The sequence below is a fragment of the Rhizobium sp. NPDC090275 genome (assembly GCF_044772225.1).
Classification (GTDB): domain Bacteria; phylum Pseudomonadota; class Alphaproteobacteria; order Rhizobiales; family Rhizobiaceae; genus Rhizobium.
In genome coordinates, this window is the sequence record NZ_JBIVYL010000016.1 from 57,672 (window position 1) to 109,408 (window position 51,737).

Genomic DNA, 51,737 nt, shown 5'->3' on the forward strand with positions numbered 1-51,737 from the left:
CGAGGCCGAGATTGCGGCTCGCCGAAGGAAGACCGAAAAGCTTCGAGCGGCGCGGGAGGCCCTGGCGCGAGCAACGCTAGCGTCCGACGCGCCCGCCCGCGAAGATTGATGGAAGATTGATGGTGGACTGATCCGCAGCGCGAGGGACAGCTCAGAGGTCTCGGCCCTTGCGTTGTCCGGCGACCTCGAAGCGCGGATCTGGCGGTTGTTCTCTTTCAATTGACACATTGGAGGAAGTTGGGTGTTCGAGGGGTTTGCGCTGGACTTTATCGATGTCGGTCCCGGCAAGCTAAGGGTTCGCCATGGCGGCTCGGGGCCAGCTATCCTTTTGCTCCATGGCCATCCTCGCACGCACATGACGTGGGGTCAGGTCGCAGATTTACTTGCGCCAGAATTTACGGTTGTTTGCCCAGACCTTCGAGGCTTCGGACGATCGTTCTTGCCCGAGGATGCGAAGGGCCACGTTAATTCATCAAAGCGGGCCAAGGCGGATGATTGCGTGGCGTTGATGCGTAGCTTGGGGCATGAACGCTTCTCCGCCGTCGGCCATGACCGCGGTAGCTATGTTGCGTTCCGGCTCGCAATGGACCATCGGGATGCCGTTGAAAACGTCGTGGTCATCGATGGCGTGCCGATTATCGAGCACCTGGAGCGGACCGACTGGCAATTCGCTCGGGACTGGTATCACTGGTTCTTCTTCGCTCAACCCGAAAAACCTGAAAGGGCAATCAACGCCGCCCCGCTGGCTTGGTACGACGCGCTGTCGCCGGATTTGATGGGCGAGGAGGCTTACCTGGACGTCGTTGCAGCGGTCTCCGACCCGCATGTCGTCCATGGCATGATCGAGGATTACCGAGCCGGACTTGCCGTTGACAGGCAAGATGAGATGGAGACCTTGGCGTCAGGTCGAAAAATAACCGCCCCCCTGCTTTGTCTTTGGTCGACGCGGGACGATTTGATCGACACGGTCGGCGATCCCTTGGAAATCTGGCGACGGTGGGCGACAGACGTTCACGGTTTTGGGATCGACAGCGGTCATCATGTCGCGGAAGAAAACCCCACCGAGTTGGCGGCGGCGATAGCCAGTTTTCTAGGGTGAGCCGAAAACTGCGTCCGGTCCTTGAAGGGTGACTTTCGTGTTGGCGGCCCTGAGACCACAACAAGGTTGGGCCCACTCACGACTGTCCGTGAATAGCTTGGGCAAAGCGGAACCATCCTTGCCGACGTAAATTTTAGGTCTGTCCCATTGCGAAAGGTGTTCATTCATGGCTTCCGCCAATCAATTCGATATGCAAAATCCCCTCATTCAGTATCCACGACCCGATTTCCCGAAGCAGCCGCAGCCCGTTCCTGGCCTTGCCAACAAGATGCAGCCCGTCCCCGACCACGGTGAGGGGAGCTACAAAGGCCTCGGTCGCTTGACGGGCCGTAAGGCACTTATAACGGGCGGCGATTCCGGCATCGGTCGCGCCGCGGCCATCGCCTACGCGCGCGAAGGGGCCGACGTTGTGATCAACTACCTTCCCGAGGAGCAATCGGACGCCGACGATGTCGTCAAGCTGATCGAAGCCGAAGGTAGAAAGGCCGTGGCCATTCCTGGTGATCTGAAAAGCGAGGCATTTTGCAGTGAGCTGGTCGCAAGGGCACATCGTGAACTCGGTGGCCTGGATCTGTTAGCAAACGTCGCTGGACGTCAAAAAGCGCTCGACAGCATCGAGGATTTGACCACCGAGCAATTCGACGAGACGTTCAAGACCAACGTCTACGCGCTGTTTTGGATTTGCAAGGCCGCCTTGCCGTTGATGCCGACTGGCGCGACGATCGTCAACACGGCGTCGATCCAGGCCTATCAGCCGTCGGAAACTCTCCTTGACTACGCGCCGACAAAGTCCGCCATCGTGGCGTTTTCCAAGGCGCTCTCCAAGCAGGTCTTGCCCAAGGGCATTCGGGTCAACGTGGTCGCCCCGGGGCCTTTCTGGACGCCACTTCAAACGTCGGGTGGCCAGACCCAGGACGTGATTGAAAAGTTCGGGAGCGAAGTCCCGATGAAGAGGCCCGGCCAGCCGGCCGAGTGCGCGCCGATTTATGTTTTCCTCGCCTCGCAGGAATCGAGCTACATCACCGGCGAGGTGTTCGGCGTAACGGGCGGCAACACGCTGCCCTGATGCTGACGACCCTGACACCTCGACGATCGGACGGCTTTCTCCCGCTGGAACACTACGGTGCGATTGGAGACGGCCGCTCGGTGGCGCTCGTTGGAGCGGACGGATCCATCGATTGGTGGTGCGCGCCCGACATGGACTCGCCGCCGCTCTTCAACAGACTGCATGACGCGTCGGGGGGCAGGTTTTCGATCACGCCAAGGGAGCCTTTCTGCATCGAACGGCGCTACCGTAAACACAGCAATGTGTTGGAGACCGTCTTCATAACGAGGACCGGCTCGGCGCGTGTTACGGAATCGCTGAACAGCGGCGTAGCAGGGCGTCTGCCCTGGTGCGAGTTGGCGCGTCGCATTGAAGGCCTGTCCGGATATGTCGACTTCGATATCCATCTTGAACCGATATGTGCCGCCGGGCCAGCGCGCCGCGTCACCCATCCGAATGCCGACATTCGCTATATTGGCGATCTCGTAACAACGTTCCGCCACGACCCGGAACTCGAAATCGATTTGGACGAGGATGAACGCACCGTCGCCCGATGGACGGCACACGCGGGAAAAGCGACGTGCGTTGCCCTTCTCGTGTCCGATCGAGCACCGCTGGCTATCCCCGCTTTGTCGGAGATTGATGCCCGTATCGATCTAAGTGACCGGGAGTGGCGTCGGTGGGCGGACCAGCTTACCTACGACGGACCTTTTGCCGATGACCTCAGGCGATGCGCCCTGTCTTTGAAGTTCCTCGTGTTCTCGGAGACGGGGGCGATTGCTGCGGCAGCTACCTCGGGGCTGCCCGAACGCATTGGCGGCGAAAAAAATTATGATTATCGTTACGCCTGGGTCAGGGACGCAGCCTATACCATCAAGGCATTGTTGCGCGCCGGCTCGCTCGAGGAACCAATAGCCGCGTTCGGTTGGCTGGTGCGGACGCTTGCCAATGATGGCCCGCACCCGCAGGTCGTCTACACCTTGACTGGAGCGGAAGTCCCTGACGAGGAAATTATTGATGTCCCTGGCTACAGGGGCTCTCGCCCTGTCAGGACGGGCAACCGGGCCAAGGAGCAGATACAACTTAGCTGCTATGGCGACATCCTCGAGACCGCATCGCTATTTGCCAGGATGGGGCACGTCATCGATCCCGACGCCGCCAGGCTGCTGACGAGGCTGGCGGATCAATGCATGGAGCGATGGACATTGAGGGATTCCGGCATCTGGGAGCTGGAGGACGAGCAGCACTACACGTTTTCCAAGATCGGGTGCTGGTTGGCGCTTTCAAAAGCGGCCCAACTCGCTCGAGACGGTCACATCGCCGGAGACGCGGATAAGTGGGAGCGCGAAAGTGAGCGCGTGAGGGCCTGGATAGACGAGAATTGCTGGTCAGAAAAACTGCAGGCGTACACATGCCACGCAGGATCCGAAAAACTTGACGCCTCGCTTCTGCTCACCACTCGTTTCGACTTCGAGCATGACGGACGGCTTGCCAAGACGCTTGTCGCGATCGAGCGCGACCTTTCCGTTGGCCCCCTTGTGTACCGCTTTTCCGACGCCGACAGGCAAGAGGGCGCGTTCGTGGCGTGTTCATGCTGGCTGGTGGAGGCCTACGCGTTCTTGGGCAAAGTGGACCATGCCGAGGGATTGCTGAAAACCCTCCTGGAAAAGCTTGGCAATAATTTCGGGATCCTTACGGAGCAGATCGATCCCACAACCGGTGAGGGGTTGGGCAACCTTCCCCAGGGCTTGAGCCATCTTGCCCTGCTTCACGCGATCTTCTCGATCCAGGAAAACCGATCGCCAGCCGGAATATCAAGGCCTGTGTAAGACGCAATCCTTCGACACAAGGCACCTGCTCCGCTGTATCGAATAGAGATGGTCTGCAAGGAGACATGATCGAGCCAATGTCCTATTAGGCCGTCAAAAGGCATCCGACGTCAAATGCCGGCGAAATAAATGGGCGACTTCACGGTGGACTAACCGCCAGGTCTTGGGCTTGTTGAAAAGCGATGCCACATTCTAATTCGGATGGCCCGGATTTGCTGGAGCACGCCCTTGTCGCGCAGCGCGGACCCTGAAGTCGCGGACGCGGCCAGCGTCCGTGCCCGGATGTGTTCGACGTCGTTTTCTCTTTTTTGCACATGCCGAGTAGATGGTGTGTTCCGTTTCTCGTAGCTAGGTCATCGCCTTGGCGGCGGCGTACCCGCAGGCGCTTGCAACGCTAGTTAGGACCGTTCCCCAGATCATATCGACGATGCTCAGGCTGACGGGCCATCCCTTCAGCGTCGAGAGGTTTGTCATATCGTAGGTGCCGTATGCGGCAAGTCCGAGGACAGCCCCGTATCCGACCGCGACCCATACCGAACTCGCACCAAGCCCCGGCCGCACAGCAAGTACCACGATGGCAATCGCGAAGACGACGTAGAAGGCGGCGGCAACACCAAGGCTGGGGGAGGGAAGCATGAGATCGCCAACCTGCTGACGATAGAAGCTTTTGGCAACCAGGCCCAGCCACACCGCATCCATGAGGAGAAAAGACAAAAGAGTGGCGATGTAGGCGATGCCGAAAGTCTTCATTTGCAGTCTCCTGGGGTTGAGCGAAGGAGGAACCACGGTGAGACCGAGTTGTTCCTGTGACAATTCACGTTGACCTGAGTGGATTGAGGCCTCGACAAAAATTGGGGCGCGGCGGACGATGGCAATAGCCGTGTCTGTCGCAGGCCGTCTCCCGGTTTATCATGCGCAAGCTCCTGGCTCGCCAAGGCCATCTATCGGCGGCTTGCTTAAAGGCGGATGTCAGATCAATGATCTCCACGCTGTAGCTCAGGCGATATGTGATCCCGGATGACGCGAGCTAGTTCGTCTTCGTCACGAATACGAAATTCAAAGCGAATCCACGAAGCTCTTGGCAGTCGATTGAGCTCGCATGCCACCCATGCCGCAGCCGTCTCGTTCGCGCTATGCTCGCAGGACTCGATCCCGCGTCCACAGCGCTAGCGGCCCTTCGGGCCAGTTGGTTAACGTCATTCAGGTCCTCGATCTTCCCCCGACCTGCAGGTGAAGTTAGCGCCCTCTAATGTTGTTGACCCGTATGCACTGGGTCGAATTGCCACCCGCTTGTTATCCACAAGAATGCGTGTCCAACAGCGGAACCAACTCGTAGTCGAGCGAGTTTGCTGGGACCAAGAGGCGAGATTGGAATGGAACAAACGAGAGAGACCTCCTTCAAAGTGCTTTTCGGCAATGCCGAAATGCGTAGACGACTTCAAACTCTCTACGAGATTAAAGACGTCCAGCCTGCGTCATTCGACTGTCTTCTAAACCGCATAAACGACGCCGAGGCGGCCAAAAGTGCTGAATTTTCGCAGGCCGACGTGCCTGCCAGGTGCTAAGGGCAGCGTCGGGTCTCGCTTGTGCAGTCCATGAGCACCGCGGAGCCGGACGAGGCGGTGGTCGAATCTGACGCTGTAATATTCTAGCAGGGCAGGGACCCATCAATCATTGCGTCCTCTCCGGATCCCGGATGCATCTGATATCGCTTCTCCAACGGTTTCAAAGTGCGGCCTCCCTAACTCTCGGAACTTTTCCGCTACCTCTCTGTTCGGGCCTTCGTTCCGGGCAGTGATAGGGAAAATGATGTCGTTCGACGACGACGATGGCGGCCTCGTCGCGGGCAGTTCCGCCATGTTGAATGCCGTGGTGAAGAGCTTCCGCGTCTACCAAGTCCCGTTTGACCATGCGGTAGCCGACGTGCTGTGCGCGGTTGCGATAGTGCTAAACTCAAACGGATTTGGGGAGCGGCAGATAGCTGATTTTCTGATCCAGAATTTCAATGGGCCACTTGCGACCAAAGCCGCCGCGCCATCCTCATCGGTGTACCACTGACGGATCGGCGCCCAAAGTACGATAATGTACAAAGCGGTTGCTCTCCGGAACGACATCGAGCACTGGTCATTTACCATCTCGAGATCGCGGCCGTGTCAAACGGACACGACGGAGATGGCGAACATGGGGATTTTTCCGTTTTCTTCCTGTGGCCAACGAAACGGCAGTCGAGCGCCCTACCCGTCCGGCGCGATCTCATCCACGCGCTTGTCAGACCCGGTGGAATTTGCACGGAAGCGTCGTTGAAATGGAAGGACTCTTAGCGAGATCACGACAGGAACGGATCGCGATGCAGACGCTTGAGGTGAGCTCCGCGTCCCAAATGCCGCAAGGCACGGCACGACGCGAGGGTTGAAAGCAGAGCTTTGCCAAAGTCTGATCGGCCACCCGCATGTGAGCTACAATGAACCTTCCTGAAACCACTCGATACCAAGCGTGACGGGCATAGACGTTAGTGCCACCGGCGCGCCAGACGGGATTTCGTTATACCGAGCGTTTGACGTTCGTGCCCTGAGACGCGGACAGCAAATCGATCGACGACTGGCGAGGAACTGGGTGACCTTTCGCTGGGCTTGAGCCATCTGGCCCTGCCTCAGGCGATATATTCGATCTAAGAAAACCGGGATAACTGGGGACCTCTGCGGCTCATGGGAGCCGCAGTCATCCAAGACGAGGTCTCAAACCAGTTACGGTCCCTCGGTCTTCCGGATTGTTGTCTTGGCAGGCTCCCGCCCGGTGCTGATATTCACAACAGGTGACGAGGATGGAGTGGTGGTCCCGATGATTTGAGCATCGCGCCGCTTGGCCTCATCCTCGCGGTCATCCTCGTCGATGAGTTCCTGAAGGGTTTCGTGTGTGTCGTCGCCGGCAAGCTCGTCGGCGGCTTGAAGCCAGTGCCGCAAGTCCGCGCCCTCTGGCTGCCCTTCGTCAATCCAAATCTGGTAGGCGCGCGTCCTGATTTGCTCTTGCAAGTCCTGTCCCATGAACACTCCTTTCCGGCTTGGCGAAATTCGCGCGGGAACTGGCTAAACATCGCCACGAGGCAATTTGCCGGACGCATCCTTCATTCCTTCTTTCGTGTCCTTATCGACCTCGGCGTCATCCGCCGGTTTGCGCTCTTCGGATCGACGATCATGCCCGCCAGCCTGTGGCACGGGTTCTTGCTCGCGCGATGGGGTCCGGTCCGAGAAATTCTTGTCGCGTTCCATTGTCTTCTCCATGCTTGTGCCACGATCGCGGCTACCCGGCCTTCCGGCCCTTGATTTCAGCGTTAACGCTCTTTCGAAGCGCGTCCATGATATTGACGACATTGGACGCAGGCGCAGAGCTTGCCTTGCCTTTGGTTGCCTTTCGGGGCTTCAGGAGCTTCTTCTTTTCGGCGATCAGCTTCAGCAAGGCTTCTTGGATGGGGTCGCTTACCATATCCGGCGACCATTTGGCCGATTTCTTCCTGATCAGCTGCTGGACCAGCGGCACGAGGTCGGGGTCGGCTTCCTCGTCGATGTCTGCGAAATAGTTTTCCTCTGGCCGAACCTCGTCACCGAAGCGCAGCGTCCATAGAACAATACCCTGGTCGCGAGGCTCAAGCACCACGGCGCGCTCGCGTCGACCGATCACCAGTTTGGAAACACCGAGCACCTTATCCGCCTTCATGGCGTCACGAATGACGGCGAAGGCCTCGTTCCCGACGGCGTCGTTGGGCATCAGGTAGTGAGGCTTCTCCAGATAGATCCATTCGATACTGTCGGTCGGCACAAACTTTTCGATATCGATGGTTTTGACCGTATCAAGGGCAACGGCATCTAGGTCATCGTCCGTCAAGATGACGTAGTCGTTTTCGCCACGGGCGTAGCCCTTGGCCTCGTTTTCGTCCTTGACCGGTTTACCAGTTACCGCATCGACATACTGCGAAACAACCCGGTTGCCCGTCTCCCTGTTTAAGGTATGGAACCGAACTTTTTCGCTCTCGCTCGTCGCTGGCGTCATGGCGACCGGGCAGGTGACGAGTGAAAGCTTCAGATAGCCTTTCCAATAGTATTTCTGAGCCATGATTGAGGTCCTCAACTAGCCCTTCGCTGGGAAGCGGATTTCACAGCAGCCGCATTGGAAGCCGATCCGCGGGCAGCACGCTGACGACCCGTGCCAGCATTGGCGTTGGCGGCCGTGCGTTTGGGCTTGTCTGCCGTCGCCTTCGTCAGGCCAGCGCTCTGGCGAAGTGCGGCCAACAGATCGTTTGGTTTTGAAATTTCGACCTTTTTGGTCTTGGGAAGCGATCTGCCCTCGAGCTTGGCTTTGACAAGCTCAGCAAGAGCCGTTTCATAGCGATCCTCGAATGTCGCCGGATCGAACGTGCCCTTCTTGGTGGCGATGATGTGCCTTGCCAAGTCGAGCATTTCGCCTTCGACCTTTATTTTTGGCATATCCTCGAAAGCCCTCTTGGACGACCTGACCTCGTAATCGTAACTCATCGTCGTCGCGATCAGCCCGCGTCCGTGGGGGCGAATGAGGACGGTTCGCATCCGTCGAAACAGGATGGTCCTGGCGATTCCTGCAACCTTTGACTTCTTCATCCCATCGCGCAGCGCCGCAAAGCCTTCTGCGCCCATCTTGTCCGGTGTCAGGTAGTAGGGCTTGTCGAAATAGATGTCGTCGACGTCGGAGCAGGCAATGAAGGCCTCGATTTCCAGCGTCTTGTTGCTTTCGGGAATGGTCGCCGCCACTTCTTCCGGGTCAATGACTATGTATTGGCCATTTTCGATCTCGAAACCCTTCGTCTGGTGTTCCTTGGGAACAGTCTCCTCAGTTTCGCTGTCGATGAAGACGCGATTAACCCGGTTTCCCGAGGCCTTGTTGATCGTATTGAAGGTGATGCGGTCGGACGTGGAGGCCGCCGTGTAGAGACCCACTCCGAATGACACCTCTCCAAACTTGATGAAACCCTTCCACTGGGCACGGTGGCCAGTTGCCATGACGCATACTCCGAATCACCTGATTGCCGACTCAAGCACTGAGCGCGTGATTCGTTCCGTCACGAAGCGAATCATTTTCAACGGGTTACCCCGGCTTTTGAAGAAGATGATTCAGCTTGAAACGTACGAGGGCTGCGCGCCTGGGGGGCGGGCAGGCAGCGATGCATCCATTTGCTCCTTCCAACGTTAGAGCATGAATAGTGGTTAATAGGAGGATTTTCATGAACGAACTGGCTGGAAAATTGCGGCTCAAGCTGGAGCAGTTGGTCGACGAGTTCGTCGTGACCGGCGTAAAGGCGCCGGAGGTGCTATCGATGATCGAAGCTGAGATCGAAAATATGAAATCACTATACGATCGCGACCCTGATCCCGCCGAAGATCCCGACGTACTGGAAGAACCAGCAAACGACTGGCCGGCTGCGTCTTGACGGGCGTCATGCAGCCACGATGGACGCGGTCTCGGGCTTACCCCGAGGATCACTGATCAAAATGTCGCGCGGCCATTTACCTCACGGAACCACCTGCGCTGGTCGGGTGAACAGCCATGAGGAAGCAGGTCGGCTTGAACTCATCCCGATCAACTAGGCTGGCTCTCAGTTGAGGCGGTCGAAGCGGCTGAAGCTGCGCGTGCCGAGAATTACCAAGCTCTCCGTTCGCAGCCGCGTTGCGATTGCCCTTTTATGTAACGGCAGGCGGTCCCCTCGGCCGATATGGGACCTTGGTCCGATAGACGCGTGTCGGCGCCGCACCAAATTACCGCAGCGCCGAACGAAAGGAGATAAAATGCTGTGGTGGCTAATGATGGGTTATCTCGCTGTGACCTTGACGACAATGGTCCTTCTACTTCTCATGGTCGCGCGCCACGTCTTGACCCTGAGGAAAACGGATCCTCAGAACGCCACGATCGCCGAGCAAGAGCATCGTGATGCCAGATCGATGACGCCAAACGGGTAAAACTGGGCGAACTGTCAACGCTATGGACCCCGCGAATTCGATCGTCGCGGGGTTGCAATACCAGTGGGACGGTAATCTTCACCGTTATTGACGGGTGTGTTCATGCTCGACCAGTCAGTTCAGGCGGTCGTGTGAGCAACCTCGGCGTTATCGTGAAATGAGCGCGGATCGAAATAGCCGCTTCACCGGATGTCTCCGCGAGCAATGGCTCAAAAGCCGGAGAACAAGGGTCGATGTCGCGGCCAATTTGCATGAGGCAAACAGTAACTTTGTCGGGAGCGTAAATCGTAGTCTCGATGCCGTCTCGACGGTTTTGCTCGCAATGTGTTTTCTCCGATGACCCACGCGCGTCATCGAAACTCAGACAACCATTTGTGCTTCCGCGCCGCCTTTTCCAGCTCTGGGATCGTGATGTTGCCAGCCTGAAATAGACTGACAAGGACCGCGCCAGCAAGGACGCCGTCGGCCGAGGTCGGGTCGACCTGATGCTCGCCGCACCAGCGACCAAGCACAGCCTCGATTACCTTCAGCTCTTCGGAGCCAAATGTCCTATTCAATTGAAATGTCATGATGTTGTTCCTTAGCACTGCGCGGATGCGACGCCATAGATGGACGGGTCTTAAGGATTTTCAAGCTCACTCCAGCATTATCTTTGCGGTCACCGCTCGGCTCCAATCGGCCAAGTTGGTGCTCTCACGAAACTGATGTCTTCCGACACGTGGATCGACATCGCACCTCGATGGCAGATAAGGTCGTCTAACGTGGTGAAAGCCAGATTGACCCTCTGCACTCCCTGAACTTGAAGGAACTCAGTGAAGCGTCGCTCGCCGTGCGGCTCTGCGCACCGCCGCCTCAACCGTATCGATCAGCCCTCCTGAGCACGATGCCGCCACGCTCGTCTACGGCAGTGTCGCCCGCCATCCCCTCGATCAGGTTAGCCACATCGGTCAACCTATCTGCAAACTTTTCAAGATTGAGATCACTCGCTTGCCTTGCCAGCCGGTGCAGGCACTCGGCGTAGCGCGAGGCGACTATCATCTGCCCGCCAGCCCGGCATGCATCGACGTCATTGACAAGGGCAAGCGCCTTGCTCCTCGTGGTCATGATCTTCTCCTCGGCTGTGATCGGCTACCGAGGGTTTCACCTCCCGCACGGTTTTCACCTTCGTCGAGACTGCGCAGCGCGTTGAGGATGTCCTGGCAGCGAATGGGACGAATGAAGCCCGGAGGTTTCCTCAAGTGTGGATGCGAGTCCACAGCGAATAGGTCAGACGCCCACGAGGCCAGGATCGCCCGCTTTTCCTCATGGTGAAGCGCCGTTGCGAGCACGTCGCGCGGGTGGTCATAGCGCTGCCGCCTTTGAAGAATTCGTCCCGCGGAGATGGCGTCACGGCCGGATGAATTCCCCGATACGTTCCTTTCGATCGTCATTGTCTTGTCTCCCGAAAACCTTCAGCAATGGTGTGAAAATCTTGAGGTGATGAATGAGATTGTTCGTCCAATTCCGGTGTTCAAGATGGACGTGGCGAGCTTAAGAAAAAAATTTGACCGTCGGTCTTGAATCCAGAAAAACGCAAAACCAGATCATTTCGCATCGGTCGCCAAAGAGGGGCCGATAAGTAAACGTAGACGCTGGTTTCCGCGTCTCGTCCAACTCGCTTTACGGAGGATTTGGTCATGAGAAATGAATACGACTTCGCACCCCTGTTCCGGTCCAGCATAGGCTTTGACCGCGTCTTCAACCTGCTCGCCAACTCCCAGCGGCTACAGGCTGTCGAGAGCTGGCCGCCCTACGACATCGTCAAGACTTCGGAAGATAGCTATCGCATTCAGATGGCGGTCGCGGGCTTTGGTGAAGAAGATCTCGACATCACGCAGGAGCGCAACGTGCTCGTCGTGAAGGCGCAGAAGGCCGAAGAACCGAATACGGGCGAATACCTGCATCGCGGCATTGCAGCCCGCGCGTTCGAGCGCCGCTTCGAACTTGCCGATCATGTTCGTGTCGAGAACGCAAGCCTCAAGCATGGACTTCTCAGCATCGAGTTGAAGCGTGAAATCCCCGAGGCCATGAAGCCGCGTAAAATCGCCATCGGCGGCGAGGCCTCTGTCGCCCCGATCCAGATCGAAGGCGAAAAGCACGCTGCGTAGGGTAATAGGGTAGCAGAGGCACCGCGTCGGCGCCTCTGCTTCAAGCTCGCCCGCACCAGGCCACCCGGTTCCGTCGCGTTCAGTCGCCCAGGTTTTGACCAGACGGATGGGCGATTTTTCGAAACCCGCGTGTGCGGTCCGCGAACGCATGGTTCAACGTGGCGCCTTTCGACGTACCCGTTCAGCTCTTCGATGTCTCCCAGTTCGGCTGCTTTGACGCGGTGTGCTAGTTCCGTTCATCTGATCGCGCCGACACAGTTTAGACCTTCCATTGCCTCTGAAATTTTTGTACGCCCGGACGCTTGTGAAGCGCGGAATGGGAAATGTAGAGGATCGTATCCTGATTTCGCAGGCGCCCACTTCTACATCGAACCGGGTCGCGGCTTCTGATAACCTGAAGGCCGCGGGTTCAAATTCTGCCCCGCAATCATCTTTACTTGCCAGCCCCGCTGGCATTGCGGGTGCGAACGGGTTTGACCCTATCGTATTGGCATTCGCGCCGTGGGTCGCTATTTTGCTCGTGAAGGAGACAAGCCATGGCCGCCACTGTCGAACGCAAGGAGTACCGATCTCGATGCGCCTGCCTGAAGCAGACGTCGCGATGATCGATCGTGCGGCACATCTACGCGGACGCTCACGAACGGATTTCGTGAGGGAGGCGGCGGTGCGCGCCGCGGAAGAAGTCGTTATGGATCAGGGGCTCATCCGTATGAGCCCGGAAGGCTTCGCAAATTTCATGGGTATCTTGTCCCTAACGGCGGCTCCTGTTCCTGAGATGGTTGAACTAGCCAGGCGGCCCGCTCCGTGGGAAGCCGGTTACAAGCCGAAGCAATAAGCCGTGGCATTGTCGGCTCCAAAGCCGCTTACGGCGGCGCATGATATTTCCGAATTTTCCAGCGGCAAGCCGATACTCGATCATTGGCTAAAAACGCGCGCGCTTTCCAATCAAGAGAAGGTTTCACGGCGGTTCTCTCCAGGAGGCCGGCCGCGTCGTCGGGTATCACGGCTTGGCGCCGACCACCGTCGTTTCCGCAATCCTGCCGCGCTCGATCCGCACCGGGCAACCACCCGATCCGGTCCCCTGTCTTCTCCTCGGCCAGCTTGCGACGGACACGGAATGGGCGGGAAGAGGTATCGGCACAGGTCTGGTAAAACATGCCCTTGAGCGGTGCGTCCAGGCCGCTTATCTGATCGGCGGTCGAGCGTTGATGGTCAATGCAGTCGATCACGAAGCGGCTCAGTTCTGGCAACGGCGAGGTTTCACGCCCTCGAATGGCGAACCACTCGTCCTCTTTCGCTCCATCGCTGCAATCGCCGCATCGCTGGCGGAAGCGAGGCAGGAAGAGCACGGCGCCTAACCTCAATCCTCAGGGCGCCAAGTCGCTTCTCAACGGCAGTTACGCGTCGATCCATGTTCTCCAAACTGGGGACCCGTGCGGCGGCCGAGGCTAAGGGCGCCTGCCGCCAGTAGCGGGGCGGAGCCGATCAGCGGCTCGAGCGTTGTCGTGCTCGCCGCCAACGCGGCGCCCACGTTGAGGTATCCGTTCTCAAGCACTTACTGGATTCTCACGAACGCCTCGATTGGAGAGAGCTCGCTAAAATTGTAATTCTGTCACATACGCTTATTTAGTCCGCTCGGCCTAAGCTGACCGCTGTTTGCGGAGGCCGGTATGCTGTCAGAGATGGAAATCAAAAGCCTTCAGAGCCGGATTGACGATGTGCTTCAGCAGCGGCGTACAACGCAATGGCAGCGAAACTTCTTACTCGACATGCGTTCAAAGATGGAGCGTTATGGAACGCGAACGCGCTTCAGCGAAAAGCAGTTCGCTACGCTCAAGAGACTCACGTGGGTTAGAGGAAACGCTGACTTGCGATTGGTCTATAGCAGCCAAATACCAGCAAAACGACATCGGCCCCGTCACTGGGGGCTCAGCTACCGCGAACAGAAGTTTCTGATCCTTGCGACGATCATGGTTGTGATCGCTATCTCTTCTTTGAGTCGGCAGGTTTGGGATACTTACGGTCTCACATCTTGGTCAATAGGGGAGCAGGCGACGTCGTCCTCGCGCAACTTCTCTGTGACCGACGGCGACACGATCAAAATGGACGATGGCACCCGCATCAGGTTGGTCGGCTTCAATACACCCGAAAAGTTCGAACCCCGTTGTGAAGCGGAACGTCAGCTTGGCATCCGAGCAACAAAGCGGCTGGTCGAGATCGTTTCCTCCGGGCGTTCCGCAGTCACCAAAGTTGCCTGCTCGTGCAAGCCGGGGACCGAAGGCACAGACAGGTGTAACTACGGCCGAAGCTGTGGAATTTTACGGGTGGATGGTCAAGACGTGGGCCAGACGCTGATCGCTGAAGGGCTTGCGGTTCCCTTCGTTTGCGGCCCGTCTGGCTGCCCTCCCACTCCGCGACCATGGTGTAGCTGAACGCGGAGCCGCCTACTGTTAACGGTTCAAAACCCGACGACGCTGACGATTCCGCGAGAACGCCGTATGGAGATCGGGGAAATCCTCATGCGTCATAGGCTCCCACTCATCGAAGACGATGCATACGGCTTTAAACCAGCTTGCCCCAGCGCCATTCGCGACACTCGCGCCAGACCTTACCTGGCACATCGGATGGCTCGCGAAATGTCTGGGAGCGGCCTTCGCCTTGCCTACACCGTCGCCCCAAATGCCAGGGCCGCATACTCTCTTGCTCAGGCGTTTCAAGCCAGCGCCGTCATGCCTTCCCCGATCTGCATGGCGCTTGCCACGCGATGGATCGAAGACGGAACGGCCGATGCGATCCGCCATTTTGTAAGAACGGAAGTGCCGTGCGTCAAAAGATGGTGGCGGATACTCTTCGGGGGTTTGAAGTCAAGGGTGAGCCGGAAGCCTTCAACATATGGCTCAAACTTCCCAAGGGGGCAAGCAGGGCCGAACTCATGGGCCGAATGGCCGACCGGCATGTCGGTCTTATGCCGTCCGACGCGTTCACGGTGATGGGGACACCCGACGAGCACGTCAGAGTGTGCCTTGGTGGGGTCATTCAACGTGAAGAGTTGCGGGCAGGGCTGCTGTTCATGGCCAACTCGCTCTCCGACACCGGATGGATGGGCTAGGGTCGAGCACCGCGTTTCGCGCACAGGGCGAGTGATCGAACGAGGTGCGCCCGAAATGGTGACATCGGGTGCCATTGTTGGAACTGCTTTACTTCAGACGGCCATCAAGCTTTCCGATTGCCGTCTTGGCGCATGCTTCATCGAGATTTCCGCCGGGCGCACCAGCGACGCCGATGGTGTCGATCGTGACCTTTTCGATCTTGAGAGGTACGCCCCGCGCAGAAGGCCGAAGAACCGAACACAGGCGAATACCTGCATCGCGGCATTGCAGCGCGCGCATTCGAGCGCCGCTTCGAACTTGCCGACCATGTTCGTGTCGAGAACGCAAGCCTCTCGCATGGACTGCTCAGCATCGAGTTGAAGCGTGAAATCCCCGAGGCAATGAAGCCGCGCAAAATCGTCATCGGCGGCGAGGCGTCCGTCGCCCCCATCCAGATCGAAGGCGAAACGCAGGCCGCGTAGGTCATAGAGTAGTAGCAATAGGGCAGCAGAGGCGCCCCCGTGGGCGCCTCTGCGTCAAGCTCGCTCGCACCACGTCACCCGGTTCCGTCGAGTAGGGTCGCCGATGTCTCGAAACGAAGCCACCGGCGGAATTTAGCTTCTGCACGCCCTCCAAGTGCCAACCGCGAAAGACAAAGCATGCACGCAAGTGCTGAAAGACCATTTCGAGATCCCCTCGTGCTGGAGTTGACGGACCTGAACGGGACGCTCTCGAATAGAGTTTCAACGATCCTCGCCGAAGCACACCACGGCTCTCTGATGCCGGATGAGGGTTGAATGCTGACGCGCACGAGTTCTTCCCAGACGGGTCAGAGTATCATTGTATTGGGTGGCATCCCGAGCAGGACGCGACCATGCAGCTCCGCAACGGCGTCGCTGTCGAAGCCGACATGGCTGCACATGACTTGGATATCACGGAAGAGCCGCTGAAATGGATGATCGCTGCGAAAGACGCTTGATCCCGCACCATCTGCGATCATCCGCGCCGCCTCAAGGCACAACTCTGCTGCATAGGCGAATTCCATGCGCAGCCGTGCACGCACGGGAATTTGTTCGTGGTTTGAAAGCGACGTGGCAGCGAGGGCGCGGCGGGCTGCCCCGCGGATCAGATAGTCCGCGGTGTCGATCATCACATCGGCGCGCGCAAGTCGGACATGCGCGGTGGCGCTTTCCCCAAGCGATGACTGACGCCCCCTTGATTGTTCGGTGCGGTAGCGCCTCTCGGTAGAGATCGAGCAGGCCCGTCGCCGCACCAAGAATAGGAACGACGGCGATGAATGAGCTGAAAGGGATCGCAGGGAATCCCAAGATAGGCTCCTCGTACGACCGTGAATGCTCGTTATGGCCGGTAAACAGCGTTAGGTCGGTCAGGACGCGGTGAGCTGGAACAAAGACGTTGTCAACGATCACATCGTTGCTGCCCGACGAGGAGAGACCGGAGATATGCCAGCCGTCGCGCGCGGTCACTTCGATGGCTGGGATCATAGCTAGACCCATCCTCGGTGGTGCGTCGGGCACCGGCGGACCGAGCATCACTACGGCTATCACGTAGTCGGCGTCCATTATCCCGCTGCCCCAGCCCCACGATCCGCTGATCCTATATCCGCCGTCAACCTTTGTGGCCATGCCCGGCGGCATGCTGACCTGCGGCGCGATCACATAGCCGGACCCGCCCCAGGCTTCCCGCTGCGCGGCCTCTGGAAAATGGGCGATGGTGTGGTTATGGCCGGCAGCGAAACATGCCGACCACGCGGTGCCCGGGTCGGCCTTGGCAAGCGGCAGAGCGGCATCAATGAAGGTGTCAGGATTTGCACCCAATCCGCCGAACGCGCTAGGAACGAAGAGATAAAAGAAGCCCGAACGACGGATAGCAGCCCAGACCTCCGAATCCGGCTGGCGCAGCCGCTCGGCATTTGCCGCACGGTCACGCAGCAGGGGCGCAATCGCTTCTGTGCGCTTGCGTAGCGTTGATGCATCGAGCGAGCTGACTTCGACCGTGTCTAAAGCGTGTCGCATCTATTCAGCCTCATATCCTGCTGCCTTGAAGAAGTTTCGGCATTCGGTGACGGAGAAGAGTGTGATGATGTCGCCGAGCGCTTTGGTTATTGTATCGAAGCTTCGAGCGGCCCGCTTTCGCAGGAGTGACTTGAGTTTCGAGAATGCCATTTCGATAGGGTTCAGGTCCGGCGAATAGGGCGGCAGGAAGAAAAGCCTTGCGCCTTTTGTCTTGAGCAACTGTTCTGCCCTTTCGCTTTTGTGGAAGCCGACATTGTCGAGGATGACGACGTCGCCGGGCGATAGTGTCGGCATAAGTTGTGTCTCGATCCAGGTTTCGAAGATGCGACTGTTCATTGGAGCATCGACGATCCATGGTGCGGTCAGGCCATGGCAGCGCAGACCGGCAATGAAGGTCTGCGTCTTCCATTTCCCGAAGGGAGCATAGGCGGCAAAGCGACTGCCTTTGGCAGACCACCCGGTGCGTTTTGTCAGGCGCGTGTTAGTCGACGTCTCATCGATAAAGATGAGCCGCGACAAGGCCTTGTTGAAGAACCGCTTTCGGCGGTTGATCCAAAGGTCACGAGCCTTGGCGATCTCCGGCCTGCGCTGCTCGCTTGCCTTGAGGCTTTTTTTATTGCTTAGCCCAAGCCGATGCAAAAACCGCCCGACCGTAGCGCGATGAATTTCAATGCCGCGCTCCGCGAGTGCAACGCACAGCTCATCCAAAGTTGTTTCGCCATGCGCGGACATCCGCTCGCGAACCCAATCAGCATGAGCCATAAGCTTCGCGCCACCAGGCGGGTGGCCCTGCTTGGCGGCGGCGAGAGATCCGGATGACCGATGCAGGATCATCATGTTGTTGACGAACCGAGGCGAAACCCGGAAATGCCGAGCGGCTTCACGGTTGCTATGCCCTTCATTTACAAACGCAACGACACGCTCACGCAACTCCATCGGATGCGGCTTGCCCATGGTGTGGCTCCTTCCATGGGCTAAAAGAATCACGGATCAACTGATTTGGAAATCCCGAATCTGGTTTGGCGCGACACGCTTTAGAAAATCGTCTCCTGAAGGGATGCGAATGTTTATGTTTTGATGCGTCACGAGCTTCTCCTCGTCTTTATCCCCTAGCCAGTGAGGCATATAAGTGGGAGGTGCTGACGCCTACAACGGCACAAAAGGCGGGTGTTACAGTCGTAACCCTTTAGCGAATGCACCTTTACCTGCCGAACATACTGTCCAGTGGCTTGAGCTAACGATTTTTGCATCCAGGCGATGCGGAACAAAACGCGGTCTTGTTAGATATCCGTGCGCATTCGCTCGACCCAAAGATACTCCCCTCAAGCCTTGTATGGTAGGGCCCGGTCGCTTTCGTGGGGAAGGCTGCAATAGGCAGCGACCAAGCGTGCGACCAACCCCACCGAACGCGCAACGAAAAGCCCTTTTAAAAAAACTTACCAAACGCGTTCTGACTGACCTCAATGCTCAACAAAAAAGTGGAGGAAGGGGTCCACAATCACGTACAGCAGCATCACGCGTCGGGCCGTTGGTTGAGCACTTGGGTGACGAATTCAATGAAGGCGCGGACTTTCGGCGCTAGATTTTTGCTCGATGGAAACAGAATGGAAATCGGAGGGCCATCGCCGGCAAATGGCGCAAGCACTTCTACGAGTTTACCCGATGCGATGTGGCGCTCAGCCATGTACGTGTGGAGCTGAACGAGGCCGCTGCCCGAAAGACCGAAGTCCACCATGGCGTCTGGGCTGTCGCAGCTCAGCGTACCTTGGACACTGCGCTCAAGAGGCTCTCCCGTTCCAGTATCTTTGAATCTCCAGGGTGCGAAGCCAGGAGGGTCGTGAGACACGCGTCTTACGCAGTCGTGCTGAACGAGATCTTCCAAAGTCCGGGGCTCGCCATGAACCGCGAGGTAAGTCGGAGAGGCGCAGGTGATGTATTTCACCATTCCGACACGCTTTACCATAAGGCGCGGATCGCGGGGATAGCCAATCCGCACGACTGCATCGATCCCGGCCGAGATCGGATCCGTCAACGTGTCGGCGAATGTTGCCGCAATGCGCAATTCCGGGAACCGGGAGGTCAGATTTTCGAGCATAGGAATGATCCGCAGACGGCCAAGTGCCGTCGGCATCTCGATTCGAAGCAGGCCGCTTGGACGATCGGCGCGCTGGAGCATGTCCGCCTCGGCTTGATCGAGTTCCTTGAGGATTGCGCTGCAGCGCTCGAAGAAAAGCTTCCCGTCCTCTGTCATGGCCAGCGACCGTGTCGTTCGCTGGAACAGTCGCAGTTGCAGTCTTTCTTCCAATCTGGAGACACTCTTGCTGACCGCCGAAGCAGAAATGCCAAGGGATCGACCAGCCGCGGCGAACCCTCCAAGTTCGGCTACGCGGATGAATGCCGTAATGCTACCAAGTCGGTCCGTTGCCAAACGCGCATTCCTTCAGATCTGCGACCGCACGGCGTCCGCAATGGGGTGAAGCTTGTCGGGAGTAAGCGAGCCCACGAGGCTATAACCCATTCCGTTCTTCGCCCAACTCCAGCCATGCACATCCCGCTGGGTGCTCGCGACCATCGGTTTGTCTTGGTCAACCTGCATACGACGGGTGAACATGACAAGACGGCTTCCCTTGTCGTCGTCATACATCAGCATGAAGCCCGGACCGTGCGAAGTAGGGATGACGCGGCCGCCCATGAGGCGATAGCCAGCCTTGCTGAGGTCGGGGATCGTCACCGCGCTCCCAATAGCGCCTGAGGCCACCTGTTTCAGGTCCACGTTGGGATCTGCACGTAGTTCAACCGGTCTTACCGTGTCGGGCGAAAATACGTTATAGCTTGCGGAGGCCTCCTGTACCAAGGCCGCGACCCCCTCATTGGGAGGCATGCTGAACCCTTTCAGCAACCAGCCGCCAGTGCCGCCGATTGCCAAAATAAGGACGGCGGCGGCAGCCATCGACGCAAACCGCCTTGCAGGTGCGGGGCGCTTGGCCTCGATCATATGGGCAAGGTTCAGCCTGCTGGGAATTGCTTCGGCGGCGACCGGCGCGAGCGCCGACCTCAACGCTTCGGCGTCTCGCTGATATGAATTGATGCGCCGCGCAGCCTGATCATTCTTTTCAAGAAAAGCGGCCACTTCCAGATGACGTTCTGCATCCAGCGCGTTGTCGACATAGGCTTGGAGGTCGTCTTCGGTGATGGGTTTTATGCTCATTTCACCCTCCGGATATAGGGGCCGCTGGTGGAGGATCCAACCGGCATGCTGTCCAAGATCGTTCTTAACTGTTCGCGCGCCCGCGCCAGTCTTGACATGACGGTTCCGACCGGTATGGCCAGGATTGCCGCGGCTTCCGCGTAGCTCAAGTCCTCCACCGTGACCAAGAGCAGAACACTTCGATAGTCGGGCGGCAACCGTTCAATTGCAGCCAGAACGTCCTGCCCGAATAGCGTATCCTCCTGGCCTGCAGCAATCGATGCCGTTCCTTCCGGGATATCGTCCAAGGGCACCATGCCGCCGCGTCGAGCATCTTGACGTATCCGGTTGATTGCGAGGTTGTGCAAGATGGTAAAGACCCATGAGCGTGCGTTTTCATCGCGACGGCGGTTCCAGTTCGACACCACTTTTTCGAGGCAGTCTTGGACAATGTCGTCTGCCGTTTCTGGGTTACGTAAAAGACCGTGCGCATAGCGCCTAAGGGCCGGTATTATTGGCTCGACCTGGGAAAGCAAATCGCTCATGCCATATAGTCTCCGTTGAACGCGATCCACGCAAGTGCGCGGATCGCGTTGGCTGTGGTCAGTCGGCTGCCTGCACCTGCATCACCTGGCCTGGTTTGCCATCGACCGAAGAGGCGACGACGATATACCTGCGTTCGTCCTTGTGCTTGGACTGGACAATCTGGCGGATCGGACCAACAGCATTGACGATCGCAGAGCCTGCCGGATTGGTCATGAAGCTCGACAGGCCCTGGAGCGGTCCACTGCCGTCTGCTTTATCGGAGAGCGCCAGGATGTACATCTTCTTCGCCTCCAACCCGGTCACGGATGCTTGGAGCACCTGCGTCAGGCCTTGGTCGAACAGCGTAACGCTCGTCGGCACCGTCTTTTGCTTGTCGCCCTTTACTTCAAGCTTGATGTGGGCGGCAACACCCGCTGCGCCAAGCGGCTGCAGGTTCTGCATGCCATCGCCTTCCGGCACGGCATTCGGCACATAATTCACGGCCTGCGCCGCTTGGCCGATCGGGATCGTCGCGATGACCTTGTTGGTCAGCGTGTCGATCGCGGCCATCGCATCGGCGTTCTCCAGGCCGACATAGACGCGCGTACCGTCGCCGGATGGCCAAATCCCGTGTGGCAGGTTACCGACAGGGATTGTCGCGACTTGCTCAAAGTTATCCGTACGATAGACCTTCACCTCGTTGAGACCGCCGACCGTGATATAGGCGAAGCTGCCGTTCTTGTTGGTGACAAGGTTGACGTGGTTGGTGATCGGGCCGGTATCGATCGTCTTGATCAGATCGAACGGCGGCTGAGCGTTGAAGACCTGTGTCTTGCCGATGTCCTTCAGCGTGAACCAGACCTGCTTTCCATCAGGCGAGGCCGCGATGTTAGGGCAAAAGGGGCTTGCCTGCTTCACGTGCCCGACGATCTGGTGATCGGCGACGGTGACGACGACCGTCTCCGGATTGAAGGACGAGCAGATGTAGCCGTACTTGCCGTCAGGCGAGAAGATCTGCATGCCAGGACCTGCCGGCACCTTGATCTGCGTCTTCTCCTGGAATGTCGCGGCGTCGATGACGGAAATATAATCCTCGCCGCGGACCGTCACCCAGACCTCTTTGCCATCGGGCGTATAGAATGCCTCATGCGGCGAGCGGCCGACATAGGTTGTGTGCTTCACTGCGTTCGCCGCGGTATCGATGAAGGTCACGGAGTTCGAGCCGATCGAGACGACAGCAATCGTCTTTTTGTCCGGCGAAAAGCCCATGCCATGCACGAGAACTTGGCCCTTGTAGAGCGGCGACAGGTTGCCGGGCTGGGGGTCGCCGAGCTTGATGACGCCGAGCAGCTTGTTTGTCGACGGATCGGTGACCGAGATCGTGTTCGAGAACTGCTCTGCCGCATAGACGCGGTCCTTGCTGCTGACAGGGATTTCAGGGTCGGACGCGGCGAAGGGCGCCTGGCCCGCGAAGGCTGAAAAAGGCAATAGCATGCTGCCCGCCAGCAAGCTGGCGGCAAAAGAGGTCCGAATTGTCATTGCTGATGTCCTTCTAGGATTACATTTTCATTTTGGGGTCTGTGCCATACATGGTGTGGCCGGGCATGGTGTGTCCGGGCATGGGTGGGGCGGGGGCAGTCTCCGGTGCGACCTGTGTCGGTGCAGCCTCGGATGGGGGGAGCGGATCGCCGAGCGCGAGCTTCATGGCTGCGATCTCCTGTTGCTGATCCACGATGATCTCCTGCGCGATGCGCTTGAGCTGTTCGTTCTTGCCGTATTTGAGAACCGCGAGCGCCATCTCGATGGCGCCCTGGTGATGGGGCGTCATCATGGCGACGAAGTCACGATCGACATCGCCGGTGGCCTTGACAGCCATGTCGGCCATCATCTTGTCCATGGCGGCATCATTCTCAGCCAGATAGGCAGCTTCCGTATCCGTCGTCGCAACAGATAGGACCGTTGGCGCAACATCAGCTGCAAGGGCAGCGGATGCACCGCCTGCGGCAATGACCAGAGCAGCAAAAGCATCTAAAATCCTGTAGGATCGTCCGAACATTGGTGTCTTCCTGTGTCGGTTCAGTTGTGTAGACATCCGGCATGCGGATCTATTCCACCGGCGCTAAAATTTTTTCAGACGGGGTCGTCGAGGCCAAGTGAGGCCACCAAGGCAAAGGCTAAAATGCCGAGCACGATTTCAGCCGACGCCACAGAGCCCAAAATTCTCTGCGAGGGACGAGGGTGCGACCGGCAGTGCGGCACCACGAGGTATCGATTGATGATTGCCAGACATGTCATTGTCAGAGCGACAGCGATTTTAATGAGGAGCTTGACCTGATAAGGCGAGGTCAGATCCGTTGGAGGATGTCCGAGGATCAAAAGCGAATTCGCCAGCCCTGACAACAGCACCAGACCGACCGCGACATGGCCGGCCACGGAGAAATTGCGCAGCGCTTGCATCGCGTCAACACGCAGCTCCGGGCGCTTGATCGTCTGCAATAGCAACAGGAATGGAATGAGAGCGCCGACCCACGCCGTTGCTGATAGGACGTGCATGACATCAACAAGGGCGGTTATGATTGTTTCGCCCGCATGTCCGGACGCAGCACTGCTGGAGAGTGCCAGAGCCGCCGCAAGGACCGCTGCGCGCGACTTGCAACAAAAAGTGGCAGTAAACAGCGCGACACAGATGATTGAATGGACGAGCATAACCCGTCCACTACTTGTATTGAGCGCGACACTCATCACCGTGTCCGGCATCAGCGCGGATGTCCAGGCAGAGGCAATTGTAGCCATTTGCAGCGGGATCGCCGCCACGCTCGTCGCGGCGGCGATCGCGCTGCTAAGGAGAAGCGACCGCCGCAGCCCCCCTTGCAGCCGGACACGGGCGCTGCCCTGCGCAATCGCTGCGACGAAACCGCCGGCGCCCCAGCAGTAGGCCAAAGTTGTATCGTTGACACAGCGCTCAAGGCCAAGCGCAGCCAGCGGGCTCATGGCGTCACGGTGAAGCGATAAGAACCTGACGTGGAGTGGCCGTCCTTGGACAGCACATGCCAATTGACGTTATAGACCCCTGGCGAAAGCGGCCTGGTCGGAACAGCGGAGAGCGTCGTTGCATCTTCGGGGCCGATGATCGCGCTTTCGGTCGGCACCGGCTGGCCGGTTTCATCGGTGACTGCGATGGTCGAATATGCCGGCTCCAGGCCTTCGGTAAAGGTCAGGGTGACCGGAGAGGTGGGGGTCGAGGAGTTAACGGTAGCTCCCTCGGGCGGTGAAGCAAATTTCAAATGTGCATGGGCCCGTACCGGTCCGGCGAAAATCAGCCCCGAAAACAGAACGGCAAGGGGCGCGGCGAGTTTTGAAATCATGTCTTTGGTCCTTCGTGACAGGTGCGTCTGGGATCGTAGACATCCGTTTCATCGATTTATTCCATCCCATCGCTAAAGCCGAGGCCAGGGCATCCGACTGCTTCTTCGCAGTCCCTCACGAGGATGAACCAGGAGTGGAAAGCGCTCATCTGGCTAATGGGGGCGAGGTTCCATGGATTTACATCGATTGTCATCGATGACAAAGCGGAGACAGAGGTGTCCGATGATGAAATAGCGGTTACAGTCGTGGATCTGTTGCTGACGGGCCTTCTCGGAACGCCGATAAAGGCACGTGGCGGCAATCGCTGACCACAACTGTGGCGTCGAGCTAAGATCGACAATATCAGCCGGGACATTCGAGCTTTCCCCGGAACGACATGAGGTGCGCGCTCCGGCGTCCGGGGGGGTCACAGTCCGTGTCGAAGCCGCATCAATCAACCCTGCCGACCTTCTGATCTTGTTCGGCCCCGTGGACGCCAGTTCGCTGAAGGCGACGGGCTTTGCTGAGCGTCCCATCGTGCGGGGTGTGGCCTCACCTCAGAGGCTTGCAAGCGTCAGTGGTCGGTTTGGACAATCCTTGGCGATTGGCAATGAAGGGCCTGGCACCGTCATCGCCGCGGGCAGTGGCGCAACCCACCTCCTTGGAAGGGTCGTTGCCCTGCGTGATGGTATGGTTTCGCAGTTTCGGACTGTCAGCGCCTCGATTGCCTCGTTCTCCCGGAAGGAGCGGATGCACGTGATGGCGCGTCGGCGATGATCAACCCGTTGACCGCCTTGGCTTTGGTGGAATCAGTGCGTCGAGGAGGGCCATATGGCGCTCCTAAAAACCGCGGCCGCTTCAACCTTGAGCCAGATGCCCAACCCTCTGTGTCAGGCGGACAATGTAGCGCCGGTTAATATCTTCCGGTCCGAGCAACAGGCCATCCTGTAGCAGTCCGCCGGCGCTCAGCATGTGGTGGGCTCTTCCAAATACGATCTTCCAGACGCGATTATTGGACGCGATCGATCAAGCCGGGACCACTCTGGCCAATGACGCTATAGGCGTTGGCACGATGGCGTCCGACATCCTGCCATAAACCAAACTCAGACCCGCAAATCCGCGGTTTTCTCGCGCTACGGATCGCCGGTTCATCGGCAAGTCTACATATATGGCCTCCTTAGCACTGAAGATCGCGTATTGCGGCAAAATATCGTCACCGCGTGGAGTGTAGGGCCGGCTGATGAGTTTGCAGATGAAGACGTTCGGCACGGAAATGGAGGCGTTGTTTCAGCGGCGGATAGTCAGCGAATTGAAGACAAGCTCCGCACGGAATATGGCGAGAAAACAGGCTTGTCCGACCTTTTGCGACCTAAAATTATTGAGCTTTATGAAACGCCAGCGTCCGGGCGAAAATTCCTGGGGGTACCCAAGGCGGATTGACTTGACCAATATCTGTCGGCTGGCCATTGGCTCGTCGTTAAACCGGGTCCACAAGATCCGGCCTGAAAAAGCATCGGTCGGAAGTCGATCTCGCGATTCTCCACCGGTGTCGGCGCTCGGACAACTTTGAAAATGATACTTCCGCCTCTTGATAGGTGACTTCTGGGAACGAGTGCAGGGACAATGCGACGTCTTATGCTGTCCGGGGAATTGCCTATTTTCAGCGTGTCCACTTTGGAACAGAGGAGTTTTTCCCATGAAAATCGATTTGACCGGAAAGCGCGCAGTTGTAAGCGGTTCTACCGCCGGAATTGGTCTTGCGATTGCCAAAGGCCTCGCTCAAGCCGGCGCTGAGGTGGTTGTCAAAGGTCGCACCGAAGAGCGCGTGCGAGACGCAATCGCACATATCCGCAAGACTGCTCCAGACGCAATCTTGTCCGGCGTTGCGTCCGACGTCGGTACTGTCGAAGGCGTCGCAAAGCTCACTGCCGAATCAGCAGAAGCCGATATCTTGGTCAATAGCGTCGGTGCCGCCATGTTCAAATCCTTCGATGATCTCAGCGACGAGGATTGGCTGTGCATGTACCAACTCAACGTGATGAGCGGTGTCCGCCTGACAAAACATTATCTGCCGGGCATGATGCAACGGGGCTGGGGGCGCATCGTCTTTATCAGCAGTGAATCGGCCCTCAACCCGCCCAAGGAGATGATCGACTACGGTATGACCAAGGCAGCCCAGCTTGCCGTTTCCCGCGGCGTCGCCGAACTGGCGGCGAAATCCGGGGTGACGGTAAATTCCGTGCTTCCCGGGCCGACGCGTTCCGAGGGCTTTGGCAATGTGCTGGAAGGAATAGCCCAACAGACAGGCCAGTCGATCGACGCTGTCGAGAAAGGATTCCTTGAGCAGAATCGCCCGACATCGCTTCTCGGCCGCTTCTCGACTACCGAGGAGATCGCCAACATGGTGGTCTATGTCTGCTCGCAACAGGCGTCTGCGACCAACGGCACTGCGCTTAGGGTTGATGGTGGCGTGGTCCGCTCGATCATGTGAGGGCGTTAGTTGCCGAACGCCAGTCCGCCGCAACCCTTGCTGCGGACTGAGCGCCGACGCGGTTCAGACCATTTATCGCCTCTCAATTTTCCGTACGCTCAGACGCTTGTGAAGTGCGGAATGGGAAATGCCGAGGATCGCGCCCGGCTTTTGATGCAGGCGCCTACCTCTATATCGGACGCGGTCGCGGTTTCTCATAACTTGAAGGCCGCAGGTCGAGACTCGCTCCAACCCCCTTTACTTGCGACCGCGCTGCCAATGCGGCTGTGGACGGGTTTGGTTCGGTCGTATTGGCCTTCGCGCTACAAGCCGCTATTTTCCCCGCGAAGGCGATAAGCCATGGCCGTCACCGCCGAACGCAAGGAATATCCGAACTCGAAGCGCCTGCCTGAAGCAGACGTCGCGGTGATCGATCGTGCGGCAAGCCCGCGCGGACGCTCGCGAATGGATTTCGTGCGGGACGCCGCTGTGCGCGCCGCGAAGAAGTCCTTACGGATCAGAGGCTCATCCTATCTTGTGCCTAGGGCGGCTCCTGTTCCCGAGATGGTTGAGCTGGCCAAGCGCCCGGGTCCGTGGAAAGCCGGTTACGAGCCGAAGCAATAAGCCGTGGCATTATCGGCTCCAGAGCCGCTATGGCGGCGCATGATATCTCCGGATTTTCCCGCGGCAGGCCGCCACTCGATCATGGCTGAGGACGCGCGCGCTTTTCAATCAAGAGAAAGGTTTCACGGCGGTTCTCGTCGTCCAGGAGGCCCGGGGCGTAGTCGGGTATCACGGCTCCCAACGCTATCGTCCCCGCGATCCTGCCGCGCTCGATCAGCACCGCGCAGCCCCCCAGTCCGGTTCCCTCTCTTCTCCTCGGCCAGCTTGCGACGGACACGGAACGGGCGGGAAGAGGCATCGGCACCGGTCTGGTGAAACATGCCCTCAAGCGTGGATGCGTGATCAATAACACCAAAGGGGTCAATTTTGGTAGGATGTGCACGCCTCGCTCGTAGTTGGATCTTCGCGGGGTCGGGCGCTGCCGAGTTAAGCCGGTGGGCCGCACCTGATGGCGAAAGCAAGATTGGCCCGATCCTAGGCAACGAAAAAAAGATTCCACGGCGCATCGCAGAGGTGAATTGAATGGAAGTGAGGCCGCGCGGGAGAACGCGCGCGGCCGCCCTCGAACATCGAGCGTTGCACGCTACTTAGCGCTCGATTTATCCTTCCGCGTCTCGCGTTCCCAAGAAGTTCCTCGCTGCATACGGATTGCGAATTAAAGCCGCTCTATTGCGACTTCGATCGCGGAAATAACGGTTAGTCGTAGAGCTTCCGAAAATTTTTGCTCAACGCCTCAAATGATCGCCAGTAAGTAAAGCAACGCGTAAATTGCGATGCCCACTGCTAAAAGGAGTTTGGGTCTGAGCATTCAGAGGACCCGCCACATAATGGTTTCCGCATCATTGTTCGATGTCATGGCTTGGTATTTCTTGTAGAGGTTAAGCACGAACTTTTGTCCTCTGCTCGTCGCGAGAGGCTGGTGCACTTGGATGGCGGCCTCTATTTGAGACATGCTCACCGCGCCGGAAAGATTTCCCTCGTCAATGAGGCTCGAAAGCTTTGCCACGGCCTGTCCTCCCTTGCCCATGAAATCACCTTTGTTGGAAAGACCCTTCGCTTGCATGATATTCCCGCACATTTCAATCTGCGGCAAGTCTCCGGTCTGTCTCCGCAGGAAACATTTCTAACGTTTCGCTTAGTCAGTCGTCGAGGTAGGGGCCGGCCATCGAAAAGGCTCTCGCCTTACCGACGGGTTGCGGGGACCGGTCGATCCGCCGAGCTGCCGACATTCCACTTGCGGTCGAGTAGCCGAAGATGAGAACGCCTCGCAACCGGGCCAGAATCGGACCGGCCCCTTGTCTTTCTCAAGGCGACAGAGTTTCCGAGCCAACTGGGATCGATCCTCTGAGGGCTCTCATCGTGACATCGCTTCAATATCTCTCAGAGCAGCGACGATCGAATAAACATCATCTTGATAAAGGCGTTCACTCTCTGGACTTGCGTGAGCAAGGCCGCGGGCATGAACGATATCGTCGGCGGTAAAGTCATCGGTGGCCGGACATTCCCTGTGGTGCTTCTGCATCACCGACTTTGCCATCCGTAGCAGGCGGTTTCGTGTCGCGATGGCGCGGGCGGGGTAGACTTTCATAGGACAAACTCCTCAGGGTATGGATACTGGCTGCGAGGCCCGAGGGCCTTCCAAGTGGATAGAATGCGAGGGTTGCATTCCAACGAGTTGGCATGTTCGCGGCCTAGTTGCACCCGTCACGATTGGTGGCAACGAGTGTATAGGGGGCGTGATTATCGTCGGATGAGGTCAGCCGTATCAACACCCAGCGCTATCGCGAGCCGCTCAACGACCTCGATTGTCGGACTGTATATCCCGCGCTCAAGTGAGCTGACATAGGTCCGATCGATCTCAGCTCTATGCGCAAGATCCTCCTGTGACAGGCCTTGAGCCTGACGTGCCCGCCTCAAATTTCGCGCGAATATCTCCCTGATTTCCATTTTGACAGGAAAATTCTTGTGGAGTATTTCTCCACGGAGTATACTCTACAAACGCTCTTTCAATTTGTTTCTTTTTGGGGGTAGAGGTGGAACTCCGCCAACTTTCGCTTTTCCGAGCAGTCGCCGAGGAACTCCACTTCGGTCGAGCCGCGATCAAGATGAACATCGCCCAGCCAGCGCTGAGCAACCACGTCATGGCGCTGGAGAGGGAGCTTGGATGTCCGCTGTTCATTCGATCGACACGGCGGGTCGAGCTGACGAGGGCAGGGGAGACCTTCTATGATCGTGCTGTTCGCATCCTCAGCGAGATGGAGCTGACCACAGAGCTGACACGGGCCGCAGGCGGCAGTCGCATCCGTCAGATCAAGATCGGTACTGTCTATCCAGCCACCATGGGCATGCTACCCTTGTTCCTCGGCAAGATCGCCCGCAAGTTTCCCGATGTCCGCATCCACATTGCCTCAGGCAACACCGGAGACATCATCCGAGGACTGGAGACAGGGCAGTTGAACCTCGGCTTCATCAGGCCTGTGGAGAACATCGGATCGCTGCGTTTCTTCTCGGTTGCCCATGAACGCTATCTGCTGGCGGTAGCCGAGAGCAATCCTCTGGCTTCGCTCAACGAGATCTCGATCGTAGATCTACGCGATCAGAAGATCATTGCGTTCAACCGGCAGAACCTCTCCTTTACCGAGCGGTACTTCAATGAGAAGTTCGAGGAGTACGATCTGACGAAGAACGTCGCCTATAGCTGCGACGACACCTATTCGCTGGTCTCTCTCGTCTCTGCGGGCCTCGGCATCGGCTTTGCACCCGAGTGGACCACCGATATCCCGAACCGCAGCTTCGTGCTTAAGAAGGTGAGGGGGATCGACTTCAAGATCGGGCTTGGCATTGCCTGGTCGAAGGAGGATCCGACGGCGTCGCGTGATGATATCGTCGAGATCGCCAAATCGATGGTGCGGCGGGGATAATCAGCTGTGAGCAGCGTAGCTTCTGTCCCTCACCGCCATTTGAGGCCAGCGTCACCGCGTCCTGCCCCGGCTTTTGTCCTGCCAGGCTCGCGCCGGCCCAACGGCCTTGCCGTCCATTCGCTTTATTTGCGTTCTGGTGAACACATCCCTCTACGACCCAGAAATGGAAATCAGTGTGGACAGTGATACATGAACCACCACCCGGCGGACGGTACACGAAAGTCGACGGACGTGCCTTGCGCGTCTAGTGTCGGACAGGCACCCTGGCTATCTCAGCCCTGTCGAACGTCGACGCTCATATCGAACGACGCGATCAGTAATGGCGTCGGTGGCGAGTCACTGAGGCCGCTCCGGTACCCAGTCGTAAGGATTGGCCTTGAATACGTCCGGCTGCACCACGGGGAACAGGTGATTGGACCTGATCGCCATGGGGACGCAAACGCACAAGACTGTGACCATCAGGAGACGAACTCTAACACGCGATGGGAGCGCCGCGAACGTCGCGATTCCAAGGGGAAGCAAGACCATCTGATACCGCGGCTGAACGTACAAGGAAACAGAAAGCATCAGCCATGCGCTGAGCCAACACATCGCCATTATCTGCGGCCCGCGATCCGGGAATGAACGCCTTGCAAGGGCTGTAACGGTGCAAGCGCCGAAGGCGAGAACATTCAGGATCCCAAACAGCCAATACCCGACACCGACCCAGTAGGGAGCGCCCGTTGACTGCCAGACGACGGGGTACACCGCGAGACTTGCAGTGTTAAGGAGGCAGCGTTTTAACCACGCGAGCAAGGATTGGCTTATACTCAGAAACGACAAGTCGGGTGCAGCGAGCACCTGACCACTGATTCTTTGCGCGGTCTCGATGTTGATGTGGAAAAGTGGCAGCCACTCGGCCCCAAGCCAGATGAGCGGAACGACTACAGCGCACGCGCCGCCAACTACGACAACGACTTCCGCCTCGGATCGCTTCAAGGTTTCAGCTAGGGCGGCGGTCACGACGATCGCTGCGAGGATCGCGCCATACCCAAGCCGGAAAGCAGCAGCGCCAGCGGCGATGGCGATACCCATGACTATCCACTGTCGCGGGCGAGTGACCAAGGTCCAACAGATTGCAAGTGACAGCACCAGCAGCGGAAGCTCCTTGTTGGGCCCGGGCATCAACAGCAGCAAGAAAACATTGGCGCAGATGCCGACAAGTGCAAAGCCGTTTGATTTCGCGGCGCTGCCATTCAGCACTAAATGCTCGTATAGCCAGGCAGCGATCAACAACAGCGCGAGATTGACCACGGCGAACATCCAAGAGCCGACCAAGTAGCCCGGGGCATACAGGACGAATAGGCCGAGTAGGTCGACCCGATCGTCGTAAAACAGTATCTTGAGCGTCCCGATCTCGTGCAGCGAGTGAGCAAGCGCAGCAACGTCAGTCACCGACAACCCTGCCGCCAATGCAGGCCAGAAGTTCGCCTGTATCAATAGCGCACCGATGAATCCAGCTGCGGCAAAGCAAAACGTGATCCGCCAATAAACTGCGCGGATGGAAGCTCTGTCTGGGTTCCTCGCTGTCTTTACCCGCGATTTTGCGGCCCAGAGAATGCCGCCCGCCAACTGCAATGTCGCGCAAAGCAACCACACCCATCCTCCAGCTTCCACACCAATGCGGGGCGCGAAGTACAGCATGAAGGCCGATCCAACGATGAGGTTTACTACGTTGATCGTCCCGATCACTTTAGCCGAGCCGAACACCACCATCTGTTGATAGAAGATCTGGTACAACGAGTTGACGCCAACGGCCAAGAATATCAGCTGCAGGGGCAACGCGCCAACGGATTGCAATTGGGCGTCACGAATCCACCAGCGAAGAATGGTTGGCGCCAGCGCCGCCATCAAAAGGCTTGGTAGCAAGTTTAATACGACGACTGCCAGCGCAAGTTGCCGGAGCGAGCGACGTTCGCCGCGCGGAAGCTCTGTTGACAGGCGCGGAAGAAATGCATTGAGCACAGGGCCCTGAACCTGGAAGAACGCGAGGCCAAGACTGGCGACCGCGATATAACGACCGTAGTCCGCGAGGGACACCAGACTCGAGAGCGTGAATCTATCAATCTGCGAAACGGCCATGCCAGCGAAGATTGCGACCGAAAAACCTGCGGTTTCTTTCAAAAGTGCGAGCACGTCTGTGAGTTTCACCAGTGCGCGCTCGTTGGCCAGCTGCTTTCGAATTGACCACCGATTCACGGACCACTCCACACCGGTCAACGTGGTAAAGCCAACAAGGTAGGCTGCCGCTGTCGGCGACCACAACAGCACCAAGAATGCTGCCGCCCCATGCTTTGCAGTTGCAAACAGGGTCTGCCGGACGTTCACCGTCTTCTGTTCTTGGGTGCCGTTCCAAAAGCCTAAATGAACGGCATTCCAGAATTGGAAGAAGAACATGACGAATGCTAGCCGTACCTCGATGTGACCAGACGACGCTGCAGCTGTGCCTTGGAGCCAATGGGTTTGTATCCATCCTGCGAACAGGAATCCCGGGGCTGCCACCAGCGCGCCCACCCCCATATATGCGGCAGAGAAGATCCCGAACGTCCGAGGTAGGTTCGATCCTCCCGAGGCTTTGGCGCGCGAAATCTCGCGGGGGATAAGTTGACCTAAGCCAACTTCGCACAGCGCAAGAATTCCCTGTAGCGCTATGCAAAAGGCTACAAGGCCCCACTCTTGCGGCGAAAGCCTGTGCACGTAAAACGGGATTAGCAGGATGCTTAAACCGGCACGCCAAATCACGCCGACGAAGTTGAAGGCAGTATTCCTGAGAGCTTGCGACTGGCGGAGCGCAATGACGGGCTCGACTATTCTTTTTAGCTGGCTCAACCGACTGGCCCTCCAATCGGGGCGAATGAGGTTGAAAGACAGTTCTTAGCCTCATCTGCGACTCGATAGAATGGCGTAGCAACGACAAGCGCACACAGGGCGGAGCGGTGTAGAGGCGATTTCAAATATCTTTCCCTTGATCAGCGGGGGTAACGCGAGGATCGCGGCGCATTGCCTGCAGCTAGCGTTCGACCATTGAAGTTGGGTGTGGTTGTAAGCAATTTGATAGGGCTGCGTAAATAGCTGCTGTTCTCTGCCGGCGCGGTAGAGTTGAATCGTACGCGAGTGCCGCCGTCCTTCGCTCTTTGGTCTCAACCCCAAGACGGCATCCAGCTTCTCCGCCTCAGGACGCACGACTCGCGCAACCACTTGGCGAGCCTGTTCGCTGCTAAAGTGTTGGATTTCCTCCGAACTTGCTAAAAACATCGGGCGGGGCAAGCTGTTCGCCTAAAGCAAATACCTGACGGGTGTCGTGTAGATCAGCGTACCTCTAGACTATACGGTCGTGCGGTGCATGGGAAGCTAGCGCACGTCCACACTTGAGGTGCGTTGGGCAGAGCAAGCGTTATCTTGGTTCAAAATTTCCCCAAGTGCTCTCTGCGTCATCACGGGACACGTTCGTCAAGGAGGAACTGTCGCCAGCTGGCGTGGCAAGCGATCGGTGATGGCGAGTGGGCACAGCATGTTCTCGCGCTAGTCCGCCAAAACACCGTCTACCTTCAGCTCCAGGATACCAGGCTTTTGATGGAAGGGGTCGTGAGGACGCCGGATCAGCGGGTCGCGCCGGGCATGGCGCGGACGTTTCAGGCGACGGATTTCTGGAAGCTGAGTTTTCGGATTGAATGCCCGGCGAGGTTGGCTAAGGTCGAGTTGGCCTCAGATGCGTTCTGCTGGCTCGCATGCGGCGCATGAGCTTAGGGGGTAGCAGTGATCGAGGGGCGGTGCCCCAAGATTGCGACGAACGGGTCTAAAATCGCGTAGTTGGGGGCAAGCAGTCGATGCTCCAGGACATGTGAGGGTGCGATTTCGAGATAGGCAGTTGGCTCAATACGGTGCGATCGAATGTCGATCCGATGATGATTGAGGTCATGCGTATCCTCAATCATTCTGGATCAAAGATCCAAGTTGGCCTAGCGTGACCGCAAGGAAGCACCGCAGAGGCCGAAGCCGACTATCGCAGCCCTAACGCAGAGGTCCGATCGAAATTGTGCGCCATTGCGGGATGCCTCCTGCGCAGAGGTCGTATGTTTCCTATGGCGCGCTATTCTTCACTTATGTATATGCGGGGTAGCATCGCCCACGTTAGGGGCACCACTCGCACCTCAATGGACTCTCGATGAACATACTTTTAACAGGTGGAACAGGTTACATCGGCAGCCATGTAGCCGTAGTCTTATCCGAAATGAGCCATCACGTTGTCTTATATGACAACTTGTCCAACAGCTTGGAGACTGTGGCAGACCGTATTGGTGAGATCGTAGGGAAGTCGTGCGAATTTCTGCGTGGAGACATTAGAGACACGGATCTCCTGAAAACGGCGCTTCGGGAATATCAGATCGATGCTGTTGTTCACCTCGCGGGGTTGAAGGCGGTCGGAGAATCCGTCGAAAAGCCTGTTGAGTATTACTCTAATAATGTGCAGGGCACGATAAGCCTACTAGAGGCAATGAAAGCCGAAGATGTTAAGAGGCTAGTATTCAGCAGCAGCGCCACGGTATACGGCCAGCCGCAATATCTGCCGATCGACGAGAGCCACCCAACAAGCGCCACCAATCCCTATGGTCGCAGCAAGCTTCACATCGAAGAGATGCTGAGCGACCTCGCAATCTCCGATCCCGGTTGGCATGTTGCGTGCCTGCGGTATTTCAATCCGGTCGGCGCCCATGAGACCGCGCTACTTGGGGAGAACCCCTCCGGAAAGCCCAACAACCTCGTTCCGTTCATCGCGCAAGTTGCATCCGGGGCAAGGGCTGTTCTTAGTGTCTTTGGGGATGACTATGACACGTCAGACGGCACCGGGCTACGGGACTACATTCATGTGATGGACCTCGCGGAAGGTCACGCGTTGGCGCTGCAATTTCTGATTGTTAACGCCGGCTGGCATGCAATCAATTTGGGTACTGGCCAAGCGTACAGCGTTCTGGAAATGATCAAATCCTTCGAAAACGTCAGTGGTCGAAAAATAGCGTTCGAGGTGATGCCGCGCCGCTCCGGAGACGTTGCGGCGTGTTACGCGGATGCTGAAAAGGCCCGCAACCTGCTTGGTTGGACAGCAAGCAGGACTTTGGAAAACATGTGTTCAAGCACATGGCACTTCCAGCAAACCGTTGATAAGGGCATCGCCCAGTGTCCTAAGCAACCAGAATGCGATAAAGCGCGGCTTTGATGCATCATGACGCCCGAGCGGCGGTGAGGTGCGCTCAAGTGCCGATAGCAACTTAAACTTGTCCGTAGCCGGAGTAAGCAATGACTGAAGCGCCCAAGATCTACGTCGCCGGCCACCGTGGTATGGTGGGGTCGGCGATCGTGCGCGTACTGCAACAGATGGGGCAGGCAAACATCGTTACGCGAACCCACCATGACCTCGATCTTACGATACAAGCCGACGTGCGGCGTTTTTTTGATACGGAGAAGCCCGATCAGGTTTATCTCGCTGCGGCAAAGGTGGGCGGTATTTACGCAAACAACACCTATCCTGCGGAGTTCATTTACGAAAACCTTATGATGGAGGCCAACGTGATTGATGCGGCTTTCCGGTCAGGTGTGAAGCGACTTCTGTTTCTAGGGTCGAGCTGCATTTATCCGAAGCTCGCTCCGCAGCCAATGAGCGAGAGTGCGCTTCTGACGGGTGAACTGGAGCCTACAAACGAGCCTTACGCGATCGCGAAGATTGCAGGGATCAAGCTCTGTGAGAGCTATAATCGTCAGTATGAAAGCGAGTATGGCGTTGACTTCCGCAGCGTCATGCCCACGAACCTCTACGGGCCTGGTGACAATTATCATCCAGAGAATTCGCACGTCATTCCCGCACTGATACGTCGTTTCCATGAAGCCAAGATAAACCGAACGCCGTCAGTTCTCATTTGGGGTACGGGCACGCCGCGCCGGGAGTTTCTTTATGTCGATGACATGGCAGAGGCGAGCGTTCACGTGATGAATCTGGATAAGAAAACCTATTCCCAGAACACCCAGCCTATGCTCAGCCACATTAATGTCGGATATGGACAAGATCTAACCATCCGCGAATTGGCTGAAGCGATAGCCAAGGTAACTGGATACAACGGCGAGATCGCGTTCGACACTTCCAAGCTAGATGGAACTCCCCGCAAATTAATGGACAGCGTACGGCTAAACAACATGGGCTGGGAAGCCAAGGTGTCTTTGCTAGAGGGATTGGCAATAGCCTACAATGATTTTTTGGATCGGAGCGCAAGCGATGAAAAATAAAGTAGCGCTCATTACGGGCATCACGGGACAAGATGGGTCGTACCTCGCAGAATTCCTTTTGGGAAAAGGGTATGAGGTGCATGGTATCAAGCGACGTTCGAGCAGCTTTAACACCGATCGAGTGGATCATATCTACCAGGATCCCCACACCGACAATCAAAGGTTCACGCTTCACTACGGCGATCTTTCGGACACCAGCAACTTGGTTCGCATCGTTCAGCAGGTCCAGCCTGATGAGATCTATAATTTGGGCGCGCAAAGCCATGTCGCGGTAAGCTTCGAGACTCCGGAATACACCGCTGACATCGATGCGCTCGGTACCTTGCGCCTCCTCGAGGCGATCAGGATCCTAGGTCTCGACAAGAAAACCCGTTTCTATCAGGCAAGCACAAGCGAGCTCTATGGACTAGTTCAGGAAACACCGCAGAAGGAAACGACACCGTTCTATCCACGGTCGCCTTATGCAGTCGCCAAGCTGTATGCCTACTGGATTGTCGTGAATTATCGCGAAGCGTACGGGATTTACGCCTGCAATGGCATCCTGTTCAATCACGAAAGCCCTAGAAGAGGTGAGACTTTTGTAACCCGCAAGATTACCCGCGGTATTGCCAATATCGCGCTGGGCTTGGATCGCTGTCTTTATATGGGCAACATGGATGCGTTGCGCGATTGGGGCCACGCGCGTGACTATGTGCGCATGCAGTGGATGATGTTACAGCAGGAGCAGCCCGATGACTTCGTTATCGGTACCGGTGTGCAGTACAGCGTGAGGCAGTTCATTGAGTGGTCGGCCGCTGAACTCGGTATTACACTTGCGTTCAAGGGCAAGGGTGTAGATGAGCATGCGGTTGTCGAGCATATCGACGGTGACAAGGCTCCCGCGTTGAAGGTCGGTGATGTTGTGGTCCGAGTTGACCCCCGCTACTTCCGCCCCACCGAAGTCGAGACGTTGCTCGGAGATCCAACGAAGGCGCGCGAGAAACTTGGCTGGGTTCCAGAAATTACAGTTCAGGAGATGTGCCGGGAAATGGTCGCTCATGACCTGGAGCAGGCCCGGCAAGGAGCGCTGCTTAGGAGCCACGGATATGCCTTCACCGTCAATCGCGAGTAGATATTGATTACTATGAAAGAAACCGTTCTGTCGGCAAACTCCAACGGTGCGAAAGCCCTTTGGCAGAGCATTTGGAAGGCAAGAGAGCTGCTGGTCTTTCTCGCTTGGCGCGATATCGTCGTCAAGTACAAGCAGGCCGTGCTGGGGATCACGTGGGCGATTCTGCGTCCCATTCTGACAACGATGGTTTTTACGCTTGTATTTGGGAAGATCGCACGCCTGCCCTCTGGGGAGATCCCGTACCCACTGCTCGTATTGTCTGGCATAACGCCTTGGCTATATTTCGCCAACACAGTCAATGATTGTGGGAACAGCCTTGTTGCCAACTCGACGCTGATCAGCAAGGTTTACTTTCCTCGCCTGGTCGTTCCGGCTAGCTGCGTTATCGCCAACTTGGTCGATTTGACGATTACCGTGCTGCTTTTGTGTGGCATGCTTGTCTGGTTTGGGATCGGCATCAGGTCGACAATCGTGCTTGTCCCATTAGTGGTCTTGGCCTTGGCACTGCTGACTGTAGGGCTTGGAATTTGGGCTGCCGCATTGAACGCAAGATATCGAGACGTGTCGTTCATCATGCCGTTTCTGGTCACTTTCGGGCTGTACCTTTCGCCAATTGGGTTCTCCTCGGGAGCAATACCGGAAAGGTGGCGGATCGTTTATGGTTTGAATCCAGTGGTCGGGCTTGTAGATGGTTTCCGCTTTGCTCTTTTTGGAGATCAGTATCCGTTCCAGATGTGGACGCTGGGATACTCTTCTGTACTCGCGCTCCTGCTTATTGTGACCGGCGTAATGTATTTCCGTCACGTCGAGCGTGACATCGTTGACATAATCTGAGGTCGAACATGAGTTACTCGGTACGTGTTGAAGGCCTCGGCAAGCGCTACATGATCAAAGGCAATCGTAGACATCGACTTCTGCGGGATGAGATCATGAGCTTTATGAAGGAATTTCCTCGAAAGGCTGAAACTCGGCAAGAGTTCTGGGCGCTACGCGATCTTGGATTTGAGATTGCTGAAGGTGATAAGGTCGGTATCATCGGGAAAAACGGTGCGGGGAAATCCACGCTGCTTAAGCTGTTGAGCCGTGTAGCTGAGCCGACCACGGGCGAAATACGTTTGCGCGGTCGGGTATCCAGCCTCCTTGAGGTGGGAACGGGTTTTCATCCCGAACTCACTGGACGCGAGAATATTTTCCTCAACGGCGTCATCCTTGGTATGAGCCGTATTGAGGTTCGTCGGAAATTTGACGAGATCGTCAGTTTTGCAGGTGTGGAGCGCTTTCTCGAGACGCAAGTCAAACACTACTCTTCTGGCATGTACATGCGGTTGGCTTTTTCGGTCGCGGCTCATCTTGATCCAGAAATTCTGATCGTCGACGAGGTGCTGGCGGTAGGCGATGCGGAATTCCAAAAGAAATGCCTCGGAAAGATGCAGGACATCAGCACAGGGGGGCGTACTGTCATCTTCGTAAGCCACAGCATGCAAACGGTGACCTCCCTTTGCAATCAATGCATCTTGCTGGATGCTGGACAAATTCGCAAGCAGGGCAGACCATCGGAAGTTATCATCGAGTACCTGGGAGGCGATTCCGAGTCTGTCGGTAGGGTCGACTATGAAAGGCAGGGGAGGACTGTCGCCGACGAGCATGTTCAGCTTTTGTATGGCGAGGTGCTTGATGAAGGTGATCAGCCTATTTTGGAAGCCGATATACGCAAGCCCATACGGGTTAAGATGGGCTTCCGAGTGAAGAGCAGATCAGGCATTCGTTTCATGCCTAATTTCCATTTCGTCGTGCCGGGCGGCACATATGCCTTTGTGAGTACGCCCGATGTCTTGACTGAACTCACGCCTGGTGACTACGAGGCTAGCTGCTACATTCCGGGTGATTTCCTTAATGAGGGCAGCTATTTTGTCGGATTGGCCGTTAGCTCCTACGCGCCGGGCCTCACGATCCACTTCTTCGAGCCGAGTGCAATGACCTTTAACGTACGTGACTCGATGGACGGCAGCGTCGGTCGCCATGGATATGCAAATGTAATGCCTGGCGTCGTGCGACCACGACTGAAATGGAAGGTCAAGGAGGCATCGAATTGAAAGCAGTGATCTTAGCGGGTGGGTTCGGAACAAGACTTTCCGAAGAGACGCACCTGAAACCGAAGCCGATGGTCGAAATCGGTGGTCGGCCCATCCTTTGGCACATCCTTAAAATTTACGCTGCTCATGGTGTGAACGATTTCGTGATATGCTGCGGCTATAAAGGCTATGTTATCAAGGAATACTTCGCGAACTACTTCTTGCATATGTCGGACGTAACGTTCGATATGGCTGATAACCGGATGATTGTTCACCAGCAAAAGGCGGAGCCTTGGCGTGTGACCTTAGTCGACACGGGCGAGGATACGCTGACCGGTGGGCGTATGAAGCGCGTTAGCGACTATGTCAAAGACGAAGAGGCTTTTTGCTTTACTTACGGCGACGGCGTTTCCGACATCGACATCACAGCCGCAATTGCGTTTCATCGCGCGCACGGAAAGCTCGCGACCGTCACTGCAGTCTCTCCGCCTGGGCGTTATGGTGCGCTCAAGCGCGAGGGCGACGAAGTCAGAGGCTTTGTTGAAAAGCCTCGAGGCGATGGTGCCATGATCAATGGCGGCTATTTCATCCTGTCGCCTAAAGTGCTCGACTACATTCAGGGTGATCGCACAAGCTGGGAGCTTGGTCCTCTTACGCAGATTGCAGCAGAAGGTCAGCTGATGGCATATGATCACACCGGCTTCTGGGCGGCAATGGACACTCTGCGCGACAAAAACGCTTTGGAGGAGCTTTGGGCTGGTGGATCTGCACCATGGAAGGTGTGGAAATGAGTGCCGCGCCGTCGCCCGAGTTCTGGGTCGGCAAACGTGTTCTGATCACCGGCCATACGGGCTTCAAGGGCAGCTGGCTTGCACTGATGCTGCACCGGCTGGGTGCCGACATCACAGGTATCAGTCTAGAGCCGGAGACGTTGCCAAGCCTGCATCGATTGGACGACGTCGGCTCCTGCTGCACGACGCACATATGTGATATCCGAGATGGGCCTCGTTTTGAGCGTTTGGTGCAAGAAGCCCAGCCAGAAATCGTCCTTCATCTCGCAGCCCAACCTTTGGTGCGGGCAAGCTATCAGCGCCCAGTCGATACGTTTGCCACTAATGTAATGGGCACGGCGCATTTGTTGGACGCCTTGCGGTCAACGTCCGATTGTCGCGTGGCGGTGATGGTAACTACAGACAAGGTCTACGAGAATAGCGAATGGAACTGGCCATATCGTGAGACGGACGCCCTTGGCGGACATGATCCGTATAGTGCGAGCAAAGCGGCCAGCGAGATTGTCATTGCCAGCTATCGCAAGTCCTTTTTGCAGCAGAATGGCGTGGCAATCGCCACAGCGCGGGCCGGCAACGTAATCGGTGGTGGGGACTGGTCGCAAGATAGATTGGTTCCGGACGCAATCCGCGCTTGGCAAAATGGCGCTTCGTTGTCAATCCGCAATCCATCAGCTGTCCGACCTTGGCAACATGTTTTAGAGCCTCTGACAGGGTATCTGGTTCTCGCCGAAGCCCTGTGGTCGAAGCCAGAGTTCGCGGATGCATGGAACTTTGGACCGGATCCCGCAGAGGCCGCTAGCGTGCGCACGGTCATAGATATTGCGCGAACGGCATGGCCTGGCGCCGAAGTCAAGTACGGTGATCTCAGCGGGCCACATGAAGCTGGGCGATTATCGCTGGAGACAGCGAAGGCGCGGGAACTGCTCAAAGTGCGCCCTCGCTGGAATCTTCATCAGGCGATCACGCGGACCGTTGACTGGTATCGCCGCCAGGCCGCCGGCGAATCGGCGCGCCAACTCTGCGAGTTGGACATGGATACTTGGGAGGGAAGCCAGTGACCCGCTTTTCGCTGACCAATAGCCCAATCGAGGGCTTGGTGCTGATCGAGCGCACTCGGATTGGCGATAGCCGGGGCTTTTTGAGCCGCGTGTTTTGCAGCGATGAATTGCGTGCTGCGGGCTGGGAGAAGCCTATCGCGCAGATCAACCATACACGCACCGAACGTCGCGGAACCGTGCGGGGCATGCATTTTCAGGCCGTGCCGCATGCGGAGATGAAGCTGGTTAGCTGCATTCACGGCGAAGTCTGGGACGTCGCAGTCGACCTGAGGACCGGTTCCTCCACGTTTTTACAGTGGCACGCAGAGCACCTCTCTGCCGAGAACTGCAAGGCTCTGCTCATTCCAGAAGGATTTGCACACGGCTTCCAGGTGTTGTCGGACAGCGCGGAGCTTCTATACTGTCATTCTAAGCCTTACACGCCGCACGCAGAGGCGGGCGTGCACCCACAAGATCCGAAACTGGGAATTTCCTGGCCGCGGCCCATTGCCGAAATCTCCGAGCGTGATAACCAGCGTCCTGCACTTTCGCCATCGTTTACAGGTGTTAGCCTATGAAATGCCGTCATTGCTCTACACCGCTCGAGCACAGTTTTGTTGACCTCGGCCATGCGCCTCCCTCGAACAGCTATCTCACGCTTGAGGGGTTGAGCAGGCCTGAGAAGACATATCCGCTCAAGGTGATGGTGTGCAGCGAGTGCTGGCTGGTGCAGACATTGGACTACACGGATGCCGGCGAACTGTTTGATGCTGATTACGCGTATTTCTCCAGCACTTCCAGCGGATGGCTAGCCCACGCGCGGCGTTATTGCGAGGAAATGCGTTCGAAATTGAACCTCGATGAACGTAGCCTGGTAATCGAAGTTGCGTCCAATGACGGCTATCTCCTCAAGAATTTCCTTGAATGGAAAATTCCGTGCCTGGGAGTCGAGCCGACGGCCAGCACTGCGGCTGCCGCCGAGGCGTTAGGTGTTCCGATTATACGCGAGTTCTTCGGCGATGCGCTTGCTGGAAGGCTGCGCGCGGAAGGCAAGCAGGCGGATCTGATTGCGGGGAACAATGTTTATGCGCACGTTCCCGATATCAATGATTTTACGCGAGGCTTGAAAACCGCGTTGAAAGCCGGTGGAACCATTACGCTTGAGTTCCCGCATCTGCTTCGCCTCATTCAGCAGGTTCAGTTCGACACGATTTATCACGAGCACTTCTCCTATCTGTCGCTGACCGCCGTGAATCGCATTTTCAAGGCCGCTGGTTTGAAGGTGTGGGATGTACAGGAGTTGCCGACGCATGGTGGGAGCCTGCGAGTTTTCGGTAGCCATGAGGAAGACAGTCGCCCAGTGACGCCGGCTGTTTCCGACCTTCTTGAAACGGAAATCGACGCCGGCCTTCTGTCATTGAGAGTGTATAAGGATTTCCAAGGCAAAGCCGAACAGGTGAAACTCGGCTTCCTGGACTTTCTTATCGAACAGAAGAAGGCCGGCAAGCGGGTCGGTGCTTACGGAGCTGCTGCCAAAGGTAACACCCTGATGAATTTTGCAGGGGTCAAGCCAGACCTGCTACCGTTCGTCGCCGATGCCGCGCCATCCAAACAAGGCAAGTTCATGCCCGGTAGCCATCTGCCTATTGTTACGCCTGATGCACTAAGAAAAAATCGTCCTGACTTCGTAGTTGTATTTCCTTGGAATATCGCGAACGAAGTCCGCGCGCAAAATGCCGATCTTGTTGATTTGGGCACTAAGATGGTGACCTTGGTTCCAAAATTGGAGGTTTTATGAAGACGCGAATCCATTACACACGTCCTTCTATAACCGACCTAGAAGTCAAGTACGCGACTGATGCGGCCGCGAACGGTTGGGGTGATCAGTGCTATGACTACATAAACCGTTTCGAGAAGGCTTTTGCAGCTCATCTTGGGGTCGAATTCGCGATAGCTACCTCTAGCTGTACCGGTGCTATGCAGATAGGTATGGCTGCCGTGGGGATCAGTTCCGGAGATGAAGTAATTTTGGCCGATACCAATTGGATCGCGTCGGCGGCGCCCATTGTACACTTGGGCGCTAAGCCAGTTTTCGTGGACATCTTGCCCGATACTTGGTGCTTGGATCCGGCTGCCGTAGAGCGCGCTATTACTCCACGCACAAAGGGAATTCTCGCCGTGCATCTCTACGGAAATCTCTGTGCGATGGACGAACTGCTAGCCATTGGAAGCAAGTATCAGATACCGGTAATCGAAGACGCGGCAGAGGCAATTGGCTCGGTATATCGGGGAAGTCGCGCAGGTTCGCTCGGTTCGTTCGGCGCATTTTCGTTTCATGGGACAAAGACCATTACTACCGGCGAAGGGGGGATATTTGTTACGAATAACGCCAGCCTCTTCGAACGTGCCTTGACACTCAGTAATCACGGTCGGGCGCGTAACCAGGCACGGCAATTCTGGCCTGATGAGCTGGGTTACAAATTTAAGATGTCGAATATCCAAGCGGCGCTTGGCGTGGGGCAGATGGAGCGAATTGAGCCTCTCATAGCACGCAAGCGCACAATTTTTCAGTTCTACCATGACAATCTTGCTTCGTTGCCTGGTATCGCCATTAACGCCGAGCACGATGGAACAACAATCGGCGCCTGGATGCCGACTCTTGTATTCTCGCCGTCGACTGGCGTCACGCGCGAACGCCTGGTGCAGGCTTTCAAGGAAGAGAATGTAGATGCTCGTGTCTTCTTTTGGCCGTTGAGTTCGCTGTCATTCTTCGAGCCCGTCCCAAGTAACCTTAATTCGTGGGATATTCCGCAACGCGCAATTAATCTCCCTTCGTATCACGATATTGCCGAGGAGGATCTGATGCGCGTCGTAAACGTCGTATACGGCTTACTCGACGAGGCTTGATGATCATGCAAGTGGCTTTGTTTGCACACGGGAACGTAGGCTTGGCGATTGCTGAGTTTCTGATCAATCGCTACCGTGACGATGTCGTGGCTGTTGTGGTTATGTCGGATGACGCGATATCTCGCCTTGCGGTTGTGGCTGGATTGCGTATCATCCATTTCACGAGCGAAAAACAGATCCTATCTGACTTACCGGCCGAATTTGATCTCGGCGTGCTGGCTTGGTGGCCGAAAATCATCAGAAAACCGCTACTTGATATCGCCAAATCCGGCTTTATAAACACCCATCCTAGCTTGCTCCCGTTCAACCGTGGAAAGAACTACAATTTTTGGGCATTAGTGGAGAACACTCCATTTGGAGTGACGCTGCATAAAGTAGATGGTGGGATAGATACTGGGGATATTATAGCTCAACAACCCATTGCATACGATTGGACCGATACTGGAAAAACGCTGTATCAAAAGGCTCAGTCAGCGATGGTAGAATTGTTTGAGCGCACGTGGCCGACAATTCATAGCGGGAGCTTCTTGGAAGTTCCTCAGCGAGATGAGTTAGCCACCTTCCATCGCGCAGCGGAACTCGAAGTTGCGAGCAAAATAGTGCTGGATCAGCAATATCGGGCTGATGAGTTGCTAAACTTGCTGCGTGCCCGGACGTTTCACCCACATCCCGGTTGTTGGTTCGAGGTGGATGGGCAGCGTTACGAAATTTCTATCGAGATCAGGAAAGCAAAGCTATGAACCCGCATGATGAATTCAAGCAACAATGCAGTGACGAAATCGAGGCCATGGGCCAAGACGAACACGCTCAGTCACAGTCGCGTGCCTTCCTAGAGACCGCTAATGGCTTACGGTATTCGTACCACTTCGAGTGGATGGGGCGCCCAATCATTCAGTATCCGCAGGACATAGTTGCGATGCAAGAATTGATTTGGGACATTAAGCCTGACCTTATTGTCGAGACCGGCATCGCGCACGGTGGATCGCTAATTCTAAGCGCTTCGATGCTCGCGTTGCTCGATCTGGCGGATGCAATTGAGAGCGGCGGCTCGTTGGACCCCCGAAATTCATCACGGCGAGTTATCGGTGTCGACATCGATATAAGGGAACACAACCGTGCAGCTATTGAAGCACATCCGATGGCTTCGCGAATTACAATGATCCAGGGGTCTAGCGTCGCTGACGATGTGGTCAGACAGGTTTATGACGTAGCGAAAGATTATAATCGCGTGCTTGTCTGCTTGGACAGCAACCACACCCATGACCATGTCTTAGCAGAGCTGAACGCATATGCGTCGCTGACGAGTGTGGGTAGCTATTGTGTTGTGTTTGACACAGTCGTTGAAGATCTCCCCAAATCGATGTTCCCTGATCGGCCTTGGGGACCCGGCAACAACCCTAAGACCGCCGTTCACGAATTCCTAAAAGCACATTCTGAATTCGAAATCGACAAATCAATCCAGAACAAGCTAATGCTGACTGTAGCGCCGGACGGCTATTTGTACCGCCGGAAATAAGACCGCCAAGCCTATGCGTGAGGAGTCTGAGCTAACCTTATCGATATCGGTATAATGCCTGAACAGATCGAGAAGGACCGCCGAAATTTGCTAGGAATCAGTTTGGCGTCTTGTATCTCAAAAAAATTGTAGGCGAAGAGATGAATGTGAAGACAAACGATAAGGATTTGCGGGGCAACTTGCTCGCGTCTCCGACTTTATGGTCGCTTTTCTCACGCGACAAAAATGGAGTACTTAGGCGTGTCGAGCGCGTTGTAATTACAAACCAGTTTGATCGCACAATCTGATGGTGAACTCACACGAGCCACGAGTTAGCGTCATTTTGCCGGCCTACAACGCTGCGGTATTGCTCAATGACGCAATCCAGTCTGTACTGCGACAGTCAATCGATGATTTTGAGTTGATCGTATTAGATGATGGATCGACCGACGACACATGGGAGTTACTCAATGCGTTCTCTGACAAACGCATAAGGGCCTATCACCATAGTAACATGGGCCTGCCGGCGACGTTGAACCGAGGTCTCTCTCTGGCAAGGGGACGTTACATTGCTAGGCTTGATCACGACGATCTCATGATGCCAACTCGGCTCGAGACGCAAGCGCGGTTTCTGGATGCGCATCCCGAGGTCGCACTCCTGGGTACAGCAGCCCAGATCTACGTAGGCGATCAGCCTTCAGAGCGCCATCATCGCCATCCTACGTCAAACAAAGCTTTGAGGTTGAGGCTTCTCTTTGACAATCCTTTCGTGCATGCGTCCATTATGTTCAGACGTGATGAGATCATGGCCATAGGCGGGTATTGCACCGATCAATCTCGTCTCCCGCCGGAAGACTATGAACTCTGGTCTCGTGTTGCTCGTGTCCATGAGGTAGCCAACCTCGAAGATGTCTTGACAATTTACCGAGAGGTGCCTGGTAGTCTTTCGCGAATAGTCGAAAACCCGTTTTTGGAGAAGGTGTTGATGTTCTCAACAGAAAATATCTCCGCCATTGTTTCACCGACCTACTCTGTGCAAGATTGTCGAAGGTTGGCTGAGATTTACCATGGAGTTGAGGCGTCAACCTCTCGGATGAGTTATCGTCGTGCTATTAGGATTCTGAAGCTGGCGGCAGCGCGCGTTTCTGATGGTCGGCAAGACACCGAGTTTGTCGCGACACTGCAGTCAATCAGACGTCTGTTTGAGTTCCGATTTTCAAGGCGCTGGATACCGCGTCGACTATTTCCTTTGGCCCGAGCAATCCGTAGGCGTCTTTTCAAATGAAGATACTCTTTTGCGTGGAATTCTATTATCCAAGCATTGGTGGCGCGCAGGAAGTGGTGCGTCAAGTTGCTGAACGAATGGCTGAAAGCGGCCACGACGTTACCGTTGCCACTTCTTGGTTGCCGGAAAGGTCGGGTGATATAATCAACGGCGTTAAGGTCGTCGGGTTTAAGGTCAGCGGCAATCAGGTACGTGGCCTGAGTGGTGAGGTGGACGTCTATCGCGCGTTTATTCGTAAAAGCGATGTAGACGTAGTTTTTTTCTACGCTGCCCAGCAGTGGACGTTCGATGCAGCATGGGAGGCACTTACGGAGACGCGAGCGAAGAAAGTTTTTGTCCCTTGCGGTTACTCAGGCCTTTATAACAGCGCGTATGCCGACTACTTTCAGCGACTTCCCACCATTCTAAAGCAGCTAGATACTGTCGTCTATCATGCGGAGTCGTACCGGGACATCGACTTCGCTCGCGACCACGGGCTGACCAATTCGATTGTCATTCCGAACGGTGCTGCTGCCGAAGAGTTTGCGGTTAATCCCGATCCAGAGTTTCGCTCCTCAATCGGGGCTGACCAAGACACGCAGATTTTGCTGACCGTAGGTAGCGCTACCGGTCTAAAAGGCCATCTGGAACTCACACGGGCATTTGCGCTAGCGGATTTCAGGGGACGAGAGGCGCTGTTGATTATAAACGGCAATCAGCCACATAGCGGTGGCCATCGGCCGTCCTACTACCGACGTTTCGCGGAGTTGCTCCATACCTATGGCCTGGCGTATGCGTTCCGGCACTCCGTGAAGATGCTTTTGATCGCGTTTGGATGGAGAGGCGGCAACCAGAACTCGATCGAGATGTGGGTGGCAAGTGTCAATGATGGGCGCTACGGGAGAAAACGGGTGCTGCGTGTGGACCTTCCTCGACCTGAGTTGGTACAAGCTTATCTGCAGTCCAACCTGTTCGTGTTTGCGTCAAACATCGAATATTCGCCACTGGTGCTGTACGAAGCTTGTGCTGCTGGACTGCCTTATCTGACGGTTCCGGTGGGCAACACAGCGGAAATCGTTGCTTGGACGGGTGGCGGAGTGATGTGCGATGCGCCGCGAGATTCGGAAGGCTACACGCGCGCCGAGCCAAAAGTTTTGGCACGTGCGATTGAAAAGCTGCTCGAGGATCCTGCACTTCTTTCGCGCCTTGGCGCGAATGGAAAAGCGGCAAGTATGGCGAGGTTCAACTGGGCTAATCTCACGAGGGAATACGAGATTTTGTTTCTTAGCTTAATTCGGGGCCGGACCCAGAAGTAGTTCTTGTTTTACGGAGTTTTTGATGAGTTCGGTCGTGGTTCCACTTATCGGCGGTTTGGGTAACCAAATGTTTCAGTATGCTGCAGCCAGAGCTGTCGCACTGAGAACAGGTTCTGATGTGAAGCTGGAGCTGTCTTGGTTTGGAACCGATCCGGATCGTCATTATGCACTGGAGCCATTTGCTATTAGCGCAACGACCATGCGGAGTGGAAAGCAGGAAGCTCCGAAATATGATCTGATGAGTAGAATCGTGAGGCGGCTTCCGATAGCGCGTAGGCAGAACGGCTTACCTGTTTTTAAAGAGGCTTCATTCCGTTATGATGCAGATATCGAGCAGGCGCGTGCGCCCGTCTTTCTCGACGGCTATTTTCAAAGCGAGAAGTATTTCTCCGACTACCGCGAGCAGATCGCCGCGGATTTCAAACTTCGCAATTCGCCCCTGCCGCAGACGACTGAGGTATTGAACCAGATCTCTCACACTGACGCTATCTGCTTGCATATCCGGCGCGGCGACTATGTGACCAACAAAGCTGCCAATGCGCATCACGGTACCTGCTCGCTGGACTATTACGAGTCGGGCTTGGGGCGCGTCGCTGAGGGCTTGACGCGGCCGCATTGTTTCGTCTTTTCAGATGATCCCGTCTGGGCACGCGAAAATTTCGCACCCAAGATTCCGGTGACGTTCGTAGACATCCACGCAACGCACCAAGCTCACGAAGACCTCCGCCTCATGGCAGCGTGTCAACGCTACGTTATCGCAAACAGCTCGCTGAGCTGGTGGGGGGCATGGCTCGGATCACATGGAAACAAGAAGGTGGTGGCGCCTGCACAGTGGTTCCAGAAGAGGGATATCGATACCTCGGATCTGGTGCCGTCATCGTGGATCAGAATGTAAATGGCAGACTTCCGAGTACAGCTTCAGCGTTTCATCGACCACGATCGCTGTCGAAAACTCGCGCTCGATCCGCTCCCTTCCACGCGTCCCCATCTTGGCACGCAGTCCTTCATCTAGGATCAGTCGTTCAAGAGCATTCGCAAGATGGAATGGTGAACGAACGGGAACCAGCACGCCGTTGTCTCCGTCTCGGACGGCTTCCCTGCAACCGGGCGTGTCCGTCGTCACGCAGGGTAGGCCCGCTGCCATCGCCTCCAGAAGTGATTTTGGCAGGCCTTCTCGATGGGATGGCAGACAGGCAATATGGCTTTGAGAAAGAAGAGTAGGGATATCGCTGCGATAGCCAAGAAACTCAGCTAAGCCCTCGCCTTTCCATTCCTCAAGCGTCTTGGCGTCAATGCATGCGGGATTACCTGGGTCGGCATCCCCCACGAAAACGAAGCGTCCGGCCACACCGCGTTGCTTCAATAACCGGATAGCGTCAATCAGTTCACCGACACCCTTGTCCCACAGGAGCCGCGCCACGAAGATTGTTACTGGGGGCAAACGCCGGTCGTCGGCCAGCCAGTATTGGTTGGGCTCGACACCCGCGCCACGAATAAGAATGGCATCTTTCTTTCGCACGGCCCGCGCCGCGACGAAATCCGTGAGATCGTCGTTATTCTCAAAAACGACCCTGCTGTCAGCCGGATTGAGAAAGAAGCGGAAACCGAGCCGTACGAGCGGCCTGACTAGGCGCGAAACGAGACTGTTGCCGGTGAAAATATAACCCATTCCGACAATGGCATTCACAATCGAGCCAGGTCGGGCGAATACCGATGCCAATCCGCCAATAAGAATTGGCTTTATCGCTACGTGGTGGGCGATATCCGGGCGCTCACGTCGATAAATTTTCGCGACCGCCACCACTGCTCTCAATGCCGCGAACGGATTGAGGCTGCGCCTTTCAATCTGAATTGGAATAGTCCGGATGCCGGCCGCTTCAACGATGTCCCTGTGGCGCTCGAACTTGCTGATGAGTGTAACATCATACCCCGCTTCTTTTGCGGCAACGGCACGCTGCAGAAAATGCGAGCAAAAGAACCAGTCCACACTAACGAAAAATAGTAGTTTAGGCGCACAGCCAGTCATTTTTTACATCACTTCCGGTTTCTGTATCGGCGCGCTCCTGGAAGCCAGGAGGCAAATATTGCCTTGAAAAGCGAAATAGCTAAGCCCTGGGCTGTGAAGGCGCTTGGAGACAAGAAGAATTCGCGAAGCCAAAGCCCAGAGACTTCCGGATATCCTGCTCTCGATCCGATGGACTGTGTGCTATGTACCCGATACCGAAGCAGGGGTTCGGAAAGGTTCTGCATTTTGGCTCCGGCTCTCTTCGCACGAAGCCACAGGTCCGTATCCTCAGACGCAAAACCTCCGAGATAGCCGCGCATGTCGATAAGAAACTGTCTTCGGATCGCAACGGACGGATGGCAGAAAACTGTTCTCCTTGGGAGGGCTTTCACAATTTCGGTGCCGTTAATCGGCAATTCCATCTTTCCCACCGTAGAGCCATACTCATCGATGATCGAAACAAAAGAACCGATTATATCTGGTTGGCTCACAGCGATGGCGTGCCTCAGCACTCGTATTCGATGTTTCTCAGACACGTCGTCAGAATCCATTCTCACAATATATTCGCCGCTCGCGTTGTCGACCAGTATATTGAGGTTGAATGATAATTGACCGATTTCGCTTCTGAACAACTGGACTCTTGGATCCTTCCCTGCATGCTCTCTGAGTTGTTGCCACAATTCATCCGAGCAAGCATTCGCCGCGATTAGAAACTGAAAATTGGAGTCGTCTTGATGAAGCACACTTTCGATAGCTTCCGTCAGCCACGGATGAGCTCGATTGACGCACATGATCACCGACAGCGTAGGAGAGGCGGCGTCGACTATCTGGGAGATACTCAGTGGGAAAAGCTCCGGTGCGCGATTTCTGTTTGTTTAATTGAGGCATTTATGCTGATAGGCACAAGCATTCAACGGCGGTCATCATATTTTTCAATGTTACGTCACTGACTGGTCGATCACCGACGCCGCTCAGGCATGTCGTGCAGGTGAACTGCCCGACTTTCGACCGGATCGTGTCCCACGAGATGGTGTAAGTGCCGACGAGGCCACCGTGCTCTCCGGCAAGGCCGGGAGGATCAACGTGCCACGGCTGGCAAGCTGATGATTGGATCATCGCTCATTTT

The 51,737-nt window shown here is 56.4% G+C and carries 51 protein-coding genes and 3 pseudogenes; 30 read left to right on the forward strand and 24 right to left on the reverse strand.

From position 1 onward, the window contains the following. Positions 1 to 241 precede the first annotated feature (241 nt). The 3 genes from ACIQUB_RS29025 (at position 242) to ACIQUB_RS29035 (ending at position 3,973) form a co-directional block, all read left to right on the forward strand. Positions 242 to 1,099, forward strand: coding sequence for an alpha/beta fold hydrolase (locus ACIQUB_RS29025; protein ID WP_402934763.1), 858 nt, complete (start codon positions 242 to 244; stop codon positions 1,097 to 1,099). 166 nt (positions 1,100 to 1,265) lie between these two features. Next, positions 1,266 to 2,165: an SDR family oxidoreductase gene (locus ACIQUB_RS29030; RefSeq protein ID WP_402934766.1), complete on the forward strand. Its 900-nt coding sequence runs from the start codon at positions 1,266 to 1,268 to the stop codon at positions 2,163 to 2,165. Continuing rightward, entirely contained in the window at positions 2,165 to 3,973 is a 1,809-nt protein-coding gene (locus ACIQUB_RS29035) for a glycoside hydrolase family 15 protein (RefSeq protein ID WP_402934769.1), read from the forward strand. Before ACIQUB_RS29030 ends, ACIQUB_RS29035 begins: the two co-directional genes overlap by 1 nt. Before the next feature lie 348 nt (positions 3,974 to 4,321). Here ACIQUB_RS29035 and ACIQUB_RS29040 read toward each other — a convergent pair whose 3' ends face one another. Continuing rightward, positions 4,322 to 4,723: a DUF2177 family protein gene (locus tag ACIQUB_RS29040; protein WP_402934772.1), complete on the reverse strand. Its 402-nt coding sequence runs from the start codon at positions 4,721 to 4,723 to the stop codon at positions 4,322 to 4,324. 1,059 nt (positions 4,724 to 5,782) lie between these two features. Here ACIQUB_RS29040 and ACIQUB_RS29045 point away from each other — a divergent pair. After that, on the forward strand, positions 5,783 to 6,031 hold the full coding sequence (locus ACIQUB_RS29045; protein WP_402934775.1) for a hypothetical protein: 249 nt from the start codon (positions 5,783 to 5,785) through the stop codon (positions 6,029 to 6,031). Between the two features lie 686 nt (positions 6,032 to 6,717). Here the strand turns inward: ACIQUB_RS29045 and ACIQUB_RS29050 are convergent. Genes ACIQUB_RS29050 through ACIQUB_RS29065 form a run of 4 tightly spaced genes read right to left on the reverse strand, consistent with a single transcriptional unit; the run spans position 6,718 to position 9,000 of the window. After that, the gene (locus ACIQUB_RS29050; RefSeq protein WP_402934778.1) at positions 6,718 to 7,014 is read right to left on the reverse strand and encodes a DUF2934 domain-containing protein; all 297 of its coding nucleotides are present in this window, start codon (positions 7,012 to 7,014) and stop codon (positions 6,718 to 6,720) included. Between the two features lie 42 nt (positions 7,015 to 7,056). Further along, the gene (locus tag ACIQUB_RS29055) at positions 7,057 to 7,239 is read right to left on the reverse strand and encodes a hypothetical protein (RefSeq protein WP_402934781.1); all 183 of its coding nucleotides are present in this window, start codon (positions 7,237 to 7,239) and stop codon (positions 7,057 to 7,059) included. Positions 7,240 to 7,270: 31 nt separating this feature from the next. After that, positions 7,271 to 8,080, reverse strand: a complete 810-nt coding sequence (locus ACIQUB_RS29060) for a Ku protein (RefSeq protein WP_402934784.1) — start codon at positions 8,078 to 8,080, stop codon at positions 7,271 to 7,273. Positions 8,081 to 8,091: 11 nt separating this feature from the next. Next, a complete protein-coding gene (locus ACIQUB_RS29065; RefSeq protein WP_402934786.1) occupies positions 8,092 to 9,000 on the reverse strand; it encodes a Ku protein in 909 nt (302 codons plus the stop codon). Positions 9,001 to 9,221: 221 nt separating this feature from the next. On the opposite strand from ACIQUB_RS29065, the gene ACIQUB_RS29070 reads away from it, so the two are divergent. Further along, positions 9,222 to 9,428 carry a hypothetical protein gene (locus tag ACIQUB_RS29070; protein WP_113237786.1) on the forward strand — a complete coding sequence of 69 codons (207 nt, stop codon included), beginning with the start codon at positions 9,222 to 9,224 and terminating at the stop codon, positions 9,426 to 9,428. Between the two features lie 876 nt (positions 9,429 to 10,304). Here the strand turns inward: ACIQUB_RS29070 and ACIQUB_RS29075 are convergent. From ACIQUB_RS29075 to ACIQUB_RS29085, 3 genes are all read right to left on the reverse strand, one after another. Continuing rightward, positions 10,305 to 10,523, reverse strand: coding sequence for a hypothetical protein (locus ACIQUB_RS29075; protein WP_018899412.1), 219 nt, complete (start codon positions 10,521 to 10,523; stop codon positions 10,305 to 10,307). Positions 10,524 to 10,806: 283 nt separating this feature from the next. Then, positions 10,807 to 11,058 carry a hypothetical protein gene (locus tag ACIQUB_RS29080; protein WP_402934791.1) on the reverse strand — a complete coding sequence of 84 codons (252 nt, stop codon included), beginning with the start codon at positions 11,056 to 11,058 and terminating at the stop codon, positions 10,807 to 10,809. After that, on the reverse strand, positions 11,055 to 11,384 hold the full coding sequence (locus ACIQUB_RS29085) for a hypothetical protein (RefSeq protein WP_402934793.1): 330 nt from the start codon (positions 11,382 to 11,384) through the stop codon (positions 11,055 to 11,057). Before ACIQUB_RS29085 ends, ACIQUB_RS29080 begins: the two co-directional genes overlap by 4 nt. A 246-nt stretch (positions 11,385 to 11,630) precedes the next feature. On the opposite strand from ACIQUB_RS29085, the gene ACIQUB_RS29090 reads away from it, so the two are divergent. From ACIQUB_RS29090 to ACIQUB_RS29115, 6 genes and pseudogenes are all read left to right on the forward strand, one after another. After that, positions 11,631 to 12,101: an Hsp20 family protein gene (locus ACIQUB_RS29090; protein ID WP_402934796.1), complete on the forward strand. Its 471-nt coding sequence runs from the start codon at positions 11,631 to 11,633 to the stop codon at positions 12,099 to 12,101. 536 nt (positions 12,102 to 12,637) lie between these two features. Then, positions 12,638 to 12,936: pseudogene (locus ACIQUB_RS29095) on the forward strand (DUF1778 domain-containing protein). 172 nt (positions 12,937 to 13,108) lie between these two features. Next, on the forward strand, positions 13,109 to 13,459 hold the full coding sequence (locus ACIQUB_RS29100; protein WP_402934799.1) for a GNAT family N-acetyltransferase: 351 nt from the start codon (positions 13,109 to 13,111) through the stop codon (positions 13,457 to 13,459). A 312-nt stretch (positions 13,460 to 13,771) separates the two neighbouring features. Beyond that, positions 13,772 to 14,533, forward strand: a complete 762-nt coding sequence (locus tag ACIQUB_RS29105; protein WP_402934802.1) for a thermonuclease family protein — start codon at positions 13,772 to 13,774, stop codon at positions 14,531 to 14,533. Between the two features lie 389 nt (positions 14,534 to 14,922). Continuing rightward, on the forward strand, positions 14,923 to 15,210 hold the full coding sequence (locus ACIQUB_RS29110; RefSeq protein WP_402934804.1) for a hypothetical protein: 288 nt from the start codon (positions 14,923 to 14,925) through the stop codon (positions 15,208 to 15,210). A 219-nt stretch (positions 15,211 to 15,429) separates the two neighbouring features. Beyond that, positions 15,430 to 15,672 (forward strand): annotated as a pseudogene (locus ACIQUB_RS29115) (Hsp20 family protein); the annotation flags it as partial. Between the two features lie 347 nt (positions 15,673 to 16,019). Here ACIQUB_RS29115 and ACIQUB_RS29120 read toward each other — a convergent pair. From ACIQUB_RS29120 to copC, 10 genes and pseudogenes are all read right to left on the reverse strand, one after another. Continuing rightward, on the reverse strand, positions 16,020 to 16,463 hold the full coding sequence (locus ACIQUB_RS29120; protein ID WP_402934914.1) for a hypothetical protein: 444 nt from the start codon (positions 16,461 to 16,463) through the stop codon (positions 16,020 to 16,022). Positions 16,464 to 16,896: 433 nt separating this feature from the next. Continuing rightward, a pseudogene (locus ACIQUB_RS29125) lies at positions 16,897 to 17,226 on the reverse strand (acyl-CoA dehydrogenase family protein); the annotation flags it as partial. Further along, positions 17,227 to 18,180 (reverse strand): IS630 family transposase, encoded by a 954-nt coding sequence (locus ACIQUB_RS29130; protein WP_402934807.1) that lies wholly within the window; start codon positions 18,178 to 18,180, stop codon positions 17,227 to 17,229. It lies immediately after the preceding pseudogene. Positions 18,181 to 18,739: 559 nt separating this feature from the next. Further along, on the reverse strand, positions 18,740 to 19,654 hold the full coding sequence (locus ACIQUB_RS29135) for a LysR substrate-binding domain-containing protein (protein WP_402934810.1): 915 nt from the start codon (positions 19,652 to 19,654) through the stop codon (positions 18,740 to 18,742). A gap of 12 nt (positions 19,655 to 19,666) precedes the next feature. Beyond that, positions 19,667 to 20,434: an anti-sigma factor family protein gene (locus ACIQUB_RS29140; protein ID WP_402934813.1), complete on the reverse strand. Its 768-nt coding sequence runs from the start codon at positions 20,432 to 20,434 to the stop codon at positions 19,667 to 19,669. Continuing rightward, positions 20,431 to 20,958 (reverse strand): RNA polymerase sigma factor, encoded by a 528-nt coding sequence (locus tag ACIQUB_RS29145; protein WP_402934816.1) that lies wholly within the window; start codon positions 20,956 to 20,958, stop codon positions 20,431 to 20,433. Before ACIQUB_RS29145 ends, ACIQUB_RS29140 begins: the two co-directional genes overlap by 4 nt. Before the next feature lie 58 nt (positions 20,959 to 21,016). Beyond that, a complete protein-coding gene (locus ACIQUB_RS29150; RefSeq protein WP_402934819.1) occupies positions 21,017 to 22,477 on the reverse strand; it encodes a YncE family protein in 1,461 nt (486 codons plus the stop codon). A gap of 19 nt (positions 22,478 to 22,496) precedes the next feature. Further along, positions 22,497 to 22,994 carry a DUF305 domain-containing protein gene (locus ACIQUB_RS29155; protein ID WP_402934821.1) on the reverse strand — a complete coding sequence of 166 codons (498 nt, stop codon included), beginning with the start codon at positions 22,992 to 22,994 and terminating at the stop codon, positions 22,497 to 22,499. A 74-nt stretch (positions 22,995 to 23,068) separates the two neighbouring features. Further along, a complete protein-coding gene (locus tag ACIQUB_RS29160; RefSeq protein ID WP_402934824.1) occupies positions 23,069 to 23,929 on the reverse strand; it encodes a CopD family protein in 861 nt (286 codons plus the stop codon). Then, complete coding sequence (gene copC, locus ACIQUB_RS29165) at positions 23,926 to 24,303, reverse strand: copper homeostasis periplasmic binding protein CopC (protein WP_402934827.1); 378 nt, start codon at positions 24,301 to 24,303, stop codon at positions 23,926 to 23,928. Before copC ends, ACIQUB_RS29160 begins: the two co-directional genes overlap by 4 nt. A gap of 1,177 nt (positions 24,304 to 25,480) precedes the next feature. On the opposite strand from copC, the gene ACIQUB_RS29170 reads away from it, so the two are divergent. The 3 genes from ACIQUB_RS29170 (at position 25,481) to ACIQUB_RS29180 (ending at position 27,377) form a co-directional block, all read left to right on the forward strand. After that, complete coding sequence (locus ACIQUB_RS29170; protein WP_402934829.1) at positions 25,481 to 25,723, forward strand: hypothetical protein; 243 nt, start codon at positions 25,481 to 25,483, stop codon at positions 25,721 to 25,723. Positions 25,724 to 25,979: 256 nt separating this feature from the next. Further along, on the forward strand, positions 25,980 to 26,774 hold the full coding sequence (locus tag ACIQUB_RS29175; protein ID WP_402934832.1) for an SDR family NAD(P)-dependent oxidoreductase: 795 nt from the start codon (positions 25,980 to 25,982) through the stop codon (positions 26,772 to 26,774). 339 nt (positions 26,775 to 27,113) lie between these two features. Then, positions 27,114 to 27,377: a DUF1778 domain-containing protein gene (locus ACIQUB_RS29180; RefSeq protein WP_402934835.1), complete on the forward strand. Its 264-nt coding sequence runs from the start codon at positions 27,114 to 27,116 to the stop codon at positions 27,375 to 27,377. An 808-nt stretch (positions 27,378 to 28,185) separates the two neighbouring features. Here ACIQUB_RS29180 and ACIQUB_RS29185 read toward each other — a convergent pair. From ACIQUB_RS29185 to ACIQUB_RS29195, 3 genes are all read right to left on the reverse strand, one after another. Beyond that, the gene (locus tag ACIQUB_RS29185; RefSeq protein ID WP_402934838.1) at positions 28,186 to 28,470 is read right to left on the reverse strand and encodes a hypothetical protein; all 285 of its coding nucleotides are present in this window, start codon (positions 28,468 to 28,470) and stop codon (positions 28,186 to 28,188) included. A gap of 261 nt (positions 28,471 to 28,731) precedes the next feature. After that, positions 28,732 to 28,965 carry a hypothetical protein gene (locus tag ACIQUB_RS29190; RefSeq protein WP_402934841.1) on the reverse strand — a complete coding sequence of 78 codons (234 nt, stop codon included), beginning with the start codon at positions 28,963 to 28,965 and terminating at the stop codon, positions 28,732 to 28,734. 152 nt (positions 28,966 to 29,117) lie between these two features. Beyond that, positions 29,118 to 29,324 (reverse strand): helix-turn-helix domain-containing protein, encoded by a 207-nt coding sequence (locus ACIQUB_RS29195; protein WP_402934844.1) that lies wholly within the window; start codon positions 29,322 to 29,324, stop codon positions 29,118 to 29,120. An 86-nt stretch (positions 29,325 to 29,410) separates the two neighbouring features. Between ACIQUB_RS29195 and ACIQUB_RS29200 the strand changes: the two genes are divergently transcribed. Then, positions 29,411 to 30,298, forward strand: a complete 888-nt coding sequence (locus ACIQUB_RS29200; protein ID WP_402934847.1) for a LysR family transcriptional regulator — start codon at positions 29,411 to 29,413, stop codon at positions 30,296 to 30,298. Positions 30,299 to 30,634: 336 nt separating this feature from the next. Here ACIQUB_RS29200 and ACIQUB_RS29205 read toward each other — a convergent pair whose 3' ends face one another. After that, on the reverse strand, positions 30,635 to 33,166 hold the full coding sequence (locus ACIQUB_RS29205; protein ID WP_402934849.1) for a lipopolysaccharide biosynthesis protein: 2,532 nt from the start codon (positions 33,164 to 33,166) through the stop codon (positions 30,635 to 30,637). 1,336 nt (positions 33,167 to 34,502) lie between these two features. Between ACIQUB_RS29205 and galE the strand changes: the two genes are divergently transcribed. From galE to ACIQUB_RS29280, 15 genes are all read left to right on the forward strand, one after another. Further along, positions 34,503 to 35,552 (forward strand): UDP-glucose 4-epimerase GalE, encoded by a 1,050-nt coding sequence (gene galE / locus ACIQUB_RS29210; protein WP_402934852.1) that lies wholly within the window; start codon positions 34,503 to 34,505, stop codon positions 35,550 to 35,552. An 80-nt stretch (positions 35,553 to 35,632) separates the two neighbouring features. Beyond that, a complete protein-coding gene (locus ACIQUB_RS29215) occupies positions 35,633 to 36,613 on the forward strand; it encodes a GDP-L-fucose synthase family protein (RefSeq protein WP_402934855.1) in 981 nt (326 codons plus the stop codon). Then, a complete protein-coding gene (gene gmd / locus ACIQUB_RS29220) occupies positions 36,603 to 37,724 on the forward strand; it encodes a GDP-mannose 4,6-dehydratase (RefSeq protein WP_402934858.1) in 1,122 nt (373 codons plus the stop codon). Before ACIQUB_RS29215 ends, gmd begins: the two co-directional genes overlap by 11 nt. A gap of 12 nt (positions 37,725 to 37,736) precedes the next feature. Beyond that, positions 37,737 to 38,558 carry an ABC transporter permease gene (locus tag ACIQUB_RS29225; RefSeq protein WP_112949702.1) on the forward strand — a complete coding sequence of 274 codons (822 nt, stop codon included), beginning with the start codon at positions 37,737 to 37,739 and terminating at the stop codon, positions 38,556 to 38,558. 8 nt (positions 38,559 to 38,566) lie between these two features. Next, on the forward strand, positions 38,567 to 39,817 hold the full coding sequence (locus ACIQUB_RS29230) for an ABC transporter ATP-binding protein (protein ID WP_402934862.1): 1,251 nt from the start codon (positions 38,567 to 38,569) through the stop codon (positions 39,815 to 39,817). Further along, positions 39,814 to 40,587: a glucose-1-phosphate cytidylyltransferase gene (gene rfbF / locus ACIQUB_RS29235; protein WP_402934865.1), complete on the forward strand. Its 774-nt coding sequence runs from the start codon at positions 39,814 to 39,816 to the stop codon at positions 40,585 to 40,587. Before ACIQUB_RS29230 ends, rfbF begins: the two co-directional genes overlap by 4 nt. Beyond that, positions 40,569 to 41,645: a CDP-glucose 4,6-dehydratase gene (gene rfbG / locus ACIQUB_RS29240; protein WP_402934868.1), complete on the forward strand. Its 1,077-nt coding sequence runs from the start codon at positions 40,569 to 40,571 to the stop codon at positions 41,643 to 41,645. The genes rfbF and rfbG overlap by 19 nt, the downstream gene beginning before the upstream one ends. Beyond that, entirely contained in the window at positions 41,642 to 42,202 is a 561-nt protein-coding gene (gene rfbC / locus ACIQUB_RS29245; protein WP_402934871.1) for a dTDP-4-dehydrorhamnose 3,5-epimerase, read from the forward strand. Before rfbG ends, rfbC begins: the two co-directional genes overlap by 4 nt. Further along, the gene (locus tag ACIQUB_RS29250) at positions 42,199 to 43,422 is read left to right on the forward strand and encodes a class I SAM-dependent methyltransferase (protein WP_402934874.1); all 1,224 of its coding nucleotides are present in this window, start codon (positions 42,199 to 42,201) and stop codon (positions 43,420 to 43,422) included. The genes rfbC and ACIQUB_RS29250 overlap by 4 nt, the downstream gene beginning before the upstream one ends. Next, on the forward strand, positions 43,419 to 44,531 hold the full coding sequence (locus ACIQUB_RS29255) for a DegT/DnrJ/EryC1/StrS family aminotransferase (protein WP_112949708.1): 1,113 nt from the start codon (positions 43,419 to 43,421) through the stop codon (positions 44,529 to 44,531). The genes ACIQUB_RS29250 and ACIQUB_RS29255 overlap by 4 nt, the downstream gene beginning before the upstream one ends. Then, on the forward strand, positions 44,531 to 45,271 hold the full coding sequence (locus ACIQUB_RS29260; protein WP_402934878.1) for a methionyl-tRNA formyltransferase: 741 nt from the start codon (positions 44,531 to 44,533) through the stop codon (positions 45,269 to 45,271). Before ACIQUB_RS29255 ends, ACIQUB_RS29260 begins: the two co-directional genes overlap by 1 nt. After that, positions 45,268 to 46,047, forward strand: coding sequence for a cephalosporin hydroxylase family protein (locus tag ACIQUB_RS29265; RefSeq protein WP_402934881.1), 780 nt, complete (start codon positions 45,268 to 45,270; stop codon positions 46,045 to 46,047). The genes ACIQUB_RS29260 and ACIQUB_RS29265 overlap by 4 nt, the downstream gene beginning before the upstream one ends. A 286-nt stretch (positions 46,048 to 46,333) precedes the next feature. After that, complete coding sequence (locus ACIQUB_RS29270; RefSeq protein ID WP_402934884.1) at positions 46,334 to 47,311, forward strand: glycosyltransferase family 2 protein; 978 nt, start codon at positions 46,334 to 46,336, stop codon at positions 47,309 to 47,311. Continuing rightward, positions 47,308 to 48,606, forward strand: coding sequence for a glycosyltransferase family 4 protein (locus ACIQUB_RS29275; RefSeq protein WP_402934887.1), 1,299 nt, complete (start codon positions 47,308 to 47,310; stop codon positions 48,604 to 48,606). The genes ACIQUB_RS29270 and ACIQUB_RS29275 overlap by 4 nt, the downstream gene beginning before the upstream one ends. Positions 48,607 to 48,628: 22 nt before the next feature. Next, positions 48,629 to 49,501, forward strand: coding sequence for an alpha-1,2-fucosyltransferase (locus ACIQUB_RS29280; protein ID WP_402934890.1), 873 nt, complete (start codon positions 48,629 to 48,631; stop codon positions 49,499 to 49,501). Here the strand turns inward: ACIQUB_RS29280 and ACIQUB_RS29285 are convergent. Both ACIQUB_RS29285 and ACIQUB_RS29290 read right to left on the reverse strand, forming a co-directional pair. Next, the gene (locus ACIQUB_RS29285; protein ID WP_112949713.1) at positions 49,481 to 50,632 is read right to left on the reverse strand and encodes a glycosyltransferase family 4 protein; all 1,152 of its coding nucleotides are present in this window, start codon (positions 50,630 to 50,632) and stop codon (positions 49,481 to 49,483) included. The genes ACIQUB_RS29280 and ACIQUB_RS29285 overlap by 21 nt on opposite strands. Before the next feature lie 8 nt (positions 50,633 to 50,640). Beyond that, positions 50,641 to 51,402 carry a glycosyltransferase family 2 protein gene (locus tag ACIQUB_RS29290; protein WP_402934894.1) on the reverse strand — a complete coding sequence of 254 codons (762 nt, stop codon included), beginning with the start codon at positions 51,400 to 51,402 and terminating at the stop codon, positions 50,641 to 50,643. Positions 51,403 to 51,737: the final 335 nt, after the last annotated feature.

Coding starts and splice junctions, on each gene's coding strand:
- ACIQUB_RS29285 (WP_112949713.1), bottom strand. CDS start 50,632: ATGACTGGCTGTGCGCCTAAACTACTATTTTTCGTTAGTGTGGACTGG.
- ACIQUB_RS29270 (WP_402934884.1), top strand. CDS start 46,334: ATGGTGAACTCACACGAGCCACGAGTTAGCGTCATTTTGCCGGCCTAC.
- ACIQUB_RS29105 (WP_402934802.1), top strand. CDS start 13,772: ATGCTGTCAGAGATGGAAATCAAAAGCCTTCAGAGCCGGATTGACGAT.
- ACIQUB_RS29040 (WP_402934772.1), bottom strand. CDS start 4,723: ATGAAGACTTTCGGCATCGCCTACATCGCCACTCTTTTGTCTTTTCTC.
- ACIQUB_RS29145 (WP_402934816.1), bottom strand. CDS start 20,958: ATGAGCGATTTGCTTTCCCAGGTCGAGCCAATAATACCGGCCCTTAGG.
- ACIQUB_RS29230 (WP_402934862.1), top strand. CDS start 38,567: ATGAGTTACTCGGTACGTGTTGAAGGCCTCGGCAAGCGCTACATGATC.
- ACIQUB_RS29150 (WP_402934819.1), bottom strand. CDS start 22,477: ATGACAATTCGGACCTCTTTTGCCGCCAGCTTGCTGGCGGGCAGCATG.
- gmd (WP_402934858.1), top strand. CDS start 36,603: ATGAAAAATAAAGTAGCGCTCATTACGGGCATCACGGGACAAGATGGG.
- ACIQUB_RS29280 (WP_402934890.1), top strand. CDS start 48,629: ATGAGTTCGGTCGTGGTTCCACTTATCGGCGGTTTGGGTAACCAAATG.
- rfbG (WP_402934868.1), top strand. CDS start 40,569: ATGGAAGGTGTGGAAATGAGTGCCGCGCCGTCGCCCGAGTTCTGGGTC.
- ACIQUB_RS29030 (WP_402934766.1), top strand. CDS start 1,266: ATGGCTTCCGCCAATCAATTCGATATGCAAAATCCCCTCATTCAGTAT.
- ACIQUB_RS29085 (WP_402934793.1), bottom strand. CDS start 11,384: ATGACGATCGAAAGGAACGTATCGGGGAATTCATCCGGCCGTGACGCC.
- galE (WP_402934852.1), top strand. CDS start 34,503: ATGAACATACTTTTAACAGGTGGAACAGGTTACATCGGCAGCCATGTA.
- ACIQUB_RS29035 (WP_402934769.1), top strand. CDS start 2,165: ATGCTGACGACCCTGACACCTCGACGATCGGACGGCTTTCTCCCGCTG.
- ACIQUB_RS29050 (WP_402934778.1), bottom strand. CDS start 7,014: ATGGGACAGGACTTGCAAGAGCAAATCAGGACGCGCGCCTACCAGATT.
- ACIQUB_RS29075 (WP_018899412.1), bottom strand. CDS start 10,523: ATGACATTTCAATTGAATAGGACATTTGGCTCCGAAGAGCTGAAGGTA.
- ACIQUB_RS29190 (WP_402934841.1), bottom strand. CDS start 28,965: ATGAAAGTCTACCCCGCCCGCGCCATCGCGACACGAAACCGCCTGCTA.
- ACIQUB_RS29175 (WP_402934832.1), top strand. CDS start 25,980: ATGAAAATCGATTTGACCGGAAAGCGCGCAGTTGTAAGCGGTTCTACC.
- ACIQUB_RS29080 (WP_402934791.1), bottom strand. CDS start 11,058: ATGACCACGAGGAGCAAGGCGCTTGCCCTTGTCAATGACGTCGATGCA.
- ACIQUB_RS29065 (WP_402934786.1), bottom strand. CDS start 9,000: ATGGCAACTGGCCACCGTGCCCAGTGGAAGGGTTTCATCAAGTTTGGA.
- ACIQUB_RS29215 (WP_402934855.1), top strand. CDS start 35,633: ATGACTGAAGCGCCCAAGATCTACGTCGCCGGCCACCGTGGTATGGTG.
- ACIQUB_RS29155 (WP_402934821.1), bottom strand. CDS start 22,994: ATGTTCGGACGATCCTACAGGATTTTAGATGCTTTTGCTGCTCTGGTC.
- ACIQUB_RS29070 (WP_113237786.1), top strand. CDS start 9,222: ATGAACGAACTGGCTGGAAAATTGCGGCTCAAGCTGGAGCAGTTGGTC.
- ACIQUB_RS29130 (WP_402934807.1), bottom strand. CDS start 18,180: ATGGGCAAGCCGCATCCGATGGAGTTGCGTGAGCGTGTCGTTGCGTTT.
- ACIQUB_RS29060 (WP_402934784.1), bottom strand. CDS start 8,080: ATGGCTCAGAAATACTATTGGAAAGGCTATCTGAAGCTTTCACTCGTC.
- ACIQUB_RS29255 (WP_112949708.1), top strand. CDS start 43,419: ATGAAGACGCGAATCCATTACACACGTCCTTCTATAACCGACCTAGAA.
- ACIQUB_RS29055 (WP_402934781.1), bottom strand. CDS start 7,239: ATGGAACGCGACAAGAATTTCTCGGACCGGACCCCATCGCGCGAGCAA.
- copC (WP_402934827.1), bottom strand. CDS start 24,303: ATGATTTCAAAACTCGCCGCGCCCCTTGCCGTTCTGTTTTCGGGGCTG.
- ACIQUB_RS29180 (WP_402934835.1), top strand. CDS start 27,114: ATGGCCGTCACCGCCGAACGCAAGGAATATCCGAACTCGAAGCGCCTG.
- ACIQUB_RS29140 (WP_402934813.1), bottom strand. CDS start 20,434: ATGAGCATAAAACCCATCACCGAAGACGACCTCCAAGCCTATGTCGAC.
- ACIQUB_RS29045 (WP_402934775.1), top strand. CDS start 5,783: ATGTCGTTCGACGACGACGATGGCGGCCTCGTCGCGGGCAGTTCCGCC.
- ACIQUB_RS29090 (WP_402934796.1), top strand. CDS start 11,631: ATGAGAAATGAATACGACTTCGCACCCCTGTTCCGGTCCAGCATAGGC.
- ACIQUB_RS29250 (WP_402934874.1), top strand. CDS start 42,199: ATGAAATGCCGTCATTGCTCTACACCGCTCGAGCACAGTTTTGTTGAC.
- ACIQUB_RS29260 (WP_402934878.1), top strand. CDS start 44,531: ATGATCATGCAAGTGGCTTTGTTTGCACACGGGAACGTAGGCTTGGCG.
- ACIQUB_RS29275 (WP_402934887.1), top strand. CDS start 47,308: ATGAAGATACTCTTTTGCGTGGAATTCTATTATCCAAGCATTGGTGGC.
- ACIQUB_RS29265 (WP_402934881.1), top strand. CDS start 45,268: ATGAACCCGCATGATGAATTCAAGCAACAATGCAGTGACGAAATCGAG.
- ACIQUB_RS29290 (WP_402934894.1), bottom strand. CDS start 51,402: ATGTGCGTCAATCGAGCTCATCCGTGGCTGACGGAAGCTATCGAAAGT.
- ACIQUB_RS29195 (WP_402934844.1), bottom strand. CDS start 29,324: ATGGAAATCAGGGAGATATTCGCGCGAAATTTGAGGCGGGCACGTCAG.
- ACIQUB_RS29160 (WP_402934824.1), bottom strand. CDS start 23,929: ATGAGCCCGCTGGCTGCGCTTGGCCTTGAGCGCTGTGTCAACGATACA.
- ACIQUB_RS29225 (WP_112949702.1), top strand. CDS start 37,737: ATGAAAGAAACCGTTCTGTCGGCAAACTCCAACGGTGCGAAAGCCCTT.